Here is a 57,671-nt window from a genome sequence, read left to right as displayed (position 1 = left end):
CGACCTTGACCAGATTCGGGTCCACGCTGCAAAAGCTGTTATATACCACAAGCGTCGTAATAATCACTGTAATCGATAATGTAGTGACAACAATTGCGGTGAAGCCGGCCCCGAACATGACGATGAAGATCGGGCCCAGTGCAACCTTGGGCATACTGTTGAAAACAACCATATACGGGTCCAGGACCGCGGACAGAAAAGGCGACCACCAGATGATGACCGCGAGCAGCGTTCCCAATAATGTACCCAATACAAACCCTACCGCAGTCTCCCCGACGGTCATGCCCAGATGAGGCCACAGACTGCCGCTGGCCATGTCCTCCCAGATCTGCCGGAAGACCTTCGTCGGATAGCTGAACAGCAGCTCATCAATCCAGCCGAGCCTCGCTCCCGCTTCCCATAACACAAAGAACAGCACCAGCAGGCTGCTACGGACGATCAGGACCTGGCTCCGGCGGCGGTGCTTCTGCTTCCGGTAGTCCTCATGCTTCTGCTTCAGCCAATGGGCACGGGAGTCCGCTTGCGCAGGTGCTTCTATACTCACATCTCATCCCTCCCAGCCAGCTCCATTTCCTTCCATATCTCGTGAAAAAGCTCCGCGAATCCCGGCAGATCCCGCGCATACAGCGGCGGGGTGCTCCGGATCGCTTCCGGTACATGAAACACCTTGCGGACCCGGCCGGGGTTGCGCTGCAGCAGAATGACCCGGCTGCTGACGGCAATCGCCTCAGACAGGTCATGGGTGACCAGAATCGCTGTTGTCCCCCGGCGCAGCAAGGTCTCGGAGACGAGATCCTCGAGCTGCAGCTTAATTTGGTAATCCAGCGCAGAGAACGGTTCATCCAGCAGCAGCAGGCCGGGATCGGTCGCCAGCGTCCGCACCAGAGCGACACGCTGGCGCATCCCTCCCGAGAGCTGGGCCGGATAAGCCTTCTCTTTGCCAGCAAGCCCCATATCAGCGAGCAGCTGCAGCGACTGGGCCCGTGAGCTCCCGGTCAGCCTGCCGGTCAGCTCCAGGCCGAGCAGCACATTGTCCTGAATGGTTCTCCAGGGGAACAGATAATCCTGCTGGAGCATATAGCCGACCTCCGGTGAGGGTCCCGTGACCGGACGTCCGCTGAGCAGCACCTCACCTCGCGAAGGCTGCAGCAGCCCTGCGATGATCGACAAGATCGTCGTCTTGCCGCAGCCGCTGGGTCCGACCAGGCTGATGAACTCGCCTTTACCGACAGTGAGATTCAGATCCTCAATCGCAAGATTAGCCTCGCGGTCTCCCAGGTAGGCGTGTGTGATGTCCTTCAACTCCACTACTGGAAGCATATTGGCCCTCCTATACGTTCTGTGTTGACGGATGGTGAAGCATAGCGGACATCAGTCCTGCCTACTTCACGCTGCTCTCCGCTTTCTGTGCGAAGCTGTTATCGACGATGGTATCTGCCGGAATCCGTTCCTTCAGCTCCCCGGCATAGTCGATCACATCCAGCAGATTGTTCCATTCCTTCTCATCAATGACCGGGTTCACGGCATAGGTATCCTGTTCCTTGTAGCGGCTGATGGCAGAGATTACAATGCTCCGGTCCGTCTTGTCAAAATACGGCATGACCGCATCCGCAATCTCCTCAGCGCTATGCGATTTCACCCAGAGCTGGGCCCGCTGGACGGCATTGGTGAATTTCTGCACAGTCTCCTTGTTCTTGCTGATGTAGCTCTGCTTCGCCATGAATACGGTATACGGCAGATAACCGCTCTCCACCCCGAAGGAGGCCACCACCTGCCCCCGGCCCTCCTTCTCGAAGATGGATGCCTGCGGCTCGAAGAGCTGCACATAATCTCCTGTCCCGGAAGCAAATGCGCCGGCGATGTTCGCAAAATCAATATTCTGGATCAGCTTCAGATCCTTCCCGGCATCGATCCCCTTGCTCTTTAACGTGAAGGCGCCGGCCATCTGCGGCATTCCCCCTTGTCTCTGTCCCAGGAAGGTTGAGCCCTTGACTTTGTCCCATGAGAAGTTATTATCCGGTGTACGTGCGAACAGGAAGGTCCCGTCCCGCTGGGTAAGCTGGGCGAAATTGATGACCGGATCATCCGCCCCCTGCTGGTATACATAAATAGAGGTTTCCGAGCCGACCAGTGCCACATCGATGGCCCCGGAGAGCAGCGCCGTCATTGTTTTGTCCCCGCCCGGTATCGTCTGCAGCTCCACATCCAGTCCTTCATCCTTGAAGAAGCCTTGAGACAAGGCCACATACTCAGGCGCGTAGAACACGGAACGGGTCACTTCGCCGATCTTCACCTTAACGGCAGCAGAGTTCCCGCCGCAACCGGCGATGACCGCAAGGCTCAACAGCATCAGTAACGGCAGTGACAGCCTTAGCTTGATTTTCATTCGATCTTCTCCTTTCTTCCCGGGTCTTCCGCCCTTGCTCTATGCATATGCGGGAGTCTATGGAAAGGTTAAAGAGTCGTATCGCATCTTAGATCCATAAAAATAGCCAGTCTTCCTGAAGGAAGGCTGGCAAAGTGTGTCTGAACGGGAGCTAATCTCCCTCTTTAATTGGCGCAGCATTGATGAGCCATTCGACAAAAGCATGACATAGCTCCGCCCGGGTGAGCGGGAACGCAATCATATAATCGTCTCCGGGTTCACAGCTGCTGCGCAGAAGCCAGCTTCCAGTCTCTGCTTCAATGAAGGAAGCCTGCTGAAAATTCCAGCTTTCGCCTTCCCGGGAGCATAGCCGCAGCTCACCGGAGGCCGTCTGGGCTTTCATTGATCCAGCCAGTCTGGCAGAGCTGGCCGGATCGCCGGTCTCCGCACCCAAGCTTTCGGCCAGCACGCACAAGGTCCAGCCCTCCGCCCGGTCACGAATCTCCTCGAACCGCCGTCTGGACAGGAAGAGCGCCGGTACAGGTATAGTCCGGGCCCGCGGCTGGCCGGGGCAATTGAACAGATATTCACAGGTCCCGATTGTCTCCTCAGGCAGGTTCAGTTCATAGCCGAAGGCGTCCTCATCCTGCATTCCCGTAATGATTGTCCGGTCCTCCAGCACCTGCATACAAACATCCTGAAGGACATCGCCCTCATCGAACCTCAGCCTGCAGATCCGCAAGGCGCCGGGGGCTGCCCGGATCAGACTGTCGATCTTGGGCCCTCCGGCTGGGCCCGGGAACAGAAAAGCCGCCAAACAGGCCACATCCTGATTATTCACATTCATAATCCCTTCCTTTATCGCTGAATCCATGTTTTTATATATTTTATATAAATAAGCAGCAGTCAGTAAGTAGTAAGCCTATGAAACTTGCAATCTTTATGTTATCATAAGCTAATTTTAAGGTAAAATTAAGAAAGAGAGGGTAAGATCATTAGCATGAAATACTTTTAGCGAGGTGATTTCAATGACAATGCTTATCACATTTCAAAACAAACGTGTACCCGTATATTTCACAACCGAAAACAAACAGCCGACCCAAAAAGTACTTCGACTGCTCAACAGCACGCTTGAACTCAAAATTCAAAAGGGGAAAAACGCCCTGCAGAAATGTCTGAATTCTCTGATCAGTATTGAAATTAAAGGCTCAGAAGCTATATTGCACAGTTACAGTGAAAATGATACATTGGCATTATCCCTCTACTAAACAGAGGGATATTTTTTTATCTCAAGCGGAAACAGTTATGCCGCCCTTTTTAAGGACGGTACCGTAAAATTTTGAAATTTAAAAAAGCACACGCCTGCTGGGCAGGGAGTGCTTCGTCTATATGGGCTGCAGCAGATGCCGTCAGCCGATCCGCAGATGCTGTTTCTCTTCTTTTTCCGCCTTATGAATCCGTAATTTGAACAACTTCACCAGGTTGCGCCGGGTATGCTCTTCGTGACAGTTGTCCAGCTTCTTGAGGATAAACCGGTCAATGGACATGTCAATCGCTCCTTTGAATGGGGGCTCAATCCTTATATTTCCTATATAACCGGGGGGTTGATGCCCTAAACTTGTCCTGGGAACAGTCCGATACCCTTGTCGAAATCAGCAGACTACATATGGACAGGCATGCGGTAAATCGAATGGAAGCAACCGAAGATATAGTAGGCGTGCAAAGACAAGCTCTTTTCTGTCGAAAAAAACTTTTTATCCTGCGGATATTTACAAACAAAAAACTAAATGCTATATTATCGATAGTTAATATTAAATATATACCTAAGGAGAAATCATAATGTCTAATGTACTGTTTATCAAAGCTAACAACCGTCCTGCTGAGCAAGCCGTAAGTGTACAGCTCTACAACGAATTCCTGGCCAGCTACAAGGAGACTCATCCGCAGGATCAGATTACCGAGCTCGACCTGTTCGCTGAACAGCTTCCATACTATGACAACACGCTGATTACAGGTATCTACAAGGCTGCTCAGGGCTACGAAGCCACTCCTGAAGAAGCCGCAGGTGCTGCACTGGTGAAGAAGTACCTCGACCAGTTCCTGGCTGCCGACAAGGTGGTCTTTGCCTTCCCGCTGTGGAACATGACTGTTCCGGCAGTTCTGCACACTTACATCGACTACCTGAACCAGGCTGGCACTACCTTCAAGTACACCGCTGAAGGTCCTGTAGGACTGCTGACCGGCAAGAAGGCTGCCGTGCTGAATGCCAGAGGCGGCGTATACTCCGAAGGCCCGGCAGCAAGCGCAGAGATGGCCGTTAACTTCATCCTGGGCAACCTGAACTTCTGGGGCTTCAAAGAGATTACACAGGTCATTATTGAAGGTCACAACCAGAACCCGGACAAATCCGCAGACATTATCGCTTCCGGCCTGCAGCTCGCGAAGACAGCAGCAGCATCGTTCTAATATAGCCTGACACCGGAAACAACACATTAAGGCCCCGCAGCTAAGAATAGCTGCGGGGCCTTAACTCATTCACGGAGATTTCACCGCCCGTTCAATACTCCTCCAGCACCTGCTGCCAGCTGCCGCCCTTGGCCCGGGGCGGCTTGCTCTTGGAGGCAGCAGCCATCGTCTTACGCTTCTGCTTCGCTTCCTTGCTGTTCTGGTACTGCAGCTCCTTCTGCGTCTTGCGGTAGCTCAGCAGCCGCTTCTCCTCCAGCTCTCCGCTGGCCAAGGCGGCCAGCACGGCACAGCCTTCCTCGCGGGTGTGGCTGCAGTCACTGAAGCGGCAGCCTGCGGCAAGCGTGCTGATCTCTCCAAAGGCCAGCTCCAGACCGCCGTCATCCTCCCACAGCTGCAGCTCACGCATCCCCGGCGTATCGATGATAATGCCGCCGTCCGGCAGGGCGAACAGCTCACGGTGTGTTGTCGTATGACGTCCGCGGCTGTCCCCTTCCCGGACCTCCTGGGTCAGCTGCAGCTCCCGGCCGCTGAGCCAGTTGACCATTGTCGATTTGCCGCACCCGGACGAGCCGGTTAAGGCCACCGTCTGGCCGCTGCCGAGATAAGGCAGCAGCGCTTCCCGCCCTTCACCCTGCACAGCGCTGACCGCATGGACCGGAACTCCGGGTGCGGTCCGCTCCATCTCGGCTATTTTGGCATCCGCATCTGTGCAGAGATCTGCCTTGGTCAGCAGAATCACCGGATTCGCCCCGCTGTTCCAGGCCATGATGAGATACCGCTCCATCCGCCGTACATTGAAGTCATCATTCAGTGCGCTGACCAGGAACAGGGTGTCCACGTTGGACGCTACGATCTGCTCCTCCTGATTCGGGCCCGGCACTTTACGCGAGATGACGCTGCGGCGGGGCAGCACGGCATGAATTACGCCATGGGCTCCCCCATCCTGCACGGACAGAGCCACCCAGTCTCCGACCGACGGATAATCCCCGGACCCGGCCAGTGAATGCCGCAGCTTGCCGGACAGCTCGCCCCACATCTCCCCGCTTCCCGTAATTACACGGTATTTGCTGCCGAAATCACCGGAGATTCTGCCGGGCACCAGCTCCCGTGCGCTATCCAGCGGCTTCAGCATTTCTGTCCATTTGCTCTTCCATTCTTCATTCCAGCCATATTGTTCAATAATCATCCAATTCCTCCTGAATCGTTATTATCCGTCTATATAATAACGGTTTGTTCCCTCACTGTATCTCTCCGGGCAGTCTTAGCTCTCATAACAAATAAACCGCCGGAACCATTAGGTTCCGGCGGCAGTCACAGCAAGCTCAAGGCAAGCACTCCAACCGGAGAACGCTGCCTGTAGCCTGCCGGGTGCAGACTTATCCTGCACACCAAAAAAGCCGCCGGAACCGATACGGTTCCCGGCGGCTCTAAATTTCGAATCAGAGCTTACCTCCGGTGCTGGACAAAACTATTCCACAGCACCCGATCCCGGAAGACACGTATCCACAACAGTTGCAACCATCCCTGCAAAGCTTGTATGAACTGTCATAAAACATCGTCTCCTTCCGAAAATAATATGCTGTAATCATAATCATAGCAGCGGCTGTTTGTCAAGGGCGGGTATTAAAATCACTATAAAATCCGCTGAAGCTCGTCCAGCTCCTGAATGGTGGCAATAGGCCGGGCCTTGAGCGAATCATCCCAGGAATGGTTGCGCTGCAGCCAGATCGTCCGCATACCGGCCCGGGCCGCCCCCTCGATATCATTCACCGGATGGTCGCCGATGAACACAGTGTTCCCGGCAGCTGCGCCAAGCCGTTCCAGGGCTAACTGATAGATAGCCGGGTCCGGCTTCCAGATCCCGGCTTCGCCGGAGATTACGATTGTGCGGAAGTAGCCGCGCAGCCCGAGCCGGTCGATTTTGCCATATTGGATGTCTCTGCTGCCGTTCGTGACCAGCCCCAGCGGATATCCGCGGTCCCGGCAATATTCCAGTGTCTCCACCGCATGCTTCATCACCGCCCCGTGGCCGATATAGGTCTCGTCGTAATACTCCCTGATCTCTGCCGCTGACACCGTCTCCTCCCATGGGAGAACCTCGCTTAGCTCGGCGAAGAACCCGTCCTTGTCGCGGTAGCCGTCCGCATCCCGGACGATCATATCCTCCACAACCCCGGCCGCCTGCTCCTCATTCAGATGGCTTAGGAACCTCTCAACAAACGCCCTGCTGAAGCTGCGGAAGGTCTGGTCCCGGTCCATCAGCGTATTGTCCAGATCAAACAGCAATGCCTGTACCTCTCTCATGCTTACATCCCCCTGTGTATTCGATTCTGGCAGTCTAGCATCAGAGATTCATTGTACTACGGCCCGGGGAACGAAGAAAAGGCTATTTCCGCTTCAGAGGCTGTAAGCCTCCTTCCACAGAATAGCCTGTATATTCCGGATAAGCTCAGCGCACTTTTAGGATTCAAAATGCTCCGGGCGATGCGTCAGCATCATTTCCTCGTCGGTAATGTAGAGCGGAAACGGCGGAGTCTCCTTCAGATAACGCTCCGTCGCCAGCAGGCGGTAGTGCACCTCCGGCAGCCAGGCATCCTCAAGCAGCGGCAGCTTGCCGGTGTCACTGATGTAATTATCTACCGCCGACTGCACCATATCCAGATAATACGGAACCAGCTTGTCAGCCTCTTCAAAAATCTCAAACGTCTCGCTCGACATATAGAACTTCTGCTCCGGGACGCCGCCCAGATACCTCTTAAGCCGGCTCAGATCAATGCTCTTATCCTCCTGGATCAGAGCGGTGCGGTTAATGGGAGCGGGCATATCTTCTTCAAATTGCCTCACAGCCTGTTTGATCTGCGGCAACGTTACAGTAGGGGCGACGGGTGATTTATTTTTTTTGGCACGTTTGAATAGCATACTGAAAATCTCCTTTCCTAAGGATCTGTCAGATAACGCTTACAATTACATTTTATTCGTTATTCTAACAATTAATCAGCAGTTTCACACTTGTCACAAAAAATCCCCATCAATTAGATCATTATTTGACATTTTCCCAGTGAGTCCAGAGCTCCGGCGGGTTCAGCTCATAACGGTCATTCTCCCGGTACATGAACTGGTGCATGATGAACTCACGGCGGATCGTAGCGTAATCATCGTGAAACGGCTTGATAAACTCGTTGATCTCTCTCTCCGAATAGATCACTCCGGGTTCGAGCTTCTCAACCATGTATTGCAGCGCAATCAGCTTCTTCTTGTACTGCGAGGGGATCTGCCGCAAACGGCCGTCCTTGGCAAAAAAATTGCGGAGCACAGATTCCTTCAGACTGTGCTCAGGTGATACTTCCTCCATCTCTTCCACCCCCTTGGCAAAAATAAATTTCAGCGAAGCGTCAGAGCCTACCTGGATAAACTCGGGATTCAGCTTAAAATAAACGATGTTCTTGTCCCTGCGTTCCGAAATCAGAGCAGCTTCGCGCAGCTTGGCGGCATGATGCGTAACTGTGGGCTGGGACAGATTCAGCTTCTCGGCCAGCGCATGTCCGTGCAGCTCACCTCTGGACAAGAGGAGCAGCATCTTCAGCCGGGTCGGATCGGATAAGGCCTTGTGATAAGCGACGATTTTGTCTAATTGCAAACGGACCACACTCCAGTAAATAATCCTGAATACTTATTTTAGATATATATCTAATTATATACCCATATTAGTCATCCTGCAACCATTCATTCGCCCCTTTTGGCCCGCAATAGCAAAAAACAAAAATATAATGTACCATTTACTGAATAGAATACTAACCTGGGAGGACATAGTGATGATGAAAGACGTTATTATTATCGGCGCCGGCCCCTGCGGGCTCTCCGCCGCCATAGAATGCCAGCGCCAGGGGCTGTCCAGCCTGATTATCGAGAAGAACTTCATTGTGCACTCCATTTACTTGTATCCGACGAACATGCAGTTTTTCAGTACTGCACCGCTGCTTGAGATCGGAGATGTGCCCTTCACCTCTCCGAATGACAAGCCGTACCGCCATGAGGCGCTGGTCTATTACCGCCGCGCGGCTGCCCAGCATAAGCTCGATATCGCCGCCTATGAAGAAGCGCTGTCCGTCCAGCCGCAGGAAGACGGAACATTCCTCATACATACGGTCAACAAGCGCGGTGAAGAGCAGACCCGCAGCGCAGCGAATGTGGTCATCTCGACCGGCTACTTCGACCAGCCGAACCTGATCGGGATTCCAGGGGAGGAGCTGCCCAAGGTAACCCACTATTTCGGTGAAGCCCATCCCTATACCGGGATGAAGGTCACTGTCATTGGCGGCAGCAACTCGGCGGTGGATGCCGCCCTGGAGCTGATCAGAGTCGGCGCGAAGGTGGACATGGTCTATAGAGGCAGCAGTATCTCGGATAATATCAAGCCCTGGGTGCGTCCGGTATTCGAGGGTATGGTGCAGAAGGGGAACATCACGCTGCATCTTGAATCCCGCGTGACGGAGATAACCCCGGCATCTGTCGTTGTAACCGGCGCCAGCGGGGAGAGCCGTGAGCTTGATAATGACTTCGTCCTCGCCATGACCGGCTTCCGTCCAAGCAGAGCCCTGTTATCCTCCGCCGGCGTGCTTATGGACGACTCGCTGGATAAGCCGGCCTTCGACCCGTCCACAATGGAGAGCAATATTCCCGGCATCTATGTCGCCGGCGTTATCGCTTCGGGGCGCAATGCCAATGAAGTGTTCATTGAGAGCGGACGCGGGCATGGCAGGCTGATTGCCGATCATATTGTAAGCAAACGGCAGAAATAGAGAAGGAGTGTGTTCTCTGTAATGGATATCACCTCACTACTGCTGCTGGGTCTGGCGGCACTGGGGATTATCAGCAGCAACTCCCCGATCACCATCGCGATGGTGGTGCTGCTGCTGATCCGGGTGCTCGGGCTGCAGCAGGCTTTTCCCTGGCTGGAGAAGTACGGGCTGACCGCCGGCGTGATCATCCTGACCATCGGGGTCATGACACCGCTCGCCAGCGGCAAAATCTCCTTGCAGACGGTAGGCCAATCGTTTCTGAACTGGAAGTCGCTGGCCGCTATCGGCGTGGGAATGCTCGTCGCTTACCTCGGCGGACGCGGTGCGGCCCTGATGGGCAGCCAGCCGACCATTGTCGCCGGACTGCTGATCGGCACAGTTCTTGGCGTGGCCCTGTTCAAGGGCGTGCCGGTCGGGCCGCTGATCGCCGCCGGCATCCTGTCCCTGCTGATCGGGCGGATGTAGGCTGACGCTTCCTGAATCTAACCGCAACAGGCTGCAAGCCACCGATCCGGGTGAGCTTGCAGCCTGTTTGATTAAGGTGCAGATTCTTGGCGGGCTCTGCTTCTGCTAGACATTCAGGTGCTGTACGTTGAACAGCCGCGCATAGCTGCCTCCAAGCCCCATCAGCTCCTCATGGGTTCCGCGCTCGGTGATCTCCCCGTTCTCCAGCACAATGATCTGGTCCGCATGGGTGATTGTGGACAGCCTGTGGGCGACAATCAGCGTGGTCCGCTCGGAGGAGAGCGCCTGCAGCGCCTGCTGGATCAGATGCTCCGATTCCAGGTCGAGCGCAGAAGTCGCTTCATCCAGGATCAGCACCTTGGGATCCTTCAGGAAGACGCGGGCAATCGCCACCCGCTGCTTCTGTCCGCCGGATAACTTCACTCCGCGCTCTCCGACCTCGGTATCATAGCCCTCCGGCAGCTGCATGATGAAGTCATGGGCGTTCGCTGACTTGGCCGCCTGCACAAGCTCCTCTTCCCCCGCGTCCGGATTGCCAAACAGAATGTTATCGCGGACCGAGCCACTGAACAGGAAGTTATCCTGGAGCACCATCCCCACCGTCCGCCGCAGGCTCTCCTGGGTCAGCTCCCGGACATCCCGTCCGTCCAGGCGGAGACTGCCTTCGCTGATGTCGTAGAAGCGCGGAATCAGGCTGATCAGCGAGGATTTGCCGCCTCCGCTCATCCCGACCAGAGCCACCGTCTGCCCCGGAGCTATGCTGAGATCAATATTACGCAGCACCCAGTCGTGCTCATCCCCGTATTTGAACCAGACCTTGCGGAATTCTATCTCCCCGGAGGCGTTCAGCAGCGGCTGCGCTCCCGGCGCATCGACTATATCATAAGGCTCATTCAGCAGCTCAAGCACCCGTTCAAGCGAAGCGGAGGCCTGGGTCAGCACGGTCGAGGAATTGATCAGGCGGCGCAGCGGCGCATACATCCGGTCCAGGTAGCCGAAGAACGCCACGAAGGTGCCAAGGGTCAGATGGCCCTGGATCACCTGATAGCCCCCGTAACCGATGACAAGCAGCGGCGCAATATCGGTCAAGGTATTAATAATGGCGAAGGTGAAGGCGTTCCAGCGCGTCTGGGCCATCGCTTTTTGCAGGAATCTGCCGTTGATGTCCTCGAATTGCCGCTGGTCCACCCGCTCCATTGTGAAGCTCCGGATCACCGCAATCCCCTGAATCCGCTCATGTAAATATCCCTGAATGACGGCAAGCGCCTGGGACCGGTCCTTGGTCAGCACCTTAAGCCGTTTGTACAGTGTGTTCACGGCGATCCCGTAGAGCGGCAGCACCGCAATTGCCACCAGCGTCAGCACCGGATTGAGATAGAGCATGAACCCCAGCGCGAACAGCAGCGTGAACATATCCAGCCAGACGTTCATCATGCCCACTTCCACTAAGTTCTTCGACTGCTCCACATCGTTGATGAATCTGGAGATGGCCTCACCTACCTTCGTATTCTGGTAGTAGCGCAGGGAGAGCCGCTGCAGATGGGCATAGAGCCGGTTGCGCATATCAAATAACACCTTGCTTGTGATCCATTGGGCGAAGTACTGGCGGTAATACTCCACCGGGCCGCGGACCAGGATGAACAGCACGAGCGAGCCGCCCAGCACCATCATCAGCTTAGAGACTCTCTCCGCCACCGGCAAAGCGGGATTGCCCAGCAGCTCATCAACCACATACTTCAGAATCATCGGCAGCGTCAGCGGAATGCTGAACTTGACCATCCCGATAATCAGGGTAACAATAATCAGCTTCATGTACGGCCTTACGAAGGTAAAATATGATTTCCATGACTTCACAGCTCTTCAGGTCCTTTCCAATTCGTTCTTTATCAGGGCACAGTTGACATTTGCGCGCTGCAATGTTTTGATATTTTTATTAGCAAGAAGTGCAGTACCGAAATTCAGGAGGATAATGATGCCCAGACAATTTGTGACGGAAGCCGTCATGATGGCGATTTACGGCCAGCTTCTCAGCCCGCGAAGCCCTGTAGAATATATAGTGCCTTATACCACAATCATGGAGCTGTACGAGCTGCGGGACAGCAAGGAGCCTGTGATGAGCCAGGCGGATGATGACCAGCATGTCAGACTCCGGATCCGTGAGCTGATTGACTATTTCGAGGAACCGCTGAATGCCAAGAAGATCAACCGCTGCCTGAATATTCCCTGGGCCAAGAGCTCCGGCATTCTGCTGGGCGGCCAGGCACAGCTTACGATTATCAACAGCGTAGATAATGCCTCCTACGGGGAAGCGTTCGACCCGATTGAGACTGAGCTGCTGCTGACATCCCAGCGTGAGAAGTTGCCGATTCTTACCGACCAGTTCGAGCTGATTCAGCGCATCATCGAAGGCGGAGTCCCCGTCCAGGTGTATGATATCGACGATTTCGAGTTCGCGATGGAGGAAGAGACCTTCCGCAGCTCCCCTTGATGCCTTCCGGTCTGTTCCGGTGAATTCCTACCCTATCACCCCGTGCAGAAGCCCTTGCCTTGCGGCAAGGGCTTCCACGCTTCCCGCCCCCTGCGGGAGCCGGCCATGCGCTGCATCTATTCAGCTCAGACGACCGGCACCGGCTCATACCGGTATTCAATATCATCCTCAGCTTCTGCATAGACAATGGACAAATTGTACCCTTCCAGATACCACAGGTCCTGCTCTTCCATATAGAAAGTAAGGTGATCCTGCTCGAACGCTGCAGCGGGACGGGCCGGCTGCTCGTTTGCTATCCCCAGCGAGAAGCCGGGATGCAGGCCGCCGCCGGAGCTGTACCGGGGAAACAACCGGATATGCGCCCCGTCCCGGAGGCTAAGCTCCCGCTTGAACCAGGCGGCTGCCTGCGGACTAATCATGATGTTCATCTCAATACCCTCCTCCCCTATCTCTCCATCATACCCAAAAAACATCCTTTTACCAAATGCCTTGTTTAAGAAGCATCTCAAAAATACATTTGACATTTCTCAAAAGGTGATGATAAACTCTGAACATAACGAAACGTCTTCAATTAATTACCACAAACAAGAAAGGGTGATCTCGGTGTTTAACATTGAATTGGTGTACTTCCCCGTCGATATGGACAGCAACATTCAACTGAATACCGAAGCAGCCCGAGCAGTGGAGAATTGCTGAGATTCATGCGTGTTCCGCGTACCGTATGAGTCACAGTCCGGATTCATCTCTTCCATGTCTCTGTGCTGCCTACAGCACCGTGGACATGATAGCCGCAATTACAGGCGTATCATCCGTTTATGGATGGTACGCTTTTTTGTGTGCTGCCTTAGAGTAACCCGCTGCCTGTAACCATTGAATCTGTTCGTTAATTAAACCGGCCAACCATTATTCTACACACGAAAGGAAGGGATTTCCCTTGTTCTCTGTACTCCGCGATCTCGGCTGGTTCTTCCGCCGGGAAAAAAGGCGCTATACCATAGGCCTTATTCTTCTCATTGTGGTAGGTGTGCTTGAACTGCTGCCTCCGCGTCTGCTGGGCAACGCCATTGACGACATCGTCACCGGCTCCATTACCACAGGTTCCCTTATGAAGTACATCGGCATGATCATCTTCATGCTGCTGGCGATTTACTGGATCACCTACATATGGATGCATAAGCTGTTTGGAGGCTCCAACCTCGTCGAGCGCCTGCTGCGCTCGCGCTTCATGAACCATCTGATGACAATGACTCCCGCCTTCTTCGAACGGAACCGGACGGGCGATCTGATGGCCCGGGCCACAAATGATATCCGTGCGGTGGCGGTCACCGTCGGCTTCGGCATGCTGACGCTGGTGGATTCGACCGTCTATCTGACCGTTGTGCTGTTCGCCATGGGCTTCCTGGTGAGCTGGAAGCTGACGCTGGCAGCGGTCATCCCGCTTCCGCTGATTGCAATAGCAATGGTCTTCTACGGCAAAGCTATTCATGACCGGTACAGCCTGGCCCAGGATGCCTTCGGCGACATGAACGACCAGGTGCTGGAATCGGTATCCGGCATCCGGGTCATCCGGGCTTATGTGCAGGAGCGGCACGACGAGAAGCGCTTCTCTGACATTACCGATGATGTGTACCGCAAAAATATGGCGGTGGCGCGGGTCGATGCCTTCTTCGAGCCAACCATCCGCTTCTGTGTAGGCCTCAGCTATATTATTGCGCTGACCTACGGCATCTACCTCGTGTTCCGTAACCAGATCACGCTTGGAGACCTGGTCTCCTTCAATATGTATCTCGGCATGATCGTCTGGCCGATGTTCGCCATCGGCGAGCTGATCAATATTATGCAGCGCGGCGGCGCTTCGCTGGAGCGGATCGACGAGACGCTGAATGCCAAGCCTGATGTCAAGGATGTGTCTCATCCGGTGAAGGTCGATTATCCGACTTCAATCGAACTGAAGGATGTGACCTTCCGCTATCCCACCTCTACCGTGGACAATCTGAGCGGAGTCAGCCTCTCCCTCTCCCAGGGCCAGACGCTGGGCGTCGTCGGACGGACCGGCAGCGGCAAATCGACGCTGCTGAAGCAGTTGCTTCACGAATATCCTGCGGGTACCGGCGAGATTCTGATCTCGGGCGTACCGATTACCCAGATTGCCCTGGATCAGCTGCATGGCTGGATGGGCTATGTTCCGCAGGAGCAGATTCTGTTCTCCAAGTCGGTGCGTGAGAATATCCAATTCGGTTATTCCGGGGCCAGCGATGAGCGGATTATGCAGGCCATTACCGCCGCTGCCTTCCAGAATGACCTCGGCACCTTGTCAGACGGTCTGGATACCATGGTCGGCGAACGCGGCGTCTCCCTCTCCGGGGGGCAGAAGCAGCGGGTATCGATCTCCAGAGCCTTCATTGCCGATCCCGACATTCTGATTCTGGATGATGCGCTGTCCGCCGTGGATGCACGGACGGAAGCGAAGATTATTGAGAATATCCGCGAAGAGCGCAGCGGCAAAACAACGCTCATCTCCACCCACCGCCTCTCGGCTATTGAACACGCGGATCTGATCGTCGTCCTCGACGGCGGGCATATTACCGAGCGGGGTACCCACCAGGAGCTGCTGGAGCTGAACGGCTGGTACCGTGAGCAGTTCGACCGCCAGCAGGTGGAGAATAACCTGACGAATGAATAACAACCAACAGGAGGTGTCACCGTTGAAACAGAGTACCGGCAAACGTCTGCTGCAATATGCACTGACCGCCAAAAAGACCTTCATCGCAGCCCTGCTGCTCCTCACGATCGGAGTCGCGGCCGAGCTGGCCGGGCCATTCATCGCCAAGAGCATGATTGACAACCATCTGCTGGCTATAGAGAAGCCCTACTTCCAGACGGCTTCGCCCAAGGATGCTGCTGAATATAACAACACTTACTACAAACGCGGTGACCGGTTCGCCGAAGGTGAAGCCAAGGGGCAGGAGGTCCGCCTGCTGCAGGTGGGCCGGAGCTTCTACTTCATCAATGAGGCTGTAACGCAGGCCGAAGGAGCGCGGAGCTTCACAGACGGGAGCGTCCAGGTCAAATACGGCAACCAGATCAGCGTCTATCCGGCAGTCAAGTTATCGGCAGGCGAGCTGTTCTCTTTTTACCAGCCGGAGCTTCCCGGAATCTATGAACTTGTAGGCCTGTATGCCCTGTTCCTGGTGATCTCGATTATTGCCGAGTTCGGCAAAACCTACTGGCTCCAGTCCTCGGCCAACCAGGTCATCCGCAAGCTGAGAACCGATGTCTACGCCCATATCCAGCGTCTACCGGTGCATTTCTTCGATAATCTGCCGGCAGGCAAGGTTGTCTCCCGGGTTACCAATGATACGGAAGCAGTCAAGGATCTGTTCATTGCCGTGTTATCCAACTTCGCTACAGGGATTATCAACATCACCGGTGTCTATGTGGCTCTGTTCCTGCTTGATGTGAAGCTGGGGCTGGTGAGCTTGTTCATCGTGCCGGTCATTATTCTCTGGATTGTGCTGTACCGCAAGATCGCGACCAAGTACAACACGATTATCCGCTCACGGCTGAGCGAGATTAATGCGATTATCAATGAATCCATTCAGGGGATGTCTATCATCCGGATCTTCCGCCGCCAGAAGCAGAGCAGCGCTGAATTCGAACAGCTAAATGACGATTATCTGAAGTACCAGAACAAAATGCTGAATCTGAATGCCTTCACCTCGCACAATCTGGTGAACTCGCTGCGCAACCTCTCGTTCGTGCTGGTGCTGTGGTATTTCGGCTTCGGCAGTATGAACGGTTCCACCTTCGTCTCCCTGGGTGTCCTGTATGCCTTCGTCGATGTGCTGGGCCGGATGTTCCAGCCGATTACAGGCATGGTCAACCAGCTCGCCAATCTGGACAGCTCCATGGTCTCGGCCGGCCGCGTGTTCACGCTGATGGATGAGCCGGGAGTGCCGGTTACTGACGGTTCCATGCCGCGTTACAAGGGCAATGTCGTGTTCAAGGATGTCTCCTTCGCTTACAAAAAGGACTTCGTCCTTCGCGACATCTCCTTCGAAGCGCGCCCGGGTGAGACCGTGGCCTTGGTCGGTCATACCGGCTCCGGCAAAAGCTCGATCATCAACCTGCTGTTCCGGTTCTATGATCCGCAAAAAGGCAGCATTACGATCGACGGTCAGGAGGTCACAAGCCTGCCTAAGCAGTGGCTGCGCAGCCATATGGGCATTGTGCTGCAGGACCCTTATCTCTTCACCGGAACTATTGCCTCCAATGTCAGCCTCGGTGACGAACGGATCTCCCGGGAACGGGTGGAACGGGCGCTGCGCGAGGTAGGGGCCGACAAATTATTGTCCCATCTGCCGCAGGGCTTTGACGAGCCCGTTATTGAGAAGGGCAGCACATTGTCCGCCGGACAACGGCAGCTAATCTCCTTCGCCAGAGCGCTCGCCTTCGATCCTGCGATTCTGATTCTGGACGAGGCGACCTCCAATATCGATACAGAGACGGAGAGCATCATCCAGCAGGCGCTGGAGGTGCTGAAGAAAGGCCGCACCACCTTCATCATCGCCCATCGTCTGTCGACGATCCGCAGTGCTGATCAGATTCTGGTGCTTCACCGTGGCCAGATTGTCGAACGCGGCAGCCATGATGAGCTGATGGCGCTTGGCGGAAGATACTTCCGCATGTACCAGCTCCAGCTCGGTGCAGGCGCCGGAGACCTGTCAACAGATCCCGTAGCCGCTGCTTCTGCAGGGAATGCCGCTCCAGCGGGACTGCGTCCTTCCGTGGAGCTGTAATTTCTGTCTTCCTGAAATCCCCTTAGCATCCGCCCCCTGAGCTGCGAAGCTTCAGGGGGCTTCTTCTTGCTTGTCATCGGAACACTTGTTCTGTATAATGATAGGCAATACATAATATTGGATGAGGTGATAGCGGTGATAACCTACAAGCTCAGCAAGCGGCAGGCGCGGCTCTTCCTGCTGCGCCACCAGCGGCTGGTGGCGGCCGGAGGAACCGGAGGCAAGCAGGGCATTTATGATTATGTGCGCCATGTGGGCTGTATCCAGTATGACCCGCTCAGCATTGCCGGTCATAATCACGAGCTTGTATTGCAGGCCCGGATTCCGGACTTTGTACCGGCCATGGCGAATGAGCTGCTCTACCGGGACAGAGTGCTGATCGATGGCTGGGACAAGAATATGTCCATCTACTGCACAGAGGACTGGCCCTACTTCCAGCGGCGGCGGGAAGCCGCTGCCAGACACCGGCACAACGAAGCGATGGCGGCTATGGTGGCCCATGTCCGCGAGGAGCTGGAATCGCGCGGGCCGCTCTCTTCCCTGGATCTGGAGAGCCGGGAGAAGATCGCCTGGGCCTGGGCCCCGGCGCGGCTCTCCCGGGCGGCCATGGAGAGCATGTACTTCTGGGGAGAGCTGTCCATCCACCACCGGGTGCATACCCGGCGGTACTATGACTATACGTCCAAGCTGCTGCCGGCTGAGCTGCTCAATGCCAGCGATCCCAACACGACCCTTGAGTCGCATTTCGACTGGTATGTGCTGCGCCGCATCGGCAGCATCGGCCTGCAATGGAACCGGTCCGGCGACGGCTGGCTCGGCATTGCCGGGCTGAAGAGCAAGGAGCGGACAGCCTCGGTTCAGCGCCTGCTGCAGAGTGATCTGCTCCGGGAGGTGCAGGTTGAGGGCCTTAAGCTTCCGCTCTATGTCCGGACGGCGGATACCCCCGTGCTGGAGGCGGTGCTTCAGGAGGAGTCCGCTGATGTCCCACAGTCTGATGCTGAAGCGCAGCCTCAGACCCTTTCCGGCGGAAGCTCCTTCGCCGCCCTGCTGGCACCGCTCGACAATCTGCTGTGGGACCGGGAGCTGATCCGCCAGCTGTTCGGCTTCCATTACCGCTGGGAGGTCTATAAGCCGGTGCTGGAGCGGGAGTACGGCTATTATGTGCTTCCTCTGCTCTACGGTGACCGCTTCATCGCCCGGCTGGAGCCGGTGCTGAATAAGAAGACCGGCATTCTCGACATCATCCGCTGGTGGTGGGAGCCTGGGGAAGCCCTTGAGCGCGGAATGCTTCCTGCCCTCCTTCAAGCCTTCCAGGCGCTGATGCGCTCTACCGGCGCGACCGGCATACGGTTCGCTCCTGAGCTTATTGTGGCCTGCGGGCTGCAGGAGCTGGAGGCATCCCTGCCGGCAACGCTGGCCGTGCAATAACAAATAGAGACCTGTCCGAACGCAGCATTGGTGCGCAAGGAGCAGGTCTCTTTTAGGTAAATACAGATATGCAGTTTAGCGTAGCTGCTCTTCCTCCAGCCCGAGCTTGCCGTACATCTCAGTGCAGTAGCCCTGCAGCTTAATCTCCAGCCTGCTCGCCTTATTCTTGAAGCGTTTCAGCTCACGGATCATATGCGCCCGGCCGGCCGGGGTGAAGGTCTCCTGAATCCGCTCCTTGAAATAGTCGTGGACAATATGGTTGCGTTCCTTCCACACGGCCTGCAGCTGGACTGTCTCTTCTTCCGAGAATGGGAAGTGATGCTGGATTTCTTTGATGAGCTGGCCGAGTGAATTGCTAAGCTTGCGTTGATACAATTCCGCGATTTCGGCGTCTGTCGGTGTTCTGCCCTGCGACAGCTTCGTCAGCAGCAGCAGATTCGTCAATTGCTGCTCCAGCGCCTGGCAATAATAGACGGCCAGCCCGAAATATGCGAATAGCTCTTTGGATTGTTCACTCTCCGGTATTTGTGTATCCTTCATCGTTCCTCCCCGTTCTTAATCTGTTTATTGGTCTGAAGCTTAATTGGTTTTGTTGTTATCCATACGGCCGGAGCGGTAAAGATAGACACCAGCCAATATACATATGTACGCAAGCACGTGGCCGTAAGCGGCCAGAACCGTCCCAAGCGGCAGTGCATCGGCATTCATCAGCTTGTCCATGACCGGGTACACGGGCGGCAGGAGCACTTGTACAAGCGGACGGGGGATCAGCTCTGCCACTTTGCCTGCACTGATGGATAAGATAAGCACGATAAGCAATATCCCGGCAGCATAGCTCCTTCTAGGCACCCACGAGGATTGCAGAACCAGAGAGAGCGAGCTCCCTAAGATACCCAGAAGAACATGGCCTGCGTAGGCCAGCAGAATCCGCTGAAGCCCTGCAGGTTCAACGAAGCTTCCGGTGACAACCGGGTACAGAACCACAGGCAGAGCCAGCAGCAGAATCATCAGGACCAAGGTCAGAATAGCGCCAAGGCTATACCGGCGGGCACTGCGGAGCTGGACGATTACCACCTGCTTCTGCACGGCATATTCATGATTCAGGAAGCTTAAGCCCAGCCAGGCACAACCTGCATATACAAACACAGCTGTGGCGGAGTAGCTGCTCATTACCGGATTAGGCTTGTAAGAATAGAGAATAAGTACGGCAATGATCATCCCGGCGACCGGACCGAAATACCGCTGCGAGACACTGTAGCTCCGCATAAAGTAACCGATTAGTCCCTTCATCTGCTCCCACTTCCGATCTGCTTCTTCGGATCCATCCACTCTGCCAGATCACTCAGCCCTCCGAGCGGCTTCACCTCAACTACCGAACCGCCTGCGGATAGAATCTGCTGCAGGCAGATATCTGACATCTTCTGATCTGCGGTCAGCCCGATACAGGCTGTCCCTGAACGTTCCGGCACAGGCTGCATCTCGTATACTCCGGACAGACTCTTAACTGCCTGCTGCGCCGCTTCCGGCAGCCCGGTGCAGATAATATTCATGGCAGGCGCGCTCCGCAGATGCTCCGGTCCGCGAATCGTCCGGATGACCTGCCCTTCCTGCAATACAATCACCTCATCGCCCAGCGCCTCAATGATCTGCGGCTCGTGCACGGAGAAGATAAGTGCTGTGCCCTCCTGCTTCAATTCCTGCAGCAGCGCTATAAGAGTATCCTGTGCCGGCAGGTCCAGTCCGGACATCGGCTCGTCAAGCAGCAGAAGCTGCGGCCGGATCAGCACGCTCTGGATTAGATTGACCTTCTGCAGCATTCCCTTAGAGTACCCTTCCATCGGGCGGCTCCGGAAGGCATCCAGACCGAAGCGCTGCAAGAGACTGCTTACCCGGGAACGGGCCTCTCTCTCCGGGAGTCCGGCTATTCGGCCCATAGCGTGCAGATATTCCTCTGCCGCCAGCTTCAAGCCGGGAAATGCTTCAGGCGCATAACCAGCGGTGATCCCCTGATTATGCCATTTAAGCTCACCGGAGGACAGCTTCAAGAGTCCGGCGAGGATGGAGAGCAGTGTGCTTTTGCCGGAGCCGTTGCGTCCGATTAGGGCTGTTGCCGCACCGGGACGGACCGTCATAGAGATCTCATTCAGCACTGTACGGCCTCCGTACCGCTTGCTTCCCCGGGTTAATGTGAATAACGGTGATGTGTCCGTAGCTTCCAGGCCTCCTTCAACTCCTAATTGGTTACATTCGCCGGAACGCCCCTGTTCTCCTTTTTGAAGATAACAATTCCTTCCCTTCATACCAAAAAACCAGAACCGTGCGGAGGAATTCCGCAGCTGTCTGGTTCATTTACGTAGCCTATCCGGTAGGTGGCTGAACGTGCTTCAAGCCGTACTAAGCGTATACTTCAACAGCTTCACTGACTAATCTGCACGCCGCCGCCGCATTGCGGCAGGCATCGATACAATCCTGACAGTGGGTATGCTCATGTCTGCTGCTCGCATCTGCACAGCGGTCACAGATTTCAGCACACAGGCGGAGAATCTCCACCACGAACGGGCTTCTGCGGGTCATGGCCTGGACGGCGAAGGAGCAGATATCTGCACATTCCCGGTCCAGCTGGATGCTCTCCCTCAGGTCGGCAAGATTATATTCTTTCAGGCTTGAGACATAGCTATAGTTACAGGCATCCATACATTTGAGACAAGCGTCAATGCATTCCTGATATTGAATTCGGGTCATAGCCTTACTACCTCCTGCAATTATTATAGGGTATGCCTATGTATTAACCTGCAAGAATAAGAGCGAACCAGCCGGGCGGAGCCGTTGCCGATTCCGTTACAGTGTTCTTCGGACGCCTGCCGGTCTTGCCGGAGCCCTTCCTTCCAGCCTCAACAGCCCCGTACGCAGGTTGCCCGCTGAGAAGTGCTCCCCGATAAACACAGCGACATCCGGCACTTCCCCCTGGGGCGTAATCTTCATGAAATCCGCCTCCCGGTAGGCATACTGGAACAGGAAACGGCTGGAGGTATCATTAAAAGTCACAATCCCCTTAGCCCGGTATACATCACGCGGCAGCTCCTTGACGAATGCCTCGAATTCCTCGCTGTTCACCGGCTGCTCGAAATAATGGGTGTACGCCATCACATGATCATGGGAAGCGTGAACCTCCCCTCCGGTACTTCCGTATCCGCTATCGGCCCGCTCTTCAAGGTGGACGCTGCCTACACTGCCGAGCAGTGTCCCGGGCTCCAGCTCACAGCGGACCGCCGGCAGGATCTCTGCATAGGCATTCCACTTGCGCAGCACCTCTGTAATCCCGGCAATCTCCTCTGCCTGGATCCGGTCCGTCTTATTCAGAATCAGAACCGAGGCGCAGCGGATCTGCTCCTGCATCAGCCGGTAGGTTGCCCCCTGCTGGGAACGGTACAGCCCCAGAAGGTGGGCGGCATCAACAACAGTTATCAGTCCTTTGAGCTCCACCTGCAGGTAGAGCGAGGCCTCAGTAACCGCATCGACAATCTCCAGCGGATTCGCTGCGCCGGTGGCTTCAATAACGATTACATCCGGCGATTCCTTCTTGACCAGTGTCATCAGCTCAGTGCTTAAGTCGCCGCGGCTGGTGCAGCAGATACAACCGCCCAGCATCTCTGCCATTGGTACAGACTGCTCCACCAGCAGACCGTCCAGATTCACCTCGCCCAGCTCATTCATGATGACGGCCGGCCGGAGGCCCTGCTCGTTCCAATAGTCCAGCAGACGCTGAAGTAAGGTTGTCTTGCCGCTGCCGAGGAAGCCTGACAATATATAGACGGGTAGTGACTGTTTCAAATGCGTTCTCTCCCTGCATCAATCGTTTATGCTAGCGAGTGTACTACAATGGCCGCCTCTGTGCAAGGCGTACCTGCCGGATGGTGCCTTAAGGCGCGTTCTCTCCCGGGCTTGTCTTCGCCCCCTTCTTCCCCTATCATGAGGAGAGAATCTATCCAGAAGGAGCTGATGCGTATGTCATCCGTAGAAGAACACCGGAGTGAGGCCCCGGAATCCGTTGCCTGCTATGTTATAACGGTCTCTGACACCCGGACCCCGGATACGGATACCGGAGGGCCGCTGATCCAGCATCTGCTGGAAGCCGCAGGCTATACAGTTGTAGGCCGGACTATCGTCCAAGACGATTATGATGATATCCGCGAGCTGGTCTACCAGAGCTCTGTCCACTCGGGTATAGAAGCGGTGCTGCTGACCGGAGGAACCGGAATTTCTCCGCGTGATACCACCTACGAGGCCGTCGCCTCCCTGCTCGACAAGTCGCTGCCGGGCTTCGGGGAGATCTTCCGGCTCCTCAGCTTCCAGGAGGATATCGGGTCTGCCGCTATGCTCAGCCGGGCTATTGCCGGTACGATCGGCAGCACAGCCGTCTTCTCCATGCCCGGTTCGACCGGCGCGATCAAGCTGGCCATGGAGCGGCTCATTCTGCCTGAGCTGCGCCACGTGATGCGGGAGATCTATAAACGCTCCTGAGCAGGGATAGCCGGACACCTATTTTTTGTGCCGGATAGACGAATGTACAAACAGGCTCCCGGAACATGCGTATACTGGCATAAGTCCAATGCGAAGGAGCTGAGTGTCATGAGAAACTGTCCGAAATGTCCGGTTGAAACGGTTACAGATCCCACCCAGGTCGTCTATGAAGACTATTATCATCCCCAGGTGGTCCAGGTGGTCCACCATGTTGAGGTAGTCAGACGCCATCACTGTGTTCCGGTCCCCCAGCATATCTACACTTATTCCGTCCGGGACGAAATGTGCGGAACCGCTGGCATTATGCGCAGCAGCAGAAGAAGATAAGCTGATTACAGCAAAAGGCAAACCTGCCGTCCGCGCCTGATGAGCGCGGCGGCGGTTTGCCTTTTTGGGCTGCAGCAGCCTTTTAATGGATTGGCGGATCGGTATGGACATCTTCATCGGGGGCTGTTGCAGTCCAGCGTGTGAAGGTGACCCGGAAGCCCGCGCGTGTTGGTGCACAGAGGAATGGCCCGGCCTGCTTCCCGCTATCATAGGGGAAACGGGCAACCCGGATAGTGCGCCACGGATGATTCTCCGTTCTCGCTCTGAGAATGACCGCATCCTTCATCTGTGAAGCCCGCAGGGTGATCACCTCTCCTGACCATTCCGCGACCGGGGACAGCGACCAGTCGGAGTAGGTGTCTGTCACAACTGCTCCGATATGGGGAACCCCGTCATTCAGCTCAATGCCGGCCTTAATCCACTGCTGATCACCATACCACAGCATGATGCCTGCCTGATCGTACAGTTCAGTGAATCCGTCCAGCGCGAAGCTGACCTCAATGGCCTCATTGCCAACCCATGGTGCCAGCAGCGCATGGCCGTTGTCATGCTGGAAGCCGTACATCGTCTTCTGCCAATAATCGCTGCCCTCGGCCGCCTCCACGGTTAGCTGCTCCGCTTCCGCCCTGCTTGACACCGGTTCGTTGCTCCATACTCCTGACTGCCAGTTTATTCTTCTCATCACACACTCACCTTTCCTTTGCGTTTGTTCATTATGCCGTTAATTCTCTCAGAGCTGAAGATCATCACTATGATATACCCGATCAGGACTGCCGGAAGAATCATGAACGTGCTGCGCGCTGCCACCCAGCCGAGCAGCGGAGGCAGAAACGCCCCGCCTGTATAAGCCAGAGCCATCTGGTACCCCATAATCCGCTGGGAGTGCTCCTGGCCGAACCGGGCCGGCGTCTCATGCAGCATACAGGGGAAGATGGGTGCCGAACCCAGTCCGATCAGAATGAAGGCAATCATCGAGTAGATATCCGGCAGCGGCAGAGCCAGCACCACAGCGCCCAGCAGAGAGATTGCCAACCCGCCGCGGATCAGCGTCCGGTTGCTGAAACGGAAGGTGATGAAGCCGGTAATCAGCCGCCCGGCCGTGATTCCGCCGTAATACAGCGAGACCCAGCCAGCAGCCGTTGCCGCAGGAACCCCCTTGGCGTTGACCAGATAACTGCTGCCCCATAGCCCTACTGTAGCTTCAACGCCGCAGTAGAACAGGAAGGTCAGCATGGCAAGCTTCACTCCCGGGATGCGCAGCACCTTGCTGCCCGCTAAGGGAGCAACCGAAGGCAAGGCTTCCGCCTGCTCCGGCGTCACCTCATGCTGCGGACTGCTTCCCTTGCCCGCCCGCTTCCACAGGGGCAGACTGAAGAACAACACCACCACGAGTACGAACTGAATGATGCTTACAGCCAGGAAGCCCATACGCCAGGACTCACCGCCGGCAATATAACGCGACATCAGTATCGGTCCCAGCATGGCCCCGATCCCCCAGAAGCAGTGCAGCCAGCTCATATGATGAGCTTTGTAATGGGTCGCTACGAAGTTGTTAAGCCCGGTGTCGATGGAACCGGCTCCCAGACCGAGCGGCAAGGCCAGCACTGCAATCCACAGCACGGAGGAGGAGTACGCGAAGCCAAGCAAGGCCAGCGCCGTCACCAGCACGCTGATGAACGTTACCATCCCCGTGCCCAGCCGCTTCAGCACAATGCTGCTGGCCAGGCTGGAGATGATGGTCCCGGCCACTACAATCATCGACAGCAGCCCCGCCGCGTCGACCGGCGCTCCGAAATCCAGCCGGATAATCGGCCAGGCCGCTCCAAGCATCGAATCCGGGAGCCCCAGGCTAATGAACGCCAAGTAAATAATAATCAGAAAGACCGTTGCCATTGTAACCCCGCCTAACCCTCTAGTTTCGTTAAATACAGCCGCCGCTCCAAGGTTCCGAGCGTCTGGACGATCATGCCCCGGATGTAATCGGCGGAGAAATCATCGGACAGGCTTACCCGTGGCACAGCAGGTTCGGGCAGCAGGGTAAGGCACTGCTCCCTCACCGCTTCAAGATGCGCTTCGCCAATAAAACTGCCGTAGAGCACAACAATATCCGGGTTAAGTACACTGCTTACAGCAGCCGTAATCCGGGCCAGCGCATCGCTCAGCGCCCCGAAGGATGCGGTAAGCCCGCTGTCCCCCCAAGGAATTCCCAGCGGAATACCCGATACCTCCCCGGCGAAGCCGCGGCTGCCCTTGAACAGCTTGCCGTCTATGAAGATGCCCGCCCCGGGAGGGAAGCGGTCCGGGAAATATAGATAGACCACGGCAGCCGCTTCCTCCTGCATCCGGCGGCAATAGCCGATAACGGCAGCATTGACATCGTTCTCGATCACTACCGGCTTACCGTACCGCTCCCGGAAATGCTCCGCCACCTTCACTCCGCGCAGCGCTTCGTAATCGGAGGCGGCCAGCGTCCCGTCGGCTTCAGCACCCGGCAAGCCCAGCCCGATAGCCTGGATGGACGGATAGCTCTGCATTGAACGGTCAATGACCGCCTCCAGCGCCGCCAGATCCACGCGCGGGATCTCCACGCTGTCCGCCAGCAGCTTGCGGCCGGTAAGCGTGACAACCGTCCGGTGAATATAGATCTTCTCCCGCTCCTCGTGAGTGAACAGAATCAGGGCCAGCGCATACTCGTCATTGTAAATGTACTGCTTCGCCGGTCTTCCCCCGCTGGAGGAGAGCAGCTCTCCCGCCAGCACTTCATTCCGGTCCTCCAGGACCTGAAGTACCGTCCCCACCGTAACCACACTCAGACCGCAGCTCTCGGCAATCTCCCGTTTGGTTGCCTGACCCCGTTCCTTCAGCACCTGCCGCACCAGATTGCTGTTCACCTCACGCATAACCAGAGCGTTGCCGCCAATCTTTTTCATCTGCCTTCACCACCTGGTTATTATAATACTTTATTAAAGTGTTTTAATAAATACCCCGGAGGAATTTTAACATTGTATGTTGTTTTCCGCATACATTCGCCACACTCCCCCCCGCAGTTGCACATTGTGTGTTGTTTTCCACATACATTTGCCCTTCTCCCCCTTGCAATTGCATATTGTATGTTGTTTTCCACATACATTCGCCACACTCCCCCCATTATTGCACATTGTATGTTGTTTTCCACATACATCCGGCCTCGTTCCCCCTGCCAGCCCCAGCTTAGCGTCCCGGCTCACATAAATAACCCGGCAGAGAGACTCTGCCGGGCGGGGATGAAGCCTATATGATTACCGTTATCTTACAAGTCCGGATGCTCATGCTTCGCCTTGAGGCGGCTCCAGCGGCGCTGGACCTCGCTCTCGAAGCTGCGCAGGGCCGATTCGTTCTCCGGCTTCAGCAGATGGCGGGTCTTGCCCATCGTCTTCAGCCAGGCGGATACTTCTACCCTCTTATCCTTATCTTCAGGGTTATACGTGATGCTCGTAACGCCCTGCTCTACTTCATAGAGCGGGAAGAAGCAGGATTCGACAGCCAGGGACACGATGTCTGTTCCGTCCTTGTCCTCGCTCATCCAGTTCAGCGGGCAGGCGATGAGAATTTTGCCGTAGACTAGGCCCTCATTCTGCGCATACCACTGAGCCTTCGCTGCCTTCTTCAGCAGATCCTGCGGATAAGCTTCGCAGCCGGTGAATACATAAGGAATGTTGGTGGCCGCCATAATCTGCGCTGTGTCCTTATGCTGGGTTACCTTACCCTGCTGGGTTTTGCCGATGCTTGAGGTGGAAGTCCGGTGTCCGAGCGGTGTCGAATAGGACTGCTGGGCACCTGTATTCATATAGCCTTCGTTATCGTATTCCACGATAATCATCTTGTGGCCGCGCAGTGCCGCCCCGATAGCTGGTCCCATCCCAATATCCATCCCGCCGTCGCCGGTCACCATAACGAATGTGAAGTCTTCCTTCAGCCCTAAGCCGTCAAGCTCACCGCGGCGTTTGCGTTCCCAGAACATCTCCACCACGCCGGACAGTGTAGCTGCACCGTTCTGGAAGAGATTATGGATGAATGTCGATTTGTGGGAGGAATACGGATAGCCCGTAGTGGTGACCATGGCACAGCCTGTATGATACAGCGCTACGATATCGCCTTCGATTCCTTTGAAGAACAGCTCCAGACCGGAGAAAATCCCGCAGCCCGGACATGCCCCATGCCCCGGGGACAGACGTCTTGGCTTCTTCATCAGCGAGCGCACCGGCGGAACCCGGACACTCAGCTTGCCGGTCTCTTCGTTCTGGGTGACCGTGATCAGGCCGGTCTTCAGCTTATCGAAGTCCATCGGCTTCAGCAGGCGCTTCGGCGCATTCTCCGGCGCACCAGGGTTGTGGCCGTAATAATCAAACGGCACTTCTACGCGGTCAGCAACGACAGCATCCATAGCAAGCTGGAAGAAGTGATGCCCGTCTTCAGCATAGAAGTCTTTGCCGCCCAGCCCGTAGATCCGGCTGATGACCTTCGTCGTCGTGTTGCCGTAGGTAAACAGCGCAGCCTTAATCTCGTTCACCATGTTACCGCCGTGTCCGCCGACAGAATCCGCGCGGTCGCCTACCGTGATGGCCTTGACATTCTTCAGCGCTTCGGCGATCTGCTTCTGCGGGAACGGACGGATCATGTTCGGGGAGATAGCCCCTGCCTTGATTCCCTGCTCACGGAGCTGATCGACAACATCCTTGATAATCTCCGAAGCGGAGTTCATCAGGAAGACCGCAACATCCGCATCTTCCATCCGGTACTGCTCGATCATCTCATAATGGCGTCCGGTCAGCTCAGCGAATTCCTGGGCAATCTCTTCAAAGACTTCACCCGCATTGTACATCGCAACGGATTGCTGATAGCGGTTATTAATGTAATCCGGTTCGTTCATGTATGGTCCTACGGTTACGGGATTATTGCGGTCCAGCGTATCGGTGAATCCGGCCGGCGGCTGTTCGCCAACGAACTTGTGAACATCCTCGCGGTGGGCAAAAGCCTGCACCCGGCGCTTCTGGTGGGATGTAAAATAACCGTCGGAAGCGACCATAACCGGCAGCCGGACCTTGGCATGTTCCGCCAGCTTCAGTGCCATCAGGTTCATGTCATAGACGGACTGCGGATCACGGCACATCAGTATCGGCCAGCCGGTATTCAGCGCAAAGTACAGGTCCGAATGATCCCCGTGGATATTCAGCGGTCCAGAAATCGAGCGGCAGACCAGGTTCATCACCATCGGCATCCGCGTACCTGCTTGTACAGGCAATTGCTCCAGCATGAACATGTAGCCTTGGGCACTGGTCGCATTGAATACACGGCCGCCCGCAGTTGAAGCCCCGTAGCAGATCCCTGCAGAGCTGTGTTCACCGTCGGAAGGCACCAGCATGATGTCGTGCTGGCCGCTGGCCTTCATGGTATCGAGGAACTGGGCGACCTCAGTCGAAGGGGAGATCGGGAAATACCCCATGACATGATAGTTAATCTGATGGGCAGCATAGGCGGCCATCTCATTGCCGGATTCGTATAGGAATTTCTGCTCTACCTTGGCAGAGCCTAGTTCTTTCTCATAATCAATTGCCATAATTCATTCCACCCTTCCGGTATTTAGACTTGAGTGACCAGATCGAACTGATGCTTCACGGTATGGCTGTCTGCGTAGCCTTCCTTCTCCCTCATGCTGGATAACGCCGAGGTCGGACAGGCTCCGACGCATTTCAGGCAGCCTTTGCAGTATTGATAGTCAATGCCGAGCAGGAACATCTGCGAACGGCCCTTGCGGTCCAGACGCTCTTCCCATACAAAGCATTGGTCGGGACATACCGTGTCACATTGTGCGCAGTTGATGCAGGACTCCATCTCATAGGCAGGAAGCATACCGGAGCGGGAGATGCTGAGATTCTTCAGGAAGCTGCTGCCCGGATTCGTGATCGTTCCGCCGATCGGCTGGGTCTCATAACCAAGAGCCGAGACATCGGAACGGACATATTCCGGCATAGTGTCGCCGGGGGCCAGCTCATACGTCATGAATTGCACTTCATTGTAGCCGCGCTCGAAGGTCGTAATGGCCGATTGAACGGCCTGCGGATATTTTTTGCCGAGAGACTTCTCAATAACGCCCTTCATGGTTTCGGTATCGAGGAACGGACAGAGCCGGAAGAGCGCTCCAAGCATCGCCATGTTCACCCGGTTCTTCTCTTTAAGCGCGATGCTGGTCGCATCGATTACTGCAATCGTGCCGGCCTTCATCTTCAGCAGCTCTCTGAGTTCTTCCGGCGTCTTGGCCGAGTTCACGAGAACGGTGCTGTGTTCATGAATTCCGCTGGTTACATTCACGGTCTTGGCCAGTGCTTCATGGAAAACGCCAACGACATGCGGACGCTCTACAGGGGAGGTATCACGGATGTGGGTATTCAGGTCACAGAAGCGGATATGCGCTTTAACCGCAGACCCCTTCTTCTCCGAACCATACGATGAGAAGCTGACGCCGTTCAGTCCTGCGCCGACCACTCCCGCTTCCGCCAGCATTTTCCCTGCGAGGTTCGCGCCCAGGCCACCAATCGATTCGAGACGAATCTCAAAGAAGCCGAGCTCATTTACTTTTGGCAATTGTACCACCGGGCATAACCCCTTTCTTAATGCATCATTTTGACTTTTAGAGCGATTGTAACTTGAATCCGTGAGCCGCGAAGTGACATATCTTGCATGTTCCACACTTTGGGAATCACAATATTTTATAGACTCATAGCAGTTTCTTTATATGCGACAGCGCGGTGTAATTTCAATAGAAGATAACCTTCCATGAAATCGACAAATTGTGAAAATCCTGTGAAATTCCGCACTTTCCCAAGAATGCTGTGGAAACAATGTCATCCTTAATTTAGCAATAAAATTAAAAATTAAGATGTTAAAAATATCACAGAAATAATGATAAAGATCACAGTCGCACGCCGGATAAAGAAAGAAAACTCCTGTCCATCCGGACAGGAGTTTCGTATTCAGCATGAAGCCGCTTAGTAAGTCCACCAGTTGCCGGACATGACAATGAGCGAGAAGAGCTTGAGGCTGTCTTCATAATAATCCTCTGCTGCGCTGCCTGCTGTATGGCTCCAGAGGGAGTTCAGCCAGCTCTGATTGGCGGATGAGGTCATCGCACCTACGCCGAACGGGCCATAGAAGGCACCGCTGTTGTAGCTGCCGAAGGTGGTTCCATCCAGCTTATAACCATCCTTGATGTTCCCCGGAGTCCCGCCTGTCTTGGCCTTAATCCAATTGTTCAACTGAGTGAGCTGGGATAAGGCGCGATTATCGCCGGTGAGCAGGTAGTCGGTGGCAATCCGCCATGGGACACGGCAGGAATTATAGTTATAGGCACCGTCACGGTCTGATTCCAGGAAATTCGGTGCAGCCGGCTTATACGTGTTGTTGGAGTAGACTACGAAATCGGGAAGCAGGCCCGTAGAGGAGCTATAGCCGCTAAAGAGGCTATTGATCAGGGTATAGGTCTGATTGGTTACATTCTGCCAGCGGGAGTCTCCGGTCGCGGCCTGGAAGGCTTTGAAATGATTCAGCAGGAAGTCGGAAGGGCGGGTTGCTGTATCATAAGAGCCGCTGGTCGCCCAATCTCCCAGACGGATGGTCCAGCGGGACTGGTTAATGTCATTACTCATGATGGCGTTAATGATGTTGTTCGCAGCTTGCAGGTAGTTCACCGTTCCGCTGCTGCCCCACTGCCGGTGGGCGAGCAGCAGAGAGTAAGCAATGTCCATGTCGCCGTCTGTAGCCGAATTCTGGCCTTCGACATTCTGGAAGCTGCTGTTCTGCTTCCAGGACATCAGGTAAGGATTAATGGAGCTGGGATGCGCCTTGTAGTAGTTATAGAGTCCGTTGTAATACGTCTGCGCATTGGAGTCATAACCGGCCATCAGTACAGTGAACAGCATCCCGTAGCCGATCGCTTCGGATACCGTCTCCCCGTCCGAATTATACTTCACATAATATTTCCCGGTGCCGGCAGGCTTCAGATAAGCGCCCTTCCAGGCATCCCATTTGCTCTTGACCACATTATCCATGGCGGTTTGGGTAACGTTATTCGGCTTGATCGTTCCGCTGGTATAGGTGGTATGCTGCGGGAAGGGCTTGTTCACGGCAGCGAAGGCAGACCCGGCAGGTACGATGAAGATGGCCAGACAGAGAAGCATCAGACTGGTCCAGTGCAGCTTGCGTTTGGTTGGCTTGTTCATCACTCGCTCACTCCTCTAAAGTTAGTGGATGGAATCGGTATAGATTTGCCGACAGCTCCAACGGGCAACAGCAGGGAAATAAAGGAGAAGCTCACCTCCTAAATTCAGAGTGGCGGCTACAGTACAAAGCGTAGCGGTTATAATGAGCTGAGGATTAAATTAAAGCGTTTAAACTTTCACTGCATAATCAATCTCTTTCTTCCAATTATGTTAATTGGAACATTTTTAATATATGATTTCAGAGACTTGCTGTCAATGGACATTTAGGATAGATTCACCCCCTTCGGCTGCAAAGGTAAGAATTCCTGCTATACGCAAATACACAAATAGCCCTCTCAGACCGCAGAATTCCCGCAGCCTGAGAGGGCTTAAGTCTGTTTCAGCGCTTACCCCGCATCTTACTCTACATCCGTAATCATATGCTCAGCGATCAGCTGCTGCTTGCGGTCCCACAGCAGCTCGCTGAGGTTCACGCGGAAGACCTCCGGGTTCAGCTTACGCAGGTACTCCGGCCAGAACAAATCCAGCTGCTCCTGATGGTAACGGCGGATCTCATCCAGCCCCGGCAGCGTGTAGACCTGGAAGCCGTTCACGACAATCGGCTCCAGCATCCGCAGCGCCTCGTAGCGCTCCACATTCTTGCGCATATATGGATGCAGCGGATTGAACAGCTTCAGCCGGACTCCGCTGCGGGGTGCTGGCTCATCGGCGAAGCTGATGTAGTCCGCCAAGGCCTTTCCGTTCTGCCCGATGATGCGGTAGACCTCTTTTTTGCCGGGGGTGGAGACCTTCTCGGGGTTGGAGGAGATCTTGATGGTAGGAATCATCTCGCCGTTCGGCGCTTCAATCTCCACCAGCTTGTAGACTCCGCCCAGCGAGGGCTGATCAGCCGCGGTAATTAACTGGGTACCGACTCCCCAGGTATCAATGGCGGCCCCCTGCGACTTCAAGTTCATGATCGTATTCTCATCCAGGTCATTGGAGGCGACGATCTTCACATAGTCCAGACCAGCTTCATCCAGCATCTCACGGGCCTTGCGTGACAGATAGGCCAAGTCACCGCTGTCCAGCCGGATGCCGTTCATCCGCTTGCCCTGGGCCTCCAGCATCTTCGCTGTCTGAATGGCATGGGGCACTCCGCTGCGCAGCGTATCGAAGGTATCGACCAGCAGCGTAACATTATCCGGCATCACTCTGGCATAAGCATCGAAGGCTTCCTGCTCGCTGGGGAAGCTCTGCACCCAGGAGTGGGCGTGGGTGCCCTTCGTAGGAATGCCGAACCTCTTGCCGGCCAGCATATTGGAGGTCGCATGGAAGCCGCCGACAAAAGCCGCGCGCGCGCCCCAGACGGCAGCATCCGCTTCCTGCGCCCGCCGCGTGCCGAATTCAAGCAGCGTATCCTCCGGAGCCACCTGCTTGATCCGGGAGGCCTTGGTGGCGATTAGCGTCTGATAGTTCATGAAGTTCAGGATGGCCGTCTCCACAAGCTGGGCTTCCATAATTGTGCCCTCAACACGGATCAGCGGCTCATCCGGGAAGACCAGCGCCCCTTCCTTCATGGAATGAAGGCTGCCCTGGAAATGGAACTGCAGCAGCTCCTCCAGGAAGGCAGGATCATAATTCTCCTCCTGCTCCGACAGGTAGCGGATGTCCTCTTCCGTGAACCGCAGGTCCGCAATGTACTGGGTGATCCGCTCCAGCCCGGCGAACACGGCGAACCCGTTGCCGAACGGCAGCCTGCGGAAATACGCCTCGAATACGGCCCGGCGCTTGTGCGTCCCGTTCACCCAATGGGCATACATCATATTGATCTGATATTTGTCTGTATGTAGAGCAAGTTCTCTCCTCAAGTCCTCATCTCCTAATCGCTGCATGGCTGTATATGACTCTATAGTTGCTGTTGTATTGAATATCGCCTACTCGGATGCTGTAACGACCGTAGCTCCCAGGCTGCCGCGGAAATGCCCCAATGCCCATACATGTCCGTCCGGGTTGAAGCTGGCCACGGCGTCCTCATGCACGGTAATGCTGAATCCGAGATTATACGCATCTACTGCCGTATGCAGCACACAGATATCCGTGCATACGCCGATCAGATGCAGCTCGGTAATGCCGCGTTCACGCAGCTTCAGCGCCAGATCTGTGCCGCAGAAGGCGCTATAGCGCGTCTTATCCATCCAATAGATGGCCTCCCGGTTCTGTTCGTAGACATCCTTCAGGCTGCCGTACAGCTCACGTCCCTGGCTCCCCCGCAGATTATGCGGCGGAAACAGCCGGGTCTCCGGATGATAAGCATCATCTGCCTCATGCAGATCTACAGCCATCACGACATAATCGCCGTTCTGTACGAACTGCTCCGTAAGCTCGCTTATTCTCGGGGCAATATCAATGCCGGGCTGGCCGACAGGCAGATTGCCGTCAACAAAATCATTGGTGAAATCAATAACGATCAATGCTCTCATCACAGTAGCCTCCTATAAAGAGAAATAGCCAAGCCTCCCGTCCGCCATAGTCTTACGTATAGATCGACAGCAGCGGCTCATGGTCCGTGAACATATAGAGCTGCGCCGGACGCTGGGAGTACTGGTTCGAGCTGAGCGGATTGCCCGCTTCATCACTCACTTCTTTTAATATACCCTGTCTGCTGCGGGTTGACGTAATTTTGCGGATAAAATTCGGTTCCTTGAATTCCGGCACCACCGTCTGGATCACCTGATACAGCTCGCTCAGCGTGAAGTGGGGCGGCAGGAACTGCCGGGCAATCGTGGTCTGCAGCATCTGCTGCTGAATCCGCAGGTAGGCGTCGGTAATAATATCATGGTGGTCAAAAGCCAGCTCCAGCTCCTCCAGCGCTTCCTGCAGCGTGAACAGCCCGACCTCACCGGCATCATCCGATGCCTGGCGCTCTTCCAGCATCCATTCCTCCACCAATGCAAAAAAAGCATGGCTGATAATCCAGCCGCGCGGGTCACGGCCCGGCTGGCTGTAGACGCCGAGATACTCCAGATGTCCGCCGTCTACACCTGTCTCTTCCTTCAGCTCGCGTGTCGCGGCATCATAAATGGATTCATCCTCCTGGCAGAAGCCCCCCGGGAGGGCCCACATGCCGGCACACGGCCACTTTTTGCGCCGGACCAGCATGACCTTCAGCTCCCGCAGGGGCAGCGTCTTCGTCACTGTCTTGCGTTCGCGCTTGGTCAGCGTAAACATGACAATATCCGCCGGAACGCCATCCGGCGTGCGGTATTTCTTGGCGTTATAGGTTTGTTCCGTATTATCGCTCACTATAGATCATCCTTTGCTGCAGCTATTATATAGGTCGTTCATAAAGGGACGGATTGTCATCCGCCCCGGGGTTGTCACTTAATCGCCGCATGTGGACGGAGGCGCTTCAGTACCTGCTTCCACATTGATTTTGTCTGAGACCGTGTCCCTGATGACAGAGATGACCAGCTGCAGCAGATAATTAATATCGCTCTGGCTCTGCTGGAACTCGTTCACCAGCGGGATACTGTCGATTTCATCCTGGAGGGCCGCAATCTCCCCTTCAATCTTCTCGACCATCGCCTGGTTCTTGAAGCTCTCGAAGGCGACAATCTCCTTCTGCTTCTTCTTGATGGCAGCGATCAGACCCTGCACACGCTCATGCCGCTGAATCTTCAGCTCGGCCTGCTGGAACTGGCGGACCTCGTCGCTGGTGGAGATCAGCGCAGCCAGCTCCTTGGCTTTGCCCATAATATCTTCTCGTACAATTAAATCCCGGGTGTTGTGGGTCACCATCCCATATGCATTCAATCGCGCCTCTTCCTGACTCAAGCTTCTCGCCCCATTTCTATAAATTTAACGGACTGCAGCGGGTTCCGCCTGATAGTCCCCTTGAATATACCATGTCTTCGCACCGGTAATGCTAACCTGCACCAGCGTGCCAACCAGTGAAGGCGGCCCCTCAAAATGCACCAGCTTCCCGTCACGCGTCCGTCCGGCGAGAATCTGCGGGTTGTTCTTGCTCTCGCCTTCCACCAGCACCTCAGCCAGCTTGCCCAGCATCCGCTCGTTCCCCTGCCGGCTCTGCTCTTTGATCAGATCATTGAGGCGCTGGAGCCGTGCACTCTTGACCTCCGACGGAACATTATCCTCCATCCCGGCGGCCGGTGTCCCCTCACGCGGAGAATAAATGAAGGTATACGCCATATCATACCCTACTTCGCGCACAAGTGACAGTGTGTCCTCGAACTGTTCCTCGGTTTCGCCGGGGAAGCCGACAATAATATCGGTCGTCAGTACCGCATCCGGCACGCCTGCCCTAATCTTGCGCACCAGCTCCAGATAAGCTTCCCGCGTGTATTTGCGGCTCATCCGCTTCAGCACCGCCGTACTTCCCGACTGTACCGGCAGGTGGATATGCTCGACCAGATTGCCGCCTTTGCCCAGCACATGAATCAGCTTATCGTCAAAATCGCGCGGATGCGAGGTCATGAAGCGCACGCGCGGAATATCGATCTTCCGCATGTCGTCCATCAGATCGCCGAAGGTATAATCAATATCCGTGAAGTCCTTGCCGTAAGCATTGACATTCTGCCCCAGCAGCGTTACCTCCTTGAACCCCTGGCGGGCCAGCTCCCGCACCTCAGCCAGTACATCCTCCGGCCGCCTGCTCCGCTCCTTGCCCCGTGTGAACGGCACAATGCAGTAGGTACAGAACTTGTCACAGCCGTACATGATATTCACCCAGGCGCGCAGCCCCTCCCGCTTCTTCGGCAGGTTCTCGATAATGTCGCCTTCCTTGGACCAGACTTCAATCACCATCTCCCGGCTGAACACCGCTTCCTTAATCAGCTCCGGCAGGCGGTGGATATTGTGTGTGCCAAAGATCAGATCGACGAAGCCGTGCCGCGCCATAATCCGGTTAACCACGCCTTCCTCCTGGGACATGCAGCCGCAAATTCCAAGCAGCAGATCCGGCTTCTCCAGCTTCAGTGTCTTCAGATGGCCGAGCTCGCCGAACACCTTATCCTCCGCATTCTCGCGGATCGCACAGGTATTCAGCAGGATGATATCCGCCTCGCTGCGATCTTCAGCCGCCCGGTAGCCAAGCTGCTCCAGCATCCCCTTTATCGTCTCAGTATCATGTTCATTCATTTGGCAGCCGTAGGTGGTAATATGATAGCTTTTGCCGCGCCCGAACTCCTCCATCTCCGGCGGAATCTCGAAATGATAATGCACCTCGATCTCTTCCCTGCCCCGGCGCTTACCTTCCTTATAATCAGGCTGGCTGTTGATCTGTACGTTTCTGCCTTTGATGCGGTAGGTGGTTTTGCCTTCGGATTCGCTTATGATTTTGGCATCTGTGAAATCGAAATACTCCCCGTAATCCTTGCTCCCCTTCGCCATGCTTAAAGTCACATCCTCTGCTGATATCCCCGTATTTTCAGAGCTTTTCTAGTGTAAAATTATATCATAAGACTCCCAATAGATACCATTCTATGTCTACGGCAAGTTGGATTATAAGGCTTTACTATAACGTATACGTCATCGTTTATAGTATTGATGAGGAGGGAACCTTCACCATGATCCGCATTGGAGAGTTAGCTAAGACAGCCAAGATCAGCAAAAGAACCCTGTATCACTATGAACAAATCGGATTGTTACAGCCCGCACATATCGCGGAGAACGGATACCGCTATTATGATAGTCAAGCCATCCTGCGGCTGCAGAAGATCCTTTTACTGAAATCGATAGGCTATACCTTGGAGCAAATTAAAGAGCTGTTACAGTGTACGCACCCTGCGCACGAAAACGATGATTGGATTACTTCATTGAATGAGCAGATCGAGCTGATTGAACAGAAAAAAGAAGAATTAAGCCGGAAGCAGTATTATCTCCGCTCAACCATTCATGCCATCCGGCTCAAAGGAACGGAGCAGCTGCAGGATCTGACGCATATCATTAGCGCCATGAATGAGCGCCCTTTAACTGAAGGCGTCATTGCTCCCGAATTCAGAGCGGATTCAACCTTCACGGCTGAGGAGACACAAATTCTTCAGCGTCTTCCTGTATTCGGCAGCAGCAACCGGCGAATGGAGGAGCTGGTAGACATGATGGGGCAGGCAGGTGGGATGATGTCCTCCTCTCCCTATTCTTCGGAAGCCCAGGCTCTGGCGGGCCGGCTGTATAACAAAGCACTGGAGCTGTTCGAGGGTGATGCCGGGCTGCTTGATAAGTATTGGGAGCAGATCAGACCCGCTGACGGGGCATAGCCTGTGGTGATGGGCATGGACCATGCATTTATGAATTTTGTAGATGAGATGCTCCGCTATTATCTGCACCAGAAGAAAGGAGAACAGACATGAGCAGAGTTAAACAAACAGACATTGCTTTCAAAAAAATCCGGGTCCTGGCCGTGCTGGCATGGGTGCTGGTTCTATTATCGGCCTGCGGAGTAACACAAGAAGCCAAGGATGGAATGAACGCAGAGCCCTCCCCCATACAGGCTGAACCCGATGCGGATGCCATACGCATAGAGGTGCTAATTGAAAGCGACAGCGATTCAGCGGTTAATCTTGAGGTCGAAATCGATGCCCGGAAGCATCCGGAGAGTGTGTATCTGGATGCCATTGAACTTCCTTATAAGGAGGAGTTCACCGTCCCCAAGGACACGTTCATCCCGTTGAATTCCACGAAGGTGCAGGCCGGCAAGGATGAAGCGGCCAGCTGGATAAGCTGTACGATTCTGTATGACGGAGAGGTAGTCGCCACACACAAATCCAGAGGGGATACGGCGAAGGCCGTATGCGAGAAGACTTTCCAACTGGGGCCGGGATAACGGACAAGGCCTCAGTCCTCAGATTCCCAGCTTCACGGACAAAAAAAACACCCCATGCCCACGGACATCAGCGGATAAACACAGGTTTATGTTTAGCTGATGCTGTGAGCACAGGGTGATAGGGCTGACTTCTATCTATCAGTACAAATTAGTACAAAGTCTTGGTCGACTCGGAGGTGAAAGGAAGAATCTCGTCCGCCTTGCCCGCCTGTACTTTGGCAGGCCATGCCGGATCACTGATCAGCGCCCGGCCAACCGCGACCAGATCGAATTCGGCCCGTTCCAGGCGCTCCAGCAGACGGTCGATGTTATCCTCCTGATTCTGCTCGGTGACTCTACTAGTGAATGCGCTGTCCAGCCCCACAGAGCCTACCGTAATGGTCGGCTTCCCTGTGATCTGCTTCGTCCAGCCCGCCAGGTTAAGCGCAGAGCCCTCGAATTCAGGCTCCCAGAAGCGCCGGGTGGAGCAATGGAAGATATCTACGCCCGCATTGCTGAGCGGGGTAAGGAAGCGGCTCAGCTCATCAGGAGTCCCGGCCAGCTTCGCATCATAGGCTCCGGCTTTCCACTGGGAGAAGCGCAGCACAATCGGGAAGTCCGGCCCCACCGAGCGGCGGCAGGCATCGATAATCTCCACGGCGAAGGTGGTTCGCGCCTCCAGGTCGCCGCCGTATTCATCGGTCCGGCGGTTCGTCTTCTCCCAGAAGAACTGGTCGATCAGATACCCGTGCGCGCCATGCAGCTCAATCCCGTCGAAGCCGATCTCCTTGGCGGACTTGGCCGCCTTGGCGAAGGCGCTGACAATCCCCTGAATCTCACTCTTGGTCATCGGCTCCGTAATCTGCTCTCCGGCCAGATCCAGCCCGGACGGGCCGATAGGCAGCGCAGAAGCGTTAGGCAGCTCACCGATCTTGCGCGCCATACCAACATGCCAGAGCTGAGGCATAATCTTGCCTCCGGCAGCGTGTACCTCGCGCACCACCTGAGCCCACCCTTCCAAGGCCGCTTCACCGTGAAAGTTCGGGATATCCTGGTGGCTGACTGCAGCCGGATGGTCAATAGCGGTGCCTTCAGTAATAATCAGCCCTACTCCGCCTTCCGCGCGGCGGCGGTAATACGCCGCGACCTCAGGACCCGGCACGCCTCCCGGCGAATGCACTCTTGTCATGGGCGCCATAACTACGCGGTTAGCCAGTGACAGGCCCCCGCCTTCAAAAGGTTCAAACAATGCTGCAGCGTTCATAATCAGCCTCCAGTTCATATGATGATTACTTTAAGTAAGCAATAGTATGACGGTTCCCGGCGGCAAATGCAAATGAGCGCTGAGCAGAACAGCAGTAATCCTTTTATAAGTCCAGAATGCCGGCTCTCGGGGTAACACGGAAGGCGGCAGCCAGATCCGCCAATTGCTGATCTGTAATCTTCTGTTTAATCTCTCTTCCGCCGATCAGGTTATAGACGATCGCTGCCTTCTCAATAGTCTCCACCAGACCGAATGTCGCATCCATCGTCTGGCCGGTCACGAAGATGCCGTGCTGCGGCCAGATGACGACACGGTAATCCTTCATTTTGTCCGCGGTCGCCCGCCCGATCTCGCTGCTGCCCGGAACCATCCATGGAATGACACCGACGCCGTCCGGGAAGACCACGAGGCACTCTGTACACATCTCCCAGAGGGTCTTGGTGAACTTCAGCTCATCCAGCTCATGAGTGAAGGTCATGGCAATCACATTCGTGGCATGCGTGTGCAGGACGATCCGGTGCGAGGGGTCTGCCTTCAGGCGTTCGATATGGCTCATGAAATGGGAGGCCAGCTCACTGGTCGGAACGGCTCCGCCGCGCAGCCCCCACAGTACCTCCACGCTCTCGCCGCTGCTGCTGACACGCAGCACCCCCAGATTGGCCTCCGGATCCTTAATGACATTGCGGAAGTATTTGCCCGACCCGGTCACGATGAAGTATTTGCCCGCCAGCTCCTTTACAGGAAAGGTAAGGCTTATTGTACGCAGCGGCTCGCGGATATTAATATATTTGGCAACCTCAGCTTCATCGAGCAGGTAACTGACATTGCCCCCGTTCAGCTCATCCCAGCCCAGGGACCACATGTGATGGGTTATTTCCGACATTTCCCCGATAAACGGTGCGGTCACGCCGGAGATATAACCAGCGGATTCAATAATGGTTGTAGTCATCTATTCTCTCTCCTTATCTGTTAGCCAGTACGTCCTGCTCATAACGCTTCACTTCAGACAGCCATTGCTCACGGACCGGCGTCCCCTGTGATGCACAGTAATAATCCCAGACGGCACCGAACGGGTAGGATTTGAATTCCTCGACCAGAGCCAGCCGTGAGGTATAATCTCCAGCCTGTTCAATGGCCCGAAGCTCCTCAACCGGCTCCAGCATGGCGCGGAGCAAGGCCTTAATAGTATTGCGTGTGCCGATGACCCAGGCAGCCAGGTGGTTGATGCTGCCGTCGAAGAAGTCGAGGCCGATATGGGTGCGCGGCAGCAGGTCCCCGCGGACCAGCTCGCGGGCAATCTCCAGCAGCTCATCATCCATCGTAACCACATGATCACTGTCCCAGCGGACCGGGCGGCTGACATGCAGCAGCAGCTGGTCGCTGAACATCAGGATGGAGCTGAGTTTGTTAGAGATCACTTCTGTGGGATGGAAATGCCCCGCATCCAGACAGATGGCTTTGCCGCGTGTCATGGCGTACCCCATGTAGAACTCATGCGATCCGACAACGTAGCTCTCCGAGCCGATACCGAACAGCTTGCTCTCCACAGCATCGACATTGTACTGCGGATCAATCTCCTCGCTGAAAATATCGTCCAGTGATTCCTTCAGGCGCATACGCGGTGCCAGCCGGTCCACCGGCGTGTCCTTGTAGCCGTCAGGTACCCAGAAATTAGTGACGCACGGCTGGCCCAGCTCGCGGCCGAATTGTTCGGCAATGCGCCGGGAAGCCTTGCAGTGCTGAATCCAGAAGCTGCGGATGTCCTCGTCCGCATGGCTGAGGGTGAAGCCGTCCGCCGCCTTCGGATGCGAGAAGCAGGTCGGATTGAAGTCCAGGCCTAAGCCCTGCTCCTTCGCCCATTCCACCCAGCCGGCGAAATGGCGCGGCTCCAGCTCATCCAGATCCACCTGCTCGCTGGTATCGGCATAGATGGCATGAAGATTGACCTTGTGCTTGCCGGGAATGAGCGAGAGCGCCTTCTCCAGATCCTGCCGCAGCTCCTCCGGTGTACCCGCGCGGCCGGGGTAGCTTCCGGTCACGGCAATGCCGCCGCTCAGCTCTTTATCCTTGAACAGGAAGCCGCGCACATCGTCCCCCTGCCAGCAATGCAGCGATACTTTGATCTGCGCCAGCTTCCCCAGTACCTCATCCGTATGAATGCCATGAGCGGCATATAATTTCTTCGCTTCGTTATAGCTATTAAGAATGCTCTGATCCATGCTGTTGCCTCCTAGATTATATAGTGAATATCCGCTCACCTATGAAGCCGCTCCCACCGGACCAGCAGCTCCGCCAGCTGAGGAACCGGCTGCGGCAGATAAGACCGGACCGCGAAGGAATCGGCGATAATCCGCCGGGCTTCATGAATGTCTGACACGCGGCCCGCCTCAATCATCTGCACCGCCAGATTGCCAAGCGCCGTAGATTCGGTCGGTCCGGCCAGCACTTCCCTGCCGGTAACATCTGCGGTCAGCTGGCAGAGCAGGCCGTTGTTAGCGCCGCCGCCGACAATCTGCAGGACCTGGATGCGCTGCCCGGTGAGCTCTTCAAGCTCTGCCAGATACGTATGGTAGGACATGGCCAGACTGTCAAAGATACAACGCGCCAGCTCGCCCGCCGTCTGCGGCACAGGCTGGCCGCTCTCACGGCAGGCCTGGCGGATCTCCTCAATCATATCGTCTGGGTTCAGAAAACGGGGATGATTGCACGGAATCAGGCTGCGGAAGCCTTCACAAGCTCCGGCCTGCTCCGCCAGCTCAGCGAAGCTGTACCTTCCGCCGTCCAGTCGGCGAACCTCCTGGATGAGCCACAGCCCCATGATATTCTTCAGGAACCGGTAGGTGCCGTAAGCGCCCCATTCGTTCGTATAATTGGCCGCCATCGCTCTGCTGTCATTGATCGGGTGATCCAGCTCTACCCCAAGCAGAGACCAGGTCCCGCTGCTGATATAGGCGGATGACCTGCCTTCCGGGAGTGGTGCGCCAAGGACCGCTGACGCGGTGTCGTGTGTAGCCGCGCAGATCAGGCGGCACTCCGGCAGATCATATTCCGCTCGCAGCTCCGGCGTAATGAAGCCGAGCTCCTCCCCAGGCTCGGTTAACGGAGCGAACTGTTCACGCCGCAGACCCAGGAATGCCAGCAGCTCTGCATCGAAATCACGGGCTGCAAGATTCAATAGCTGGGTCGTGGAGGCATTGGTAACCTCGTTCATCTTACGTCCGCCGAGGCGGTAGTAGAGATAATCAGGCACCAGCAGGATCTGCTCTGCCGACTCCAATTCTTCCCGGTTATGCGCGTACAGCTGATACAGCGTATTGAAGGTAAGCTGCTGAATGCCGGTCTTCGCGTATACCTGATGCGGCGGAAGCTGCTTTGCGACCTCCTCCATCACCCCGTCCGTCCGGCGGTCCCGGTAGGCGTAGACCTCGCTGATCCGCTCGCCTCCGGCATCCAGCAGCACATAATCGACTCCCCAGGTATCAATGCCCAGGGTGCATTCGTGAATGCCTTTTACCTTCGCCAGGTGCAGCCCCTTAATAATCTCATCGAATAAATAATCCATCTCCCAGAAGCAGGAGCCGTCCCGCTCCGTGAAGCCATTGCTGAAACGGTGAATCTCCGCAAGCGTGAGGCTCCCGTCCACGAGCTGTCCAAGTACAAGCCGTCCGCTGGAGGCGCCGATATCGACGGCGATATGATAGGTCATACGGAATCTCCTATTCTATGGCAGATAATCTACAGAATTTTGCGAAATAACGCGATTACTTCTTCTTTGGTTGGAATAAAAGGGTTACCGGGTGCGCAGGCATCCTTCATAGCATTCTCGGCAAGCAGCTCAAGGTCTACTTCAGCTACACCCAGCTCGGACAGGCTTATCAACCATCAGCTCCGGATCATTCACCGAGATGGCAGCGATACTGTTCTTGTCTACCATCACCATCTTAATATGGCGCTCTTCATCCGTAATCACGTAGTTGATCGTCACTTCACTTGAAGTCCCGGCTGTCGTGTTCACTGCGACAATCGGCAGAGATTTATTCTTGGATTTGTGAACGCCTTCATAATCGGCAATGCGCCCGCCGTTAGTGGCTACAATTCCTATCGCCTTGGCCGTGTCCTGCGGCGAGCCGCCGCCGATGGAGATCAGATAGTCACATTCGTGCTGCTTCAGGAAGTCTACGCCGTCGTGGACATTTTTGCAGGTAGGGTTCGGCTTCACTTCATCATATACCACGTACTGAAATCCCGCTTCATCCAGCACGGCCAGCAGCTTTCCGGCGATTCCGCTCTTCATCAGGAATTTGTCTGTGACCACAAGCGCCTTGTTCAGGTTCAGCTCTTGAATGTACGGGGCGATGTCCTTCAGACAGCCCTTCCCCATAATGTTGATCGACGGCACATAATAGACATGAGTACTCATTGCTTAACCAGCCTCCCGGGCACATCAATAGTTAATGAACACTGTAAGCAAACCGCTCCCTGTTGACCTTCTCATCGTACTGCCTCCAATCTGTGTTGTCAACATATTAAATAATATAAATGTTGTTTTATTTTGTTTATTGTCTGGTTCGCGGGAAATAAACGGTCATTATTGTGGGTTTCAGAAATAAATCAGCTTCAGCATGTTGTACAACACAGAAATAACAGTCTATATTAAGACTATTAACTCCAGAAAGGTGATACATATGCTCGCTGCCGAAAGACGCAAAAAAATAATCGATCTTGTCCATCAGGACAAACGGGTGCTGGTCTCTGATCTGAGCCGGATGTTCGAGGTTACAGAGGAGACCATCCGCAGAGACCTGGAGAAGCTGGAGAAGGATGGCATTGTCAGCCGGACATACGGCGGAGCCATGCTGAACAGGCATACCAATGAGGATCTGCCCTTTCTGACCCGGGGTGCGCTCAATACGGATATCAAGCGAAGAATAGCGATCCAGGCGCTGGATCTGATTAAAGACGGGGATACACTGATGGTGGACCCCAGCTCGACCTCGTTTGAATTCCTGAAGCTGCTGGGTAATAAAAGCAATCTGACAATCATCACGAATTCCATCCACATCCTGCATGAGTTCGCTAATTCGAGCCTGAACATTATTTCCACAGGCGGGTCCCTCCGCCACCGTTCCTTGTCGCTCGTTGGTCCCGTGGCCCATGAGACCATTAAACGCTACAATGTGGACACCGCTGTCATCAGCTGCAAGGCCATCGATATGGACCGCGGGGTTACCGACTCCAACGAGCCTGAATGCGAGCTGAAGAAGCACATGCTGCGCCAGGCGGACAAGGTGGTGCTGCTGGCTGATCATACCAAGTTCGGCAAGACCGCATTCGCCGGACTCGCAGAACTGGGGCGGATTGATGTGCTGATTACCGACCGTAAGCCCTCCGATGCGTGGATGAAGCGGTTGTCAGAGATGAATGTGGAAGTATTGTATTAATATTAAGAGAGGAGAATTCATCCTGTGGGCAAAAAGAGGAAAACCTTACCCGCCGACTTCGGCGAGCTGGTTACAACAGGGGATATCGGCGCACTGAAGGCTGTTTTTGAGAAATGCGACTGGAATGCAACCTTGGGGTACTACAAGGAGCCCGCGCTCAGCATGCGGCAGATTCCGAATGAGCTGGTCCGCTGGCTGGTGGAGCAGGGCGCCGATATTAACGCCAGGGATAAATACCAGCGTACTCCGCTGCATTCACAGGCCGGGAACTGGTCGGGTAATATGCCGTTATTCCTGGAGCTTGGCGCAGAGCTGGAAGCCCTGGATTATCAGGACGAGACCCCGCTTCACGCCGCAGCCAACTACTACCGGGCCCAGGCAATAAGGGATCTGCTGGCGCATGGTGCCAATATCCATGCCGTGAACAAGCGGGGAAATACGCCGCTGGCGAAGGCACTGATCAATTGCCGGAACATCGATATTGTCAATATGGCAGACATCGCGGCTCTGATGCTGGAAGCCGGGGCAGAGGTCACTCCGGAGATGAAGGAATCTGTGGTGAAGATCGGCAAGAATTTTGAATTCATCAGAGCGAATTTCAATAAAGACTACCTGGACGAAACCGTAGCGGGCCTGGACAAGCTGTACAAGCTGTTCGGTGTAGCGCCTGTAGCCGAGCGGGTGATGCATGACGGTATCTCCCCCATCAGGGTGAACAGCACAAGATGGCAGGAGCAGCATCAGGAGCTATGGGAGGCGCTCATCCCCGGTTCAGGACCTGCGACTACGGTGCAGGGAGAGGTCATTCGCATCACAGGAAGGATCTCTTATGAAATTCTGAATAATGGCGGTGGCAACTGGGACCGCGATTTCCGCCAAATGCTCGATGCGCTGCTCCGCCACTTCGCCTCTGGCACACCACTGGACCCGACGCTCCTCCAGGAAGCCGCACAATTGGCCGGTTATCTGCGCCAGGTTAACGGCAACGATGAACCGGCCAGATTATGCGAGTTGGCTGTGGAATGGGTGCTGGCGAATCCGCAGCCTGTGGCGCTGCCGCAGCCGGATTACAAGCGCTGAGTGCTCCGCTTCAGGTGAACGGGCTGCGTCAGGATGCCGGTCCCTTGGACAGCATGATATTCAGAATGGCCTGGTCCGTTGCGGCAAGCCCCTCCTGGACCAGGGTCTCCATATTCCTGATCGTATCCTCCACCTGCCCGAAGATCACGCCGTCGTTCAGACTCGGCGATATATTATTCATGGCCAGGGTGGCGGACTGGATGGCAGCGTTGGTAGCCGTTGAGATCTTAAGCGCGCAGGTCGGCTTGGCACCGTCACAGATCATGCCGGATGTAGAGGCAATGGTATTCTGGATGCTGTGTTTGATCTGGTCCAGACTGCCGCCCATCAGATAGACGATGCCGCTGCCTGCTCCCACGCCCCCGGCAATGCCTGACCCGCAGAGCGGCGAGAGGCGGCCGATGTAATGCTTGACATGGATGGTAATCAGGTTGCTGAGCGCCATAGCTCTGGCCAGGGTCTCCTCATCCTTGCCGAGGAGCTCGGCCAGGGCAATAACCGGCATGGTACAGGCAATGCCCTGATTCCCGCTGCCTGCGGTGGTCATGACCGGCATGGCACTGCCGTCCATCCGCGCATCCGAGGCCGCTGCCGTGGCGGCAATAATCCGGTTCGCTACATCCGCACCGAACAGATTATGCGCCGATTGCTGGCTCATTTTCCGGCCTACCTGTAGACCATACTCCCCGCGCAGCCCTTCCTCCGAGATCGCCCTATTCATGCTCGCTCCTTCCAGCAGAAAGCGCAGCTCCTCGAACGGTGTGTTCTGAACGAATGCATACATGTCTTCCAGAGAGACTGAGGACAACCCGTCAGCCAGCAGAGGCGAATCCTCGCAATCGGCCTTGTCCACTCCAGTCTCAAGCCGCTTGCCATCCTTGGCGGAGGAGATCACGCGGGTATGCTCCTTCGCCACGATTATCGTTGCTGTATGATTGCGGCTGCGCACTGTGGCTTCAATATATAGCTTCTCCGGCGTATCCTTCAGTTCCACCTTAATCAGCTTCCGCGCAAGAATGTCCTCGGCCTTCGCCAGCTCCTCCGGCGTCAGCCCGGACAGAATCTCCAGCTTGCGGTGTGAGCGGCATACTACCGCCCCCAAGGCCGCCGCAATCGGCAGCCCGGTCTGACCTGTCCCAGGAATTCCAACGCCCATCGCATTCTTGATGATATTGCCGCTAAGGTGCAGCTCGATCGCCGTCACTTCTTCCTGTACCAGCTCAGCGGCCATCGAGACCGCATAAGCAACCGCAATGGGCTCCGTGCAGCCTTCGGCCGGTACAATCTCTTGCCGTAACACTTCCAGTAGATTAATCATCTGCAGATCACCATTCCTCTGTCCTGTCGGTCTATGTCTATGTCTTATTCTATTTCTATATAGTACATCAGATAGACAGTCCGGGGAACACCCGTTATTACCCATCACCCGCCCAGCTTCACCAGCCGCTTCAGCCCTTCCGTGAAGGCCCAGCCCCCTGCACCCGCCAGAATCGTATTATGGAATAGTCTGAGCGCGAGCGAATATGTGATACTGCCAATGACAATTTCGACCGCACAGAAGCGGAGGATATCCCGTTTCGTGATCAGATAGACGGTAAACTCCTGATTGCGGCGCACCGGCCACCCCTCCTGTCTATAATATATTTCTGTACTTATATGCGCTCTACGGGTTGTCTGATTCTCTGCACAGGGCCAACACAAAGAGCAGCACTTCTCCACTAATGGAAAAATGCTGCTTATTGGTGCGTTTGGCGGGCATTCACAGAATTCGGGTGCATTAATACCTTTCATTCCTCTGCCCGGACTGCCTTCCCGCTTAAGCTCCGGCCGAACCGCCGTTTACTTCGGCTCCACCGCATGGCCGCCGAATTCGTTGCGCAGCGCGGCTACGACCTTGCCGGTGAACGTGTCGGTCTCAAGCGACCGGTAGCGCATAAGCAGCGCCATGGCGATAACCGGCGTAGCGGCCTGCAGATCGAACGCCGTCTCCAGCGTCCATCTGCCTTCCCCGGAGGAATGCATCACACCCTTGATGTCCTCCAGCTTGGCATCCTTGGAGAAGGCGCGCTCGATCAGCTCCATCAGCCAGGAACGGACCACCGAGCCGTTATTCCAGACGCGGGCCACCTGCTCGAAGTCGAAGTCATAGCCGCTCTTCTCCAGCACCTCGAAGCCTTCACCGATTGCGGCCATCATCCCGTATTCAATACCGTTATGCACCATCTTGAGGAAATGCCCGCTGCCGGATTTGCCTGCATACAAGTACCCGTTCTCTACAGCGGTATCACGGAACAGCGGCTCGGCCACCGCCCAAGCTTCCTCATCACCGCCAACCATGTAGCAGGCGCCGTGGCGTGCGCCTTCCATCCCGCCGGACGTGCCTGCATCCAGGAAATGAATGCCGCTTGCCCCAAGCTCCTCATGCCGGCGGATCGACTCCTTATAATGAGAGTTCCCGGCTTCAATGATAATATCACCCTTGGACAAGAGCGGCGTCAGCTCGGTGATCACCGAATCCACAATCGTATGGGGCACCATGATCCAGAGGATGCGCGGAGATTCCAGCTTGCCGGTGAGCTCCTCCAGACTTCCTGCACCAGACGCCCCCCGCCCGGCGAGCTCCTGTACCGCAGCGGCATTCACATCGTACGCAACGACCTCATGATCATGCTCTAACAGATTCTGTCCCAGGTTAAGGCCCATTTTGCCAAGTCCAATTAAACCAACTTTCATTATGAATCCCTCCAACAAAGTGTAGTCATGTATAAGCTAACTCTATCCGCTTGCTGTTACCCCCGCCGCTTATGCTCCCGGCCGGATGACGTCCGGCTCGATCCCGGCTGTCCGACGGACACGGGCAGGCTCTTCTGCATTCTCCGGTTCATCCAGCCACCAGTGGAATTCGCCAAGGAGCTGGTCTGCCGCGGCCGGGCCATTAGATCCGGCAGGATACAGTTCCAGCGGCAGGCTGCCTTCTGCTGTTGCTTCGATTATAGGCTGAACCCACTGCCAGGACAACTCTACTTCCTCCCAATGGGCGAAGAACGTGGCATCGCCGAGCATCGCGTCATAGATCAGATTCTCATAAGCCTCGGGCACATCGGAATTACCCGGCTCATGCTTAATGCTAACCGGCTCAAGCTCACCGTGCTGAAGCGGGTTCTTGGTGTTCAGAGTCAGAGAGATGCCCTCATGCGGGCCAATATCAATCACCAGCAGGTTAGGATCAAGCGGCAGCTTGTTACGGTTCATGTTATGCACATCATTAAACGGCTCTTTGAATTCTATAACTATCCGTGTGGATTTCTCTTTCATGCGCTTACCTGTACGAATATAGAACGGCACATCCTTCCACAGCGGATCATCGATCCACAGGCGTGCTGCAATATACGTCTCATTCTGGGAAGTGGCTGCGATCCCCGGTTCAGCGGTATATGCAGGCACTTGCTGTCCGCGCATCTCCCCCGCTGCATACTGGCCGCGCACTACATGCTGTGATACCTCTTCAGCGAGCAGGGGGCGGACGGAACGGATGACATGCCGCTTTTTGCTGCGGACATCTTCCGGGGTACTGTCCTTCGGAAGCTGCATCGCCATCATCATGAGCAATTGGAGCATATGGTTCTGGAACATATCACGCAGCGCGCCAGCCTTATCGTAGTAACCCGCCCGCTCTTCTACCCCTACAGTTTCACTGGCGGTAATCTGGACATTCGCGATATACCGGTTCTGCCACAAGGCGCGCAGCACAGGGTTGGAGTACTTCAGCACCTCCAGGTTCTGCACCATCGGCTTGCCGAGGAAGTGGTCAATCCGGAAGATTTCCTCCTCTGCAAAAGCTGCGCTCAAGCTCTCATTAAGCACACGCGCCGACTGCAGATCCCGTCCGAACGGCTTCTCGATGATCAGACGTTTCCAGCCCTTGGTATCCCCGAGTCCGCTGGCATTGATATTACCGGCAATCTCTCCGAAGAATTCGGGACCGACCGACAGATAGAACATGCGGTTCTGCGGAAGCCCGAGCTCCTCCTCCCGGCGCTGTACATGCCCAAGCAGCTTCACATAATCCTCAGGACGTCCAACATCCAGCACACTATATTCAAAAGCCCGCAGGAAATCCTGCAGCACCGCTGTATCCTCTAACGGACGCCGCGAGAAGGTGCGCAGCGAATCCAGCACCTGACGCTGGAACGTCTCATTAGTGAGTTCCCGTCTGCCTAGCCCAATGATGGAGAGAGGACCGGAAAACTTGCCATCAGTGAACAGGTTGTATAGAGCGGGGAAGATTTTCCGCTTCGCCAAGTCCCCGGTTGCGCCAAAAAGTACAAATGTAGATGATTCCACTTTCATTCCTCCCGTAATTATTATTTTAATATATAGTTACTTATTATTACTCATTAACTTTATAACACACATCATACGACTATACAATCAATTCGTCAATCTCAATTCGACATTTACGATAATTACCCAAACATGCCAAATAGCAGGCCTTCTATTTAGAAGACCTGCCGGCATACTCCTGCTCAGAACCATGAAGCTACGAGATCATTAATCGGCTTATAGAGCACCACAAGAAACAGCAAGGGGCTGGGCACCTGAATCTTCAGCAGGGTGCATATCGTGGCAGCGAGTCCGCCCGCCCAGAGAACGAGGTACACCATACGGTCCCGCCGCTTCTGTCTGCCCTTCAGGGAGGGGAGGTCAATCACTGCACAGCCGGCTGCCATGAGGAGAACAACAACGACCATCAGCATAGTCAATCACTCCTTGATTTCATCAATAAAAGAATTATCAATCGTTCCAATCCGGTTGATAGTCACCGTAGCTTTGTAGTGAACGGGCAGGTGTGCGAGATAGTTCTCCTGCTCCCTCAATTTAGACCAGACCTTAGGACTCTTCCGGTAGACCGACCGTCCGAAGCCAAAAATATCAGCATTATAGTTCTCCGTAATAATCTTCACCGCCGTTTCCATCCGCTCTACAATCCGTTCCTGCGTCTTCAGCTCCAGCTCACGAATCTTGCTCTCCGTGTCCAGCTTATCCGGTCCCTCAATTTCCTCCACATTGCATAACGCCTCCACACTCAGATAAATATGCGGCTCGCCGTTGATGATCTTCACCTTGCGCCTGGTCTTGGCTTCCAGCGCCTCCATGACGATCACGCTTCCATTCTTGTCTTTGAAGTTTCCTGTATTCTTGGTTACATTATCGATCACATAGTTGTAACCGACGGTTAGAGCACCGTCCATCCAGCCAATCAGCCTGTCTCCCTTGAAGATCGCAACACTTTTATAGCGTAGCCTGGTATCCGGATTGGTCCGTTCCACATTGCTCTTCCCGGCGCCTGTCTCTGGGTCCCCCTCCACCTCAACTCCAGTCAAGACGGGATTGGTGCCTTCATAGATCAGATCCTCAATGAATTCGTCCAGCGTAACCGCAATCGTCCTGGAGGAGATTCTGTAAGACTTGTCCAGAGAATTGAACAGCTTGTTCGCCGGCAGCCGGTCCAGCGGTGTCAACACCTTCAGCACATTCGCTGCAGTAGTATTGCGCGCCACCATGACGAAGAAATCCATACGCGGCTCACGGCTCCGCTTGAATACATCCAGCGTCTCTCCCACACCCTGGCGCGCCAGTTCCTCCCCTACAACCAGCACACGGATATGGCCCATGTAAGGCGATCGCGAGCTGACCAGATTGAACTTGCGGAGCGACTCGTAAACCGTTTTGACTCGGAAAGAATAGAACACTACAGGTACCCCGCTTCCTCCAGAACCCCCGGCACTCTGCGAGGAGATGGAGGAAGGAATCACAACCTGCATGGAGACCATATAGCCGTCCTCCACCTTGTCCAGACCTACCCCCAGCACAAAAGCTAATTCGTTCAGCTCCTTGCGTTCCCAGCACCCGCTAAGCAGCAGTGGAAGCAGCAATACGGGAATACAGGCTGTCAATGCCTTCATCAATCGTTTCTTCATTTTAAGACCCCCTGCGCTTGGGAGGAGCCTGCCGCCGGAGGTTCTGGGTCAGGTTCTGCTTAGGTCTGGTTCTGAGCAGTGGCCAAGTCAGCCTGAAGATGGAATCCTTAAGATCCTCTTGAACATAAGGACCGATCGGACTCATGTAAGGAACCCCGAACGAGCGCAGGCTGACGAGATGCAGCACCAGCACGAATACCCCGCACAGAACGCCGTACAAGCCCATGAATCCGGCCAGCCCAATCATCACAAACCGTATCATTCTGGCGGCAACCGACATTCCTGCTTCCGGGATGACAAAGCTTGCGATCGCTGTAATCGACACAATAATGACCATGGCCGAGGAGATGAAGCCGGCGGCAACCGCCGCCTGTCCGATGACCAGCGTACCTACAATTGAGACTGCCTGGCCGACATTCTTCGGAATTCGTACCCCCGCCTCACGCAGAATCTCATAGGTCAGCTCCATCATCACCGCTTCGACAAAAGCCGGAAACGGCACCGTCTCCCGCTGTGCGGCAAGACTGATCACGAGATTGGTCGGAATCATCTCCTGATGGTAGGTGGTGATGGCCACATAGAAGGCAGGAGCGAACGTCGTCAGGAAAAAGGCCAGGAAACGGATCCACCGCAGCAGCGAGGAAATATCGGCCCGCTGATAATAATCCTCTGCTGACTGAAAGAAGGAAACAAACACCGTTGGTGCCAGCAGCACAAACGGGGTACCGTCCACAAGAATCGCAACCTTCCCCTCCAGAATCCCTCCGGCAATGGTGTCGGGACGGTCACTGTTATAGATGGTGGGAAACGGTGTAACCGCTGTGTCCTGAATGAACTCCTCAATATATCCGCTCTCCAGAATACTGTCGGTATCGATAGCATCCAGGCGGCGCTTGACCTCCGCGACCAGTTCGGGGTTGGCAATATGCTTCAGATACATAATAGAGACGCTGGTCTGGGTGACGCGGCCAATCTGCATCGTTTCCAGCCACAGCTGGCTGTCTTTGATTTTACGGCGGACGAGGGCGGTGTTCGTCCGCAGATTCTCGGTGAAGCCCTCCATGGGCCCGCGCACAACAGACTGTGAAGTAGGTTCACTGACATTCCGCCCTTCCCAGCCGGGTAGGCCAATCCGCAGGGCTTCCGCCGAGCCCTCCACCATGATCATCACATTGCCGGACAGCAGGTCATGGATGAACGGGGCATAGTCGCGGACAACCGTAACATCGCCGGCCAGCAGCACGCGTCGGCTGAGGATCTCTATTTTCCGATCCGGATTCTCTTCCTCCAGCAGATCACAGATCCGCCCTTCCTGCAGTGAATAGAGAATGGAATGATGCAGCAACTGATTGTCGATAAGTCCGTCTATATAGAAAACCATAAGCTCCGTATGTTCCCCCAACTGCAGCCGCTTCCTTACCAGATCTGTGCTCTGGCCGAGCAGCCGGGACAGCTGTTCATCTACAGCTTCCAGAGCGGAGGCTAATTTGCCGTCATGTTCGTCTCTCATCTGTCACTTCACCCTCTTCTTCTGAGCAATCCGTTACGGTGATAGTTTGGTTGAAGGGTTAGTGAATTATTCTGAAGCGGAACATAAGGTACAGAGCACATAATTTCTGGAAGGAGCTATCATACTAAGAAGATTACAACAAGGCATTCGGTTCGCTCGTTATCGGAGAGGAGGATCGTAAGGGTGGGTATTGAAAAGGAACGGATCAGCACGGCGCAGATGGTTATTCTTGGACTGTTCACCTTGATCGGGGACATGGCTCTTGTCTATCCGACAACCATGACGACCGAAGCGCATCAGGATGCCTGGATCGCCGCACTCATCAGCATCCCGCTCGGTCTGGCTCTGATCTACCTGATGGTTAGCGTCGGAAACATCCATCCGGAGCGGACCATTATTGAAATCAGTCAGATGGTGCTGGGAAAATGGGCGGGCATCGCTGTCGGCCTATTCTATCTGAATTTCTTCGTCCTGGCTGCTTCCACATATGTCCGCGAGATGGAGGATTTCTTAACAACCCAGATTTATGAGGGCACTCCCGGCGGGGTCATCCGGTTCATGAGCCTTGTGATTCTGGTGTACGGGCTGCGTCTGGGACTGGAGTCAGTGGGCCGGGCGGCGCAGGTATTCTTTCCGCTGTTTGCCTTATTTCTGGTCTCGCTGATGATCCTCCTATTTCCCCAGGTTCAGATAGACCGGCTCTATCCTATGATGAACACACCTCTGCCGGGGATGCTGCATACGATTATGTTCGGGGTCTTTTACCCGTTCGGGGAGCTGTGTGTCTTCTTCATGGTGTATCCCTTCACCCGCAAGAACAGCAAGATTAACCGTGATATCTTCCTCTCCGTCTTCCTGGGAGCCGTGGGGCTGAATCTGATTCTGTTCCTCTCGCTGACCGTGCTGGGTGTCTATTTCTCGGAGCATAATTTCTATGCCGCCTACATTCTGGCCCAAAAAATCAATATCGCCAACTTTCTGCAGCGGCTCGAAGCCCTGATGGCGACTGCCTGGATTATCACCACTTACTTCAAAACAGCGCTATACTTCTATGCCTTCGTCCTGGGAACAGCGCAATTGTTAAAGCTTAAAAGTCACCGGCCGTTCATTTTTCCGGTCGCCTTCCTGATTTACGGATTGTCACAGCTCAGCTCTAAAAATATTGTCTTCTATGTCAAGGAAATCCCGGCGTACTGGGTCGATTGGAACCTCACTGTCTCCTTCGTGCTGCCGCTTACCATCCTCATCGTCTATAAAATGAGACGGCGCAGATCAGCACCGCAGGAATAAGCCTTGCCTTTCCAGGTAGCGTCTATGGCGGATGACGATTATAATGGGAACATTGAAATGTTTCTATTTTGTCATTGTGGGGAGCTGTTATGCATTATGATGAAACAGCTGTTTGAACCGATTCTGTTCCCGGACCGGCAATCGCTGATCTGGCAGTACCGGCTGCACACCGAGGATCATTACAAGGGCTACTACCACTGGCACCAATGCTGTGAGATCATGCTTGTCCATGGCGGACAGGGCAGTATAGTGGTTAATCAGCAGATGTATGATATCCGCCGGGGGATGCTGTTCTTCTTCCAGCCGCACCAGCTGCACCGGGTCTCCTCGGAGGTTTCGCCGGAAAGCCCGTTCATCCGCACCCTCTTCTACATCGACCCGCTGGCGGCAGAGCATCTGCTGCAGGGCTTCGGCAAACGGAAGGCAGTGTTCTCCGCGTTATGGCAGGACAACAGCCGGGCCTGCGGGTTCTACCTGGGAGACAGCACGGAGGCTGCTGAGTGGGCTTGCCGCAGCTATAATCAGAGCCGCGGAGCCGCCGTAGGGGAAGATTCCGAGGATATCACCCTCCTGCTTCTGCAGCTGCTTGATTGCATAAGGATTGCCGGGGGACTGCCGGGAGGAACAGGGGAACGGAGGAGCTTGCGTTATTCGGAGCAGATGATGAGCTGGATTGAAGCCCATTACCAGGAGGACATCACACTGGAGCAGCTTGCCGCGCTGACCCATCTGTCGAAATCCTATGTCTCGCGGATCTTCCATCAGGAGACGGGCAGCCGGCTGGTGGATTACCTCACTGCCCGGCGCCTGAAGCAGGCCTGCCGGCTGCTGGAGACTACGGACCTGTCTGTCGAGCAGATCGGGGCGGCATCCGGATTCCCGAACCCTTCCTACTTCAACCAGCTCTTCAAGCGGGTGCTGGGTACTACGCCGCTGAAGTACCGCAAAGGCCGATAAGGAACAGAACAATAAAACAACATTTACTCATATTAAAATACAACTTCCCGCCATAATAAATCGTTATACTGAGGCCATATCCTATATTCTTATGGAGGCGTCAGCGATGAATACAGCCTATTGGCAGGAAGTAATGAACCGGCTGGATGTGAAGGTATCCGGTATGATTCCACAGATCGGCGGGCGAAGCCCGCACGCTGCCGGAGCAGACGGCAGATATGATAATCCCGCAACTGACTGGTGGACCTCCGGCTTCTGGCCCGGAATGCTATGGGTCATGTATGATATGACCGGCAACGAAGCTTATAAGGAAGCAGCCTGGCCTTGGGACGAGAGCATAGGCCAGTGGTTCACGAAGCCGACCGAGGAGCTGCATCACGATGTCGGCTTTCAGTTCCTGGCAACCGCAGTGATCAAGCATACGCTGACCGGCGATGCGGACGGGCTGAGACGGGGGCTTGAGGCCGCTAACTACCTGGCGGCCCGCTACAATCCGGCAGGCCGGTTCATCCGCGCCTGGAACGGGGACAAGCACGGCTGGGTCATCATCGACTGCATGATGAACATCTCGCTGCTGTTCTGGGCCAGCCGGGTGACCGGCGATCCGCGTTACAGCCATATTGCTGTCAGTCATGCCGAGACCGCAATGACCCATGGCGTGCGCGAGGACGGGTCTACCAAGCATATTCTCTCCTTCGATTCCGGGACCGGCGCATATATAGAGAACTTCGGCGGACAGGGTTATTCCCCTGAATCCTGCTGGAGCCGGGGTTCGGCCTGGGGGCTGTACGGCTTCACGAACACCTACCGCAACAGCGGGGATGTCCGCTTCCTGAATACCGCCAAGCGCATCGCCCATTATTTCATCGCCGCTCTTCCAGACGATCATGTCCCGCACTGGGATTTCCGGCTGGCAGATGACAAGCGCATATTCAGGGACAGCTCTGCAGCCGCGATTGCCGCCTCCGGCCTGCTGGAGCTGGCGGAGCTGGTTCCGCCCGGCGAGAAGCGTGTGTACGCGGATGCCGCAGAGCGCATCCTGCGCTCGCTGACAGAGCATTATGCCACCTGGGACCAGCCGGAGCATGAGGCCATCCTGCTGCATGGAGCGGCCAGCGGAGACTCGCTCACAGACGTGTCGCTGATCTACGGCGACTATTACTATGTGGAAGCTGTAGCGAAGCTGAACGGCTGGAAGCACCGGGTGTTCTAGGCAAAGCTGGCAGCAGGCTCAATCAGCTTGCATGGACGCGTGAGCCGAACGTAATCGGAAATCCGATTACACTCGGTGCTGCGTGGGTGTGCGGGTTAAATGTAATCGAAAAACCGATTACATTGGGCACTGTGTGGGCGCTCAGGCTAATTGCGGTGCGACCCCCTTATCCCGGAGTCCTCCGTATACAATCGGTACTTGCCGTAACCTTGCTCTTTAT

General features: G+C 55.2%; 55 protein-coding genes and 2 pseudogenes (1 of these 57 running past the window's edge). 17 read left to right on the top strand and 40 right to left on the bottom strand.

The window, feature by feature from the left end; all coding sequences use genetic code 11:
* From K1558_RS10695 to K1558_RS10680, 4 genes are all read right to left on the bottom strand, one after another.
* Positions 1-499, bottom strand: the 5' portion of a protein-coding gene (locus K1558_RS10695) for an ABC transporter permease (protein WP_274528528.1). Its footprint begins 290 nt before the window's first position; 499 of the gene's 789 nt are visible here — the first part of the coding sequence; it begins with the start codon at positions 497-499; its stop codon lies beyond the left edge, outside the window.
* Between the two features lie 41 nt (positions 500-540).
* Positions 541-1,320 (bottom strand): ABC transporter ATP-binding protein, encoded by a 780-nt coding sequence (locus K1558_RS10690; RefSeq protein ID WP_238651559.1) that lies wholly within the window; start codon positions 1,318-1,320, stop codon positions 541-543.
* Between the two features lie 61 nt (positions 1,321-1,381).
* Positions 1,382-2,386, bottom strand: coding sequence for an ABC transporter substrate-binding protein (locus K1558_RS10685; RefSeq protein WP_238651558.1), 1,005 nt, complete (start codon positions 2,384-2,386; stop codon positions 1,382-1,384).
* Positions 2,387-2,537: 151 nt separating this feature from the next.
* Entirely contained in the window at positions 2,538-3,212 is a 675-nt protein-coding gene (locus tag K1558_RS10680) for a hypothetical protein (protein ID WP_238651557.1), read from the bottom strand.
* A 181-nt stretch (positions 3,213-3,393) separates the two neighbouring features.
* Here K1558_RS10680 and K1558_RS10675 point away from each other — a divergent pair, with 181 nt between their 5' ends.
* Positions 3,394-3,633, top strand: a complete 240-nt coding sequence (locus K1558_RS10675; protein ID WP_238651556.1) for a hypothetical protein — start codon at positions 3,394-3,396, stop codon at positions 3,631-3,633.
* A 141-nt stretch (positions 3,634-3,774) separates the two neighbouring features.
* Here the strand turns inward: K1558_RS10675 and K1558_RS10670 are convergent, their stop codons facing one another.
* Entirely contained in the window at positions 3,775-3,912 is a 138-nt protein-coding gene (locus K1558_RS10670; protein ID WP_238651555.1) for a hypothetical protein, read from the bottom strand.
* 292 nt (positions 3,913-4,204) lie between these two features.
* Here K1558_RS10670 and K1558_RS10665 point away from each other — a divergent pair, with 292 nt between their 5' ends.
* Positions 4,205-4,831, top strand: coding sequence for an FMN-dependent NADH-azoreductase (locus tag K1558_RS10665; RefSeq protein WP_238651554.1), 627 nt, complete (start codon positions 4,205-4,207; stop codon positions 4,829-4,831).
* A 91-nt stretch (positions 4,832-4,922) separates the two neighbouring features.
* On the opposite strand, the gene rsgA is transcribed toward K1558_RS10665, so the two are convergent.
* The 4 genes from rsgA to K1558_RS10645 all read right to left on the bottom strand — a co-directional run bounded on the left by rsgA (position 4,923) and on the right by K1558_RS10645 (position 8,468).
* Positions 4,923-6,017, bottom strand: coding sequence for a ribosome small subunit-dependent GTPase A (gene rsgA, locus K1558_RS10660; RefSeq protein ID WP_238651553.1), 1,095 nt, complete (start codon positions 6,015-6,017; stop codon positions 4,923-4,925).
* A 446-nt stretch (positions 6,018-6,463) separates the two neighbouring features.
* Complete coding sequence (locus tag K1558_RS10655; protein ID WP_238651552.1) at positions 6,464-7,135, bottom strand: HAD family hydrolase; 672 nt, start codon at positions 7,133-7,135, stop codon at positions 6,464-6,466.
* Between the two features lie 156 nt (positions 7,136-7,291).
* A complete protein-coding gene (locus K1558_RS10650) occupies positions 7,292-7,750 on the bottom strand; it encodes a DUF3939 domain-containing protein (protein WP_238651551.1) in 459 nt (152 codons plus the stop codon).
* Between the two features lie 121 nt (positions 7,751-7,871).
* Positions 7,872-8,468, bottom strand: coding sequence for a DUF2087 domain-containing protein (locus K1558_RS10645; protein ID WP_238651550.1), 597 nt, complete (start codon positions 8,466-8,468; stop codon positions 7,872-7,874).
* A 178-nt stretch (positions 8,469-8,646) separates the two neighbouring features.
* On the opposite strand from K1558_RS10645, the gene K1558_RS10640 reads away from it, so the two are divergent.
* Entirely contained in the window at positions 8,647-9,630 is a 984-nt protein-coding gene (locus tag K1558_RS10640) for a YpdA family putative bacillithiol disulfide reductase (protein ID WP_238651824.1), read from the top strand.
* Between the two features lie 21 nt (positions 9,631-9,651).
* Entirely contained in the window at positions 9,652-10,095 is a 444-nt protein-coding gene (locus tag K1558_RS10635; protein ID WP_238651549.1) for a DUF441 domain-containing protein, read from the top strand.
* A 105-nt stretch (positions 10,096-10,200) separates the two neighbouring features.
* On the opposite strand, the gene K1558_RS10630 is transcribed toward K1558_RS10635, so the two are convergent.
* Positions 10,201-11,949 carry an ABC transporter ATP-binding protein gene (locus K1558_RS10630; protein WP_338019686.1) on the bottom strand — a complete coding sequence of 583 codons (1,749 nt, stop codon included), beginning with the start codon at positions 11,947-11,949 and terminating at the stop codon, positions 10,201-10,203.
* 118 nt (positions 11,950-12,067) lie between these two features.
* On the opposite strand from K1558_RS10630, the gene K1558_RS10625 reads away from it, so the two are divergent.
* A complete protein-coding gene (locus K1558_RS10625; RefSeq protein WP_238651547.1) occupies positions 12,068-12,583 on the top strand; it encodes an ADP-heptose synthase in 516 nt (171 codons plus the stop codon).
* A 125-nt stretch (positions 12,584-12,708) separates the two neighbouring features.
* Here K1558_RS10625 and K1558_RS10620 read toward each other — a convergent pair whose 3' ends face one another.
* Positions 12,709-13,011, bottom strand: coding sequence for a HesB/YadR/YfhF family protein (locus K1558_RS10620; protein ID WP_238651546.1), 303 nt, complete (start codon positions 13,009-13,011; stop codon positions 12,709-12,711).
* Positions 13,012-13,517: 506 nt separating this feature from the next.
* On the opposite strand from K1558_RS10620, the gene K1558_RS10615 reads away from it, so the two are divergent.
* The 3 genes from K1558_RS10615 (at position 13,518) to K1558_RS10605 (ending at position 18,810) form a co-directional block, all read left to right on the top strand.
* The gene (locus K1558_RS10615; RefSeq protein WP_238651545.1) at positions 13,518-15,266 is read left to right on the top strand and encodes an ABC transporter ATP-binding protein; all 1,749 of its coding nucleotides are present in this window, start codon (positions 13,518-13,520) and stop codon (positions 15,264-15,266) included.
* Between the two features lie 22 nt (positions 15,267-15,288).
* Positions 15,289-17,382 (top strand): ABC transporter ATP-binding protein, encoded by a 2,094-nt coding sequence (locus K1558_RS10610; RefSeq protein WP_238651544.1) that lies wholly within the window; start codon positions 15,289-15,291, stop codon positions 17,380-17,382.
* Between the two features lie 135 nt (positions 17,383-17,517).
* Positions 17,518-18,810 carry a DNA glycosylase AlkZ-like family protein gene (locus K1558_RS10605; RefSeq protein WP_238651543.1) on the top strand — a complete coding sequence of 431 codons (1,293 nt, stop codon included), beginning with the start codon at positions 17,518-17,520 and terminating at the stop codon, positions 18,808-18,810.
* Positions 18,811-18,885: 75 nt separating this feature from the next.
* Here the strand turns inward: K1558_RS10605 and K1558_RS10600 are convergent, their stop codons facing one another.
* The 5 genes from K1558_RS10600 to K1558_RS10580 form a co-directional block, all read right to left on the bottom strand.
* Positions 18,886-19,350, bottom strand: coding sequence for a hypothetical protein (locus K1558_RS10600; protein ID WP_238651542.1), 465 nt, complete (start codon positions 19,348-19,350; stop codon positions 18,886-18,888).
* A gap of 39 nt (positions 19,351-19,389) precedes the next feature.
* Positions 19,390-20,100 (bottom strand): hypothetical protein, encoded by a 711-nt coding sequence (locus tag K1558_RS10595; RefSeq protein WP_238651541.1) that lies wholly within the window; start codon positions 20,098-20,100, stop codon positions 19,390-19,392.
* Positions 20,097-20,960, bottom strand: coding sequence for an ABC transporter ATP-binding protein (locus K1558_RS10590; protein WP_238651540.1), 864 nt, complete (start codon positions 20,958-20,960; stop codon positions 20,097-20,099). Before K1558_RS10590 ends, K1558_RS10595 begins: the two co-directional genes overlap by 4 nt.
* A gap of 244 nt (positions 20,961-21,204) precedes the next feature.
* Positions 21,205-21,552 (bottom strand): four-helix bundle copper-binding protein, encoded by a 348-nt coding sequence (locus K1558_RS10585; protein WP_238651539.1) that lies wholly within the window; start codon positions 21,550-21,552, stop codon positions 21,205-21,207.
* A gap of 96 nt (positions 21,553-21,648) precedes the next feature.
* Positions 21,649-22,641 carry a CobW family GTP-binding protein gene (locus tag K1558_RS10580; protein WP_238651538.1) on the bottom strand — a complete coding sequence of 331 codons (993 nt, stop codon included), beginning with the start codon at positions 22,639-22,641 and terminating at the stop codon, positions 21,649-21,651.
* Between the two features lie 168 nt (positions 22,642-22,809).
* On the opposite strand from K1558_RS10580, the gene K1558_RS10575 reads away from it, so the two are divergent.
* Positions 22,810-23,331: a MogA/MoaB family molybdenum cofactor biosynthesis protein gene (locus K1558_RS10575; protein WP_238651537.1), complete on the top strand. Its 522-nt coding sequence runs from the start codon at positions 22,810-22,812 to the stop codon at positions 23,329-23,331.
* Positions 23,332-23,439: 108 nt separating this feature from the next.
* Complete coding sequence (locus tag K1558_RS10570) at positions 23,440-23,658, top strand: hypothetical protein (RefSeq protein ID WP_238651536.1); 219 nt, start codon at positions 23,440-23,442, stop codon at positions 23,656-23,658.
* 82 nt (positions 23,659-23,740) lie between these two features.
* Here the strand turns inward: K1558_RS10570 and K1558_RS10565 are convergent, their stop codons facing one another.
* The 11 genes and pseudogenes from K1558_RS10565 to miaB all read right to left on the bottom strand — a co-directional run.
* On the bottom strand, positions 23,741-24,340 hold the full coding sequence (locus tag K1558_RS10565; RefSeq protein ID WP_238651535.1) for a DUF1349 domain-containing protein: 600 nt from the start codon (positions 24,338-24,340) through the stop codon (positions 23,741-23,743).
* Positions 24,340-25,551, bottom strand: coding sequence for an MFS transporter (locus K1558_RS10560; RefSeq protein WP_238651534.1), 1,212 nt, complete (start codon positions 25,549-25,551; stop codon positions 24,340-24,342). The genes K1558_RS10565 and K1558_RS10560 overlap by 1 nt, the downstream gene beginning before the upstream one ends.
* An 11-nt stretch (positions 25,552-25,562) precedes the next feature.
* A complete protein-coding gene (locus K1558_RS10555; protein WP_238651533.1) occupies positions 25,563-26,588 on the bottom strand; it encodes an ROK family transcriptional regulator in 1,026 nt (341 codons plus the stop codon).
* A 359-nt stretch (positions 26,589-26,947) separates the two neighbouring features.
* On the bottom strand, positions 26,948-29,254 hold the full coding sequence (locus K1558_RS10550; protein WP_238651532.1) for a thiamine pyrophosphate-dependent enzyme: 2,307 nt from the start codon (positions 29,252-29,254) through the stop codon (positions 26,948-26,950).
* A gap of 23 nt (positions 29,255-29,277) precedes the next feature.
* A complete protein-coding gene (locus K1558_RS10545) occupies positions 29,278-30,288 on the bottom strand; it encodes a 2-oxoacid:acceptor oxidoreductase family protein (RefSeq protein WP_238651531.1) in 1,011 nt (336 codons plus the stop codon).
* A 395-nt stretch (positions 30,289-30,683) separates the two neighbouring features.
* Positions 30,684-31,913 carry a family 8 glycosyl hydrolase gene (locus K1558_RS10540; protein ID WP_238651530.1) on the bottom strand — a complete coding sequence of 410 codons (1,230 nt, stop codon included), beginning with the start codon at positions 31,911-31,913 and terminating at the stop codon, positions 30,684-30,686.
* Positions 31,914-32,311: 398 nt separating this feature from the next.
* Entirely contained in the window at positions 32,312-33,787 is a 1,476-nt protein-coding gene (locus K1558_RS10535) for a nicotinate phosphoribosyltransferase (RefSeq protein WP_238651529.1), read from the bottom strand.
* A 42-nt stretch (positions 33,788-33,829) separates the two neighbouring features.
* Positions 33,830-34,375, bottom strand: a complete 546-nt coding sequence (locus K1558_RS10530) for a cysteine hydrolase family protein (RefSeq protein WP_238651528.1) — start codon at positions 34,373-34,375, stop codon at positions 33,830-33,832.
* Positions 34,376-34,427: 52 nt separating this feature from the next.
* A complete protein-coding gene (locus K1558_RS10525) occupies positions 34,428-35,201 on the bottom strand; it encodes an NUDIX domain-containing protein (RefSeq protein WP_420800429.1) in 774 nt (257 codons plus the stop codon).
* Positions 35,202-35,276: 75 nt separating this feature from the next.
* Entirely contained in the window at positions 35,277-35,693 is a 417-nt protein-coding gene (locus tag K1558_RS10520) for a YlbF/YmcA family competence regulator (protein WP_420800428.1), read from the bottom strand.
* A gap of 150 nt (positions 35,694-35,843) precedes the next feature.
* Positions 35,844-37,106 (bottom strand): annotated as a pseudogene (gene miaB, locus K1558_RS10515) (tRNA (N6-isopentenyl adenosine(37)-C2)-methylthiotransferase MiaB); the annotation flags it as partial.
* A gap of 374 nt (positions 37,107-37,480) precedes the next feature.
* Here miaB and K1558_RS10510 point away from each other — a divergent pair.
* Positions 37,481-38,170, top strand: a complete 690-nt coding sequence (locus tag K1558_RS10510) for a MerR family transcriptional regulator (RefSeq protein ID WP_238651524.1) — start codon at positions 37,481-37,483, stop codon at positions 38,168-38,170.
* Positions 38,171-38,259: 89 nt separating this feature from the next.
* Positions 38,260-38,736, top strand: a complete 477-nt coding sequence (locus K1558_RS10505; protein WP_238651523.1) for a hypothetical protein — start codon at positions 38,260-38,262, stop codon at positions 38,734-38,736.
* 148 nt (positions 38,737-38,884) lie between these two features.
* On the opposite strand, the gene K1558_RS10500 is transcribed toward K1558_RS10505, so the two are convergent.
* From K1558_RS10500 to K1558_RS10480, 6 genes and pseudogenes are all read right to left on the bottom strand, one after another.
* The gene (locus K1558_RS10500) at positions 38,885-39,979 is read right to left on the bottom strand and encodes an NADH:flavin oxidoreductase (protein WP_238651522.1); all 1,095 of its coding nucleotides are present in this window, start codon (positions 39,977-39,979) and stop codon (positions 38,885-38,887) included.
* 103 nt (positions 39,980-40,082) lie between these two features.
* The gene (rhaD, locus tag K1558_RS10495) at positions 40,083-40,928 is read right to left on the bottom strand and encodes a rhamnulose-1-phosphate aldolase (RefSeq protein ID WP_238651521.1); all 846 of its coding nucleotides are present in this window, start codon (positions 40,926-40,928) and stop codon (positions 40,083-40,085) included.
* A 13-nt stretch (positions 40,929-40,941) separates the two neighbouring features.
* Positions 40,942-42,198 carry an L-rhamnose isomerase gene (gene rhaA, locus K1558_RS10490; RefSeq protein WP_238651520.1) on the bottom strand — a complete coding sequence of 419 codons (1,257 nt, stop codon included), beginning with the start codon at positions 42,196-42,198 and terminating at the stop codon, positions 40,942-40,944.
* A gap of 35 nt (positions 42,199-42,233) precedes the next feature.
* A complete protein-coding gene (rhaB, locus tag K1558_RS10485; RefSeq protein ID WP_238651519.1) occupies positions 42,234-43,685 on the bottom strand; it encodes a rhamnulokinase in 1,452 nt (483 codons plus the stop codon).
* Positions 43,686-43,714: 29 nt separating this feature from the next.
* Positions 43,715-43,795 carry a hypothetical protein gene (locus tag K1558_RS33290; protein WP_476641282.1) on the bottom strand — a complete coding sequence of 27 codons (81 nt, stop codon included), beginning with the start codon at positions 43,793-43,795 and terminating at the stop codon, positions 43,715-43,717.
* Positions 43,796-43,847: 52 nt separating this feature from the next.
* A pseudogene (locus K1558_RS10480) lies at positions 43,848-44,399 on the bottom strand (iron-containing alcohol dehydrogenase); the annotation flags it as partial.
* 265 nt (positions 44,400-44,664) lie between these two features.
* On the opposite strand from K1558_RS10480, the gene K1558_RS10475 reads away from it, so the two are divergent.
* Together K1558_RS10475 and K1558_RS10470 are read left to right on the top strand one after the other, a co-directional pair.
* Positions 44,665-45,420, top strand: coding sequence for a DeoR/GlpR family DNA-binding transcription regulator (locus K1558_RS10475; protein WP_238651518.1), 756 nt, complete (start codon positions 44,665-44,667; stop codon positions 45,418-45,420).
* Between the two features lie 24 nt (positions 45,421-45,444).
* Positions 45,445-46,500 (top strand): ankyrin repeat domain-containing protein, encoded by a 1,056-nt coding sequence (locus K1558_RS10470; RefSeq protein ID WP_238651517.1) that lies wholly within the window; start codon positions 45,445-45,447, stop codon positions 46,498-46,500.
* A gap of 28 nt (positions 46,501-46,528) precedes the next feature.
* Here K1558_RS10470 and K1558_RS10465 read toward each other — a convergent pair whose 3' ends face one another.
* The 7 genes from K1558_RS10465 to K1558_RS10435 all read right to left on the bottom strand — a co-directional run bounded on the left by K1558_RS10465 (position 46,529) and on the right by K1558_RS10435 (position 53,991).
* Positions 46,529-47,818, bottom strand: coding sequence for an L-cysteine desulfidase family protein (locus K1558_RS10465; protein WP_238651516.1), 1,290 nt, complete (start codon positions 47,816-47,818; stop codon positions 46,529-46,531).
* 104 nt (positions 47,819-47,922) lie between these two features.
* Positions 47,923-48,117, bottom strand: coding sequence for a hypothetical protein (locus K1558_RS10460; RefSeq protein ID WP_238651515.1), 195 nt, complete (start codon positions 48,115-48,117; stop codon positions 47,923-47,925).
* Between the two features lie 222 nt (positions 48,118-48,339).
* Positions 48,340-49,233, bottom strand: coding sequence for a phosphogluconate dehydrogenase (NAD(+)-dependent, decarboxylating) (gene gnd, locus K1558_RS10455; protein ID WP_238651514.1), 894 nt, complete (start codon positions 49,231-49,233; stop codon positions 48,340-48,342).
* A 69-nt stretch (positions 49,234-49,302) separates the two neighbouring features.
* Entirely contained in the window at positions 49,303-50,844 is a 1,542-nt protein-coding gene (zwf, locus tag K1558_RS10450; protein WP_238651513.1) for a glucose-6-phosphate dehydrogenase, read from the bottom strand.
* 182 nt (positions 50,845-51,026) lie between these two features.
* Positions 51,027-51,257 (bottom strand): hypothetical protein, encoded by a 231-nt coding sequence (locus K1558_RS10445; protein WP_238651512.1) that lies wholly within the window; start codon positions 51,255-51,257, stop codon positions 51,027-51,029.
* A gap of 6 nt (positions 51,258-51,263) precedes the next feature.
* Complete coding sequence (locus K1558_RS10440; RefSeq protein ID WP_238651511.1) at positions 51,264-52,481, bottom strand: Ger(x)C family spore germination protein; 1,218 nt, start codon at positions 52,479-52,481, stop codon at positions 51,264-51,266.
* A gap of 1 nt (position 52,482) precedes the next feature.
* Positions 52,483-53,991, bottom strand: coding sequence for a spore germination protein (locus K1558_RS10435; protein WP_238651510.1), 1,509 nt, complete (start codon positions 53,989-53,991; stop codon positions 52,483-52,485).
* A 183-nt stretch (positions 53,992-54,174) separates the two neighbouring features.
* Between K1558_RS10435 and K1558_RS10430 the strand changes: the two genes are divergently transcribed.
* From K1558_RS10430 to K1558_RS10420, 3 genes are all read left to right on the top strand, one after another.
* On the top strand, positions 54,175-55,281 hold the full coding sequence (locus tag K1558_RS10430; RefSeq protein WP_238651509.1) for a GerAB/ArcD/ProY family transporter: 1,107 nt from the start codon (positions 54,175-54,177) through the stop codon (positions 55,279-55,281).
* A 96-nt stretch (positions 55,282-55,377) separates the two neighbouring features.
* Positions 55,378-56,238 (top strand): AraC family transcriptional regulator, encoded by an 861-nt coding sequence (locus K1558_RS10425; protein WP_238651508.1) that lies wholly within the window; start codon positions 55,378-55,380, stop codon positions 56,236-56,238.
* Positions 56,239-56,344: 106 nt separating this feature from the next.
* Positions 56,345-57,451, top strand: coding sequence for a glycoside hydrolase family 88 protein (locus tag K1558_RS10420; RefSeq protein WP_238651507.1), 1,107 nt, complete (start codon positions 56,345-56,347; stop codon positions 57,449-57,451).
* Positions 57,452-57,671: the final 220 nt, after the last annotated feature.

Source organism: Paenibacillus piscarius, from assembly GCF_022234545.1.
GTDB lineage: Bacteria > Bacillota > Bacilli > Paenibacillales > Paenibacillaceae > Paenibacillus_AQ > Paenibacillus_AQ piscarius.
The sequence above is the reverse complement of the archived record's forward strand: the minus strand, read 5'-3'. Positions and strand labels throughout refer to the sequence as shown.

What these genes read in the sequence shown, in the direction of transcription:
- K1558_RS10690 (WP_238651559.1), bottom strand. Translation starts at nt 1,320, where the DNA reads ATGCTTCCAGTAGTGGAGTTGAAGGACATCACACACGCCTACCTGGGA.
- K1558_RS10685 (WP_238651558.1), bottom strand. Translation starts at nt 2,386, where the DNA reads ATGAAAATCAAGCTAAGGCTGTCACTGCCGTTACTGATGCTGTTGAGC.
- K1558_RS10680 (WP_238651557.1), bottom strand. Translation starts at nt 3,212, where the DNA reads ATGAATGTGAATAATCAGGATGTGGCCTGTTTGGCGGCTTTTCTGTTC.
- K1558_RS10675 (WP_238651556.1), top strand. Translation starts at nt 3,394, where the DNA reads ATGACAATGCTTATCACATTTCAAAACAAACGTGTACCCGTATATTTC.
- K1558_RS10670 (WP_238651555.1), bottom strand. Translation starts at nt 3,912, where the DNA reads ATGTCCATTGACCGGTTTATCCTCAAGAAGCTGGACAACTGTCACGAA.
- K1558_RS10665 (WP_238651554.1), top strand. Translation starts at nt 4,205, where the DNA reads ATGTCTAATGTACTGTTTATCAAAGCTAACAACCGTCCTGCTGAGCAA.
- rsgA (WP_238651553.1), bottom strand. Translation starts at nt 6,017, where the DNA reads ATGATTATTGAACAATATGGCTGGAATGAAGAATGGAAGAGCAAATGG.
- K1558_RS10655 (WP_238651552.1), bottom strand. Translation starts at nt 7,135, where the DNA reads ATGAGAGAGGTACAGGCATTGCTGTTTGATCTGGACAATACGCTGATG.
- K1558_RS10650 (WP_238651551.1), bottom strand. Translation starts at nt 7,750, where the DNA reads ATGCTATTCAAACGTGCCAAAAAAAATAAATCACCCGTCGCCCCTACT.
- K1558_RS10640 (WP_238651824.1), top strand. Translation starts at nt 8,647, where the DNA reads ATGAAAGACGTTATTATTATCGGCGCCGGCCCCTGCGGGCTCTCCGCC.
- K1558_RS10635 (WP_238651549.1), top strand. Translation starts at nt 9,652, where the DNA reads ATGGATATCACCTCACTACTGCTGCTGGGTCTGGCGGCACTGGGGATT.
- K1558_RS10625 (WP_238651547.1), top strand. Translation starts at nt 12,068, where the DNA reads ATGCCCAGACAATTTGTGACGGAAGCCGTCATGATGGCGATTTACGGC.
- K1558_RS10620 (WP_238651546.1), bottom strand. Translation starts at nt 13,011, where the DNA reads ATGAACATCATGATTAGTCCGCAGGCAGCCGCCTGGTTCAAGCGGGAG.
- K1558_RS10600 (WP_238651542.1), bottom strand. Translation starts at nt 19,350, where the DNA reads ATGAAGGATACACAAATACCGGAGAGTGAACAATCCAAAGAGCTATTC.
- K1558_RS10595 (WP_238651541.1), bottom strand. Translation starts at nt 20,100, where the DNA reads ATGAAGGGACTAATCGGTTACTTTATGCGGAGCTACAGTGTCTCGCAG.
- K1558_RS10585 (WP_238651539.1), bottom strand. Translation starts at nt 21,552, where the DNA reads ATGACCCGAATTCAATATCAGGAATGCATTGACGCTTGTCTCAAATGT.
- K1558_RS10575 (WP_238651537.1), top strand. Translation starts at nt 22,810, where the DNA reads ATGCGTATGTCATCCGTAGAAGAACACCGGAGTGAGGCCCCGGAATCC.
- K1558_RS10570 (WP_238651536.1), top strand. Translation starts at nt 23,440, where the DNA reads ATGAGAAACTGTCCGAAATGTCCGGTTGAAACGGTTACAGATCCCACC.
- K1558_RS10565 (WP_238651535.1), bottom strand. Translation starts at nt 24,340, where the DNA reads ATGAGAAGAATAAACTGGCAGTCAGGAGTATGGAGCAACGAACCGGTG.
- K1558_RS10560 (WP_238651534.1), bottom strand. Translation starts at nt 25,551, where the DNA reads ATGGCAACGGTCTTTCTGATTATTATTTACTTGGCGTTCATTAGCCTG.
- K1558_RS10555 (WP_238651533.1), bottom strand. Translation starts at nt 26,588, where the DNA reads ATGAAAAAGATTGGCGGCAACGCTCTGGTTATGCGTGAGGTGAACAGC.
- K1558_RS10550 (WP_238651532.1), bottom strand. Translation starts at nt 29,254, where the DNA reads ATGGCAATTGATTATGAGAAAGAACTAGGCTCTGCCAAGGTAGAGCAG.
- K1558_RS10540 (WP_238651530.1), bottom strand. Translation starts at nt 31,913, where the DNA reads ATGAACAAGCCAACCAAACGCAAGCTGCACTGGACCAGTCTGATGCTT.
- K1558_RS10535 (WP_238651529.1), bottom strand. Translation starts at nt 33,787, where the DNA reads ATGCAGCGATTAGGAGATGAGGACTTGAGGAGAGAACTTGCTCTACAT.
- K1558_RS10530 (WP_238651528.1), bottom strand. Translation starts at nt 34,375, where the DNA reads ATGAGAGCATTGATCGTTATTGATTTCACCAATGATTTTGTTGACGGC.
- K1558_RS10520 (WP_420800428.1), bottom strand. Translation starts at nt 35,693, where the DNA reads ATGGTGACCCACAACACCCGGGATTTAATTGTACGAGAAGATATTATG.
- K1558_RS10510 (WP_238651524.1), top strand. Translation starts at nt 37,481, where the DNA reads ATGATCCGCATTGGAGAGTTAGCTAAGACAGCCAAGATCAGCAAAAGA.
- K1558_RS10505 (WP_238651523.1), top strand. Translation starts at nt 38,260, where the DNA reads ATGAGCAGAGTTAAACAAACAGACATTGCTTTCAAAAAAATCCGGGTC.
- K1558_RS10500 (WP_238651522.1), bottom strand. Translation starts at nt 39,979, where the DNA reads ATGAACGCTGCAGCATTGTTTGAACCTTTTGAAGGCGGGGGCCTGTCA.
- rhaD (WP_238651521.1), bottom strand. Translation starts at nt 40,928, where the DNA reads ATGACTACAACCATTATTGAATCCGCTGGTTATATCTCCGGCGTGACC.
- rhaA (WP_238651520.1), bottom strand. Translation starts at nt 42,198, where the DNA reads ATGGATCAGAGCATTCTTAATAGCTATAACGAAGCGAAGAAATTATAT.
- rhaB (WP_238651519.1), bottom strand. Translation starts at nt 43,685, where the DNA reads ATGACCTATCATATCGCCGTCGATATCGGCGCCTCCAGCGGACGGCTT.
- K1558_RS33290 (WP_476641282.1), bottom strand. Translation starts at nt 43,795, where the DNA reads ATGAAGGATGCCTGCGCACCCGGTAACCCTTTTATTCCAACCAAAGAA.
- K1558_RS10475 (WP_238651518.1), top strand. Translation starts at nt 44,665, where the DNA reads ATGCTCGCTGCCGAAAGACGCAAAAAAATAATCGATCTTGTCCATCAG.
- K1558_RS10465 (WP_238651516.1), bottom strand. Translation starts at nt 47,818, where the DNA reads ATGATTAATCTACTGGAAGTGTTACGGCAAGAGATTGTACCGGCCGAA.
- gnd (WP_238651514.1), bottom strand. Translation starts at nt 49,233, where the DNA reads ATGAAAGTTGGTTTAATTGGACTTGGCAAAATGGGCCTTAACCTGGGA.
- K1558_RS10445 (WP_238651512.1), bottom strand. Translation starts at nt 51,257, where the DNA reads ATGCTGATGGTCGTTGTTGTTCTCCTCATGGCAGCCGGCTGTGCAGTG.
- K1558_RS10440 (WP_238651511.1), bottom strand. Translation starts at nt 52,481, where the DNA reads ATGAAGAAACGATTGATGAAGGCATTGACAGCCTGTATTCCCGTATTG.
- K1558_RS10435 (WP_238651510.1), bottom strand. Translation starts at nt 53,991, where the DNA reads ATGAGAGACGAACATGACGGCAAATTAGCCTCCGCTCTGGAAGCTGTA.
- K1558_RS10425 (WP_238651508.1), top strand. Translation starts at nt 55,378, where the DNA reads ATGATGAAACAGCTGTTTGAACCGATTCTGTTCCCGGACCGGCAATCG.
- K1558_RS10420 (WP_238651507.1), top strand. Translation starts at nt 56,345, where the DNA reads ATGAATACAGCCTATTGGCAGGAAGTAATGAACCGGCTGGATGTGAAG.